53 protein-coding genes and 1 riboswitch (1 of these 54 only partly in view) are annotated in these 55,998 nt (G+C 68.4%); of the genes, 32 read left to right on the top strand and 21 right to left on the bottom strand.

Annotated elements, in window-relative coordinates; translation table 11 throughout:
- The 4 genes from metG to mazG form a co-directional block, all read left to right on the top strand.
- Positions 1-761, top strand: partial view of a methionine--tRNA ligase gene (gene metG / locus DBV35_RS12385; RefSeq protein WP_108660707.1) — the final stretch only. 775 nt of this gene lie to the left of the window's left edge; only the last 761 of its 1,536 coding nucleotides appear in the window; its start codon lies off the left edge, out of view; it ends in the stop codon at positions 759-761.
- Positions 758-1,555 (top strand): TatD family hydrolase, encoded by a 798-nt coding sequence (locus DBV35_RS12390; protein ID WP_108660421.1) that lies wholly within the window; start codon positions 758-760, stop codon positions 1,553-1,555. Before metG ends, DBV35_RS12390 begins: the two co-directional genes overlap by 4 nt.
- Positions 1,552-2,394, top strand: coding sequence for an MBL fold metallo-hydrolase (locus DBV35_RS12395; protein WP_108660422.1), 843 nt, complete (start codon positions 1,552-1,554; stop codon positions 2,392-2,394). The genes DBV35_RS12390 and DBV35_RS12395 overlap by 4 nt, the downstream gene beginning before the upstream one ends.
- A gap of 192 nt (positions 2,395-2,586) precedes the next feature.
- Entirely contained in the window at positions 2,587-3,372 is a 786-nt protein-coding gene (gene mazG, locus DBV35_RS12400) for a nucleoside triphosphate pyrophosphohydrolase (RefSeq protein WP_108660423.1), read from the top strand.
- Positions 3,373-3,378: 6 nt separating this feature from the next.
- Here the strand turns inward: mazG and hflX are convergent, their stop codons facing one another.
- The 6 genes from hflX to DBV35_RS12430 form a co-directional block, all read right to left on the bottom strand.
- On the bottom strand, positions 3,379-4,749 hold the full coding sequence (gene hflX / locus DBV35_RS12405) for a GTPase HflX (RefSeq protein ID WP_108660424.1): 1,371 nt from the start codon (positions 4,747-4,749) through the stop codon (positions 3,379-3,381).
- 111 nt (positions 4,750-4,860) lie between these two features.
- Positions 4,861-5,109: an RNA chaperone Hfq gene (gene hfq / locus DBV35_RS12410; RefSeq protein ID WP_108660425.1), complete on the bottom strand. Its 249-nt coding sequence runs from the start codon at positions 5,107-5,109 to the stop codon at positions 4,861-4,863.
- A gap of 143 nt (positions 5,110-5,252) precedes the next feature.
- Positions 5,253-6,125, bottom strand: coding sequence for a D-amino-acid transaminase (locus tag DBV35_RS12415; RefSeq protein ID WP_108660426.1), 873 nt, complete (start codon positions 6,123-6,125; stop codon positions 5,253-5,255).
- Positions 6,126-6,135: 10 nt separating this feature from the next.
- Positions 6,136-7,512: a Trk system potassium transporter TrkA gene (gene trkA, locus DBV35_RS12420; RefSeq protein WP_108660427.1), complete on the bottom strand. Its 1,377-nt coding sequence runs from the start codon at positions 7,510-7,512 to the stop codon at positions 6,136-6,138.
- 38 nt (positions 7,513-7,550) lie between these two features.
- Positions 7,551-8,921 (bottom strand): nitrogen assimilation response regulator NtrX, encoded by a 1,371-nt coding sequence (gene ntrX, locus DBV35_RS12425; protein ID WP_108660428.1) that lies wholly within the window; start codon positions 8,919-8,921, stop codon positions 7,551-7,553.
- Complete coding sequence (locus DBV35_RS12430) at positions 8,921-11,254, bottom strand: sensor histidine kinase NtrY-like (RefSeq protein WP_108660429.1); 2,334 nt, start codon at positions 11,252-11,254, stop codon at positions 8,921-8,923. Before DBV35_RS12430 ends, ntrX begins: the two co-directional genes overlap by 1 nt.
- An 84-nt stretch (positions 11,255-11,338) precedes the next feature.
- Here DBV35_RS12430 and DBV35_RS12435 point away from each other — a divergent pair, with 84 nt between their 5' ends.
- A complete protein-coding gene (locus DBV35_RS12435) occupies positions 11,339-12,385 on the top strand; it encodes an FAD-dependent oxidoreductase (RefSeq protein WP_108660430.1) in 1,047 nt (348 codons plus the stop codon).
- 61 nt (positions 12,386-12,446) lie between these two features.
- Positions 12,447-13,667 carry an MFS transporter gene (locus DBV35_RS12440; protein ID WP_108660431.1) on the top strand — a complete coding sequence of 407 codons (1,221 nt, stop codon included), beginning with the start codon at positions 12,447-12,449 and terminating at the stop codon, positions 13,665-13,667.
- Positions 13,668-13,673: 6 nt separating this feature from the next.
- Here DBV35_RS12440 and DBV35_RS12445 read toward each other — a convergent pair whose 3' ends face one another.
- Together DBV35_RS12445 and DBV35_RS12450 are read right to left on the bottom strand one after the other, a co-directional pair.
- Positions 13,674-14,840, bottom strand: coding sequence for a M20/M25/M40 family metallo-hydrolase (locus tag DBV35_RS12445; protein WP_157961702.1), 1,167 nt, complete (start codon positions 14,838-14,840; stop codon positions 13,674-13,676).
- A gap of 20 nt (positions 14,841-14,860) precedes the next feature.
- A complete protein-coding gene (locus DBV35_RS12450) occupies positions 14,861-15,844 on the bottom strand; it encodes a quinone oxidoreductase family protein (RefSeq protein ID WP_108660433.1) in 984 nt (327 codons plus the stop codon).
- An 88-nt stretch (positions 15,845-15,932) separates the two neighbouring features.
- Here DBV35_RS12450 and DBV35_RS12455 point away from each other — a divergent pair, with 88 nt between their 5' ends.
- Entirely contained in the window at positions 15,933-17,114 is a 1,182-nt protein-coding gene (locus DBV35_RS12455; RefSeq protein ID WP_108660708.1) for a UbiH/UbiF family hydroxylase, read from the top strand.
- 40 nt (positions 17,115-17,154) lie between these two features.
- On the opposite strand, the gene DBV35_RS12460 is transcribed toward DBV35_RS12455, so the two are convergent.
- Complete coding sequence (locus tag DBV35_RS12460; RefSeq protein WP_108660434.1) at positions 17,155-18,102, bottom strand: AEC family transporter; 948 nt, start codon at positions 18,100-18,102, stop codon at positions 17,155-17,157.
- Positions 18,103-18,507: 405 nt separating this feature from the next.
- Here DBV35_RS12460 and DBV35_RS12465 point away from each other — a divergent pair, with 405 nt between their 5' ends.
- Together DBV35_RS12465 and hspQ are read left to right on the top strand one after the other, a co-directional pair.
- Entirely contained in the window at positions 18,508-19,566 is a 1,059-nt protein-coding gene (locus DBV35_RS12465) for a lysophospholipid acyltransferase family protein (protein ID WP_108660435.1), read from the top strand.
- 318 nt (positions 19,567-19,884) lie between these two features.
- Positions 19,885-20,214 (top strand): heat shock protein HspQ, encoded by a 330-nt coding sequence (gene hspQ, locus DBV35_RS12470; protein ID WP_108660436.1) that lies wholly within the window; start codon positions 19,885-19,887, stop codon positions 20,212-20,214.
- Between the two features lie 100 nt (positions 20,215-20,314).
- Here hspQ and DBV35_RS12475 read toward each other — a convergent pair whose 3' ends face one another.
- Complete coding sequence (locus tag DBV35_RS12475; protein ID WP_108660437.1) at positions 20,315-20,935, bottom strand: invasion associated locus B family protein; 621 nt, start codon at positions 20,933-20,935, stop codon at positions 20,315-20,317.
- Between the two features lie 37 nt (positions 20,936-20,972).
- A complete protein-coding gene (locus DBV35_RS12480) occupies positions 20,973-21,596 on the bottom strand; it encodes an invasion associated locus B family protein (RefSeq protein WP_108660438.1) in 624 nt (207 codons plus the stop codon).
- 283 nt (positions 21,597-21,879) lie between these two features.
- Between DBV35_RS12480 and DBV35_RS12485 the strand changes: the two genes are divergently transcribed.
- From DBV35_RS12485 to DBV35_RS12495, 3 genes are read left to right on the top strand one after another with little or no spacing between them, the layout of a single operon-like run.
- Positions 21,880-23,589: an extracellular solute-binding protein gene (locus tag DBV35_RS12485; protein ID WP_157961703.1), complete on the top strand. Its 1,710-nt coding sequence runs from the start codon at positions 21,880-21,882 to the stop codon at positions 23,587-23,589.
- Positions 23,586-24,266 (top strand): DsbA family oxidoreductase, encoded by a 681-nt coding sequence (locus DBV35_RS12490; protein ID WP_108660440.1) that lies wholly within the window; start codon positions 23,586-23,588, stop codon positions 24,264-24,266. The genes DBV35_RS12485 and DBV35_RS12490 overlap by 4 nt, the downstream gene beginning before the upstream one ends.
- On the top strand, positions 24,263-25,099 hold the full coding sequence (locus DBV35_RS12495; protein ID WP_157961704.1) for a VOC family protein: 837 nt from the start codon (positions 24,263-24,265) through the stop codon (positions 25,097-25,099). The genes DBV35_RS12490 and DBV35_RS12495 overlap by 4 nt, the downstream gene beginning before the upstream one ends.
- 21 nt (positions 25,100-25,120) lie before the next feature.
- Here DBV35_RS12495 and DBV35_RS30625 read toward each other — a convergent pair whose 3' ends face one another.
- Positions 25,121-27,262, bottom strand: a complete 2,142-nt coding sequence (locus DBV35_RS30625) for a mechanosensitive ion channel family protein (protein ID WP_211099949.1) — start codon at positions 27,260-27,262, stop codon at positions 25,121-25,123.
- 79 nt (positions 27,263-27,341) lie between these two features.
- On the opposite strand from DBV35_RS30625, the gene purL reads away from it, so the two are divergent.
- From purL to DBV35_RS12545, 9 genes are all read left to right on the top strand, one after another.
- On the top strand, positions 27,342-29,531 hold the full coding sequence (purL, locus tag DBV35_RS12505) for a phosphoribosylformylglycinamidine synthase subunit PurL (protein ID WP_108660441.1): 2,190 nt from the start codon (positions 27,342-27,344) through the stop codon (positions 29,529-29,531).
- 20 nt (positions 29,532-29,551) lie between these two features.
- Positions 29,552-29,788, top strand: coding sequence for a BolA family protein (locus tag DBV35_RS12510; protein WP_108660442.1), 237 nt, complete (start codon positions 29,552-29,554; stop codon positions 29,786-29,788).
- Between the two features lie 30 nt (positions 29,789-29,818).
- Positions 29,819-30,157 carry a Grx4 family monothiol glutaredoxin gene (grxD, locus tag DBV35_RS12515; RefSeq protein ID WP_108660443.1) on the top strand — a complete coding sequence of 113 codons (339 nt, stop codon included), beginning with the start codon at positions 29,819-29,821 and terminating at the stop codon, positions 30,155-30,157.
- Positions 30,158-30,409: 252 nt separating this feature from the next.
- Positions 30,410-31,465: an AbrB family transcriptional regulator gene (locus DBV35_RS12520; RefSeq protein WP_157961705.1), complete on the top strand. Its 1,056-nt coding sequence runs from the start codon at positions 30,410-30,412 to the stop codon at positions 31,463-31,465.
- Between the two features lie 59 nt (positions 31,466-31,524).
- A complete protein-coding gene (locus DBV35_RS12525; RefSeq protein WP_170134913.1) occupies positions 31,525-32,826 on the top strand; it encodes a threonine/serine exporter family protein in 1,302 nt (433 codons plus the stop codon).
- Positions 32,827-33,014: 188 nt separating this feature from the next.
- Positions 33,015-34,001, top strand: a complete 987-nt coding sequence (locus DBV35_RS12530; protein WP_108660446.1) for a TRAP transporter substrate-binding protein — start codon at positions 33,015-33,017, stop codon at positions 33,999-34,001.
- A 33-nt stretch (positions 34,002-34,034) separates the two neighbouring features.
- Entirely contained in the window at positions 34,035-34,565 is a 531-nt protein-coding gene (locus DBV35_RS12535) for a TRAP transporter small permease (protein WP_108660447.1), read from the top strand.
- Between the two features lie 4 nt (positions 34,566-34,569).
- Positions 34,570-35,847, top strand: a complete 1,278-nt coding sequence (locus tag DBV35_RS12540; RefSeq protein WP_108660448.1) for a TRAP transporter large permease — start codon at positions 34,570-34,572, stop codon at positions 35,845-35,847.
- A complete protein-coding gene (locus tag DBV35_RS12545) occupies positions 35,831-37,291 on the top strand; it encodes an amidohydrolase family protein (protein WP_108660449.1) in 1,461 nt (486 codons plus the stop codon). The genes DBV35_RS12540 and DBV35_RS12545 overlap by 17 nt, the downstream gene beginning before the upstream one ends.
- 7 nt (positions 37,292-37,298) lie before the next feature.
- Here the strand turns inward: DBV35_RS12545 and DBV35_RS12550 are convergent, their stop codons facing one another.
- The 4 genes from DBV35_RS12550 to DBV35_RS12565 all read right to left on the bottom strand — a co-directional run bounded on the left by DBV35_RS12550 (position 37,299) and on the right by DBV35_RS12565 (position 41,413).
- Positions 37,299-38,234: a LysR family transcriptional regulator gene (locus DBV35_RS12550; protein ID WP_108660450.1), complete on the bottom strand. Its 936-nt coding sequence runs from the start codon at positions 38,232-38,234 to the stop codon at positions 37,299-37,301.
- 140 nt (positions 38,235-38,374) lie between these two features.
- Positions 38,375-39,883 (bottom strand): tripartite tricarboxylate transporter permease, encoded by a 1,509-nt coding sequence (locus tag DBV35_RS12555; RefSeq protein ID WP_108660451.1) that lies wholly within the window; start codon positions 39,881-39,883, stop codon positions 38,375-38,377.
- Positions 39,880-40,383 (bottom strand): tripartite tricarboxylate transporter TctB family protein, encoded by a 504-nt coding sequence (locus DBV35_RS12560; protein ID WP_157961706.1) that lies wholly within the window; start codon positions 40,381-40,383, stop codon positions 39,880-39,882. Before DBV35_RS12560 ends, DBV35_RS12555 begins: the two co-directional genes overlap by 4 nt.
- A gap of 64 nt (positions 40,384-40,447) precedes the next feature.
- Positions 40,448-41,413, bottom strand: coding sequence for a Bug family tripartite tricarboxylate transporter substrate binding protein (locus DBV35_RS12565; RefSeq protein ID WP_108660453.1), 966 nt, complete (start codon positions 41,411-41,413; stop codon positions 40,448-40,450).
- A 421-nt stretch (positions 41,414-41,834) separates the two neighbouring features.
- Between DBV35_RS12565 and DBV35_RS12570 the strand changes: the two genes are divergently transcribed.
- Positions 41,835-42,575: an SDR family NAD(P)-dependent oxidoreductase gene (locus DBV35_RS12570; RefSeq protein WP_108660454.1), complete on the top strand. Its 741-nt coding sequence runs from the start codon at positions 41,835-41,837 to the stop codon at positions 42,573-42,575.
- 12 nt (positions 42,576-42,587) lie between these two features.
- Here DBV35_RS12570 and DBV35_RS12575 read toward each other — a convergent pair whose 3' ends face one another.
- Positions 42,588-44,051 carry a calcium-binding protein gene (locus tag DBV35_RS12575; protein WP_157961707.1) on the bottom strand — a complete coding sequence of 488 codons (1,464 nt, stop codon included), beginning with the start codon at positions 44,049-44,051 and terminating at the stop codon, positions 42,588-42,590.
- Between the two features lie 271 nt (positions 44,052-44,322).
- Here DBV35_RS12575 and DBV35_RS12580 point away from each other — a divergent pair, with 271 nt between their 5' ends.
- Positions 44,323-44,964 carry a glutathione S-transferase family protein gene (locus tag DBV35_RS12580; protein ID WP_108660456.1) on the top strand — a complete coding sequence of 214 codons (642 nt, stop codon included), beginning with the start codon at positions 44,323-44,325 and terminating at the stop codon, positions 44,962-44,964.
- An 83-nt stretch (positions 44,965-45,047) separates the two neighbouring features.
- On the top strand, positions 45,048-45,806 hold the full coding sequence (locus DBV35_RS12585; RefSeq protein WP_157961708.1) for a GNAT family N-acetyltransferase: 759 nt from the start codon (positions 45,048-45,050) through the stop codon (positions 45,804-45,806).
- 4 nt (positions 45,807-45,810) lie between these two features.
- Here DBV35_RS12585 and DBV35_RS12590 read toward each other — a convergent pair whose 3' ends face one another.
- Together DBV35_RS12590 and DBV35_RS12595 are read right to left on the bottom strand one after the other, a co-directional pair.
- Positions 45,811-46,614 (bottom strand): alpha/beta fold hydrolase, encoded by an 804-nt coding sequence (locus DBV35_RS12590; RefSeq protein ID WP_108660458.1) that lies wholly within the window; start codon positions 46,612-46,614, stop codon positions 45,811-45,813.
- Positions 46,611-47,321, bottom strand: coding sequence for a gamma-glutamylcyclotransferase (locus DBV35_RS12595; RefSeq protein ID WP_108660459.1), 711 nt, complete (start codon positions 47,319-47,321; stop codon positions 46,611-46,613). Before DBV35_RS12595 ends, DBV35_RS12590 begins: the two co-directional genes overlap by 4 nt.
- A gap of 167 nt (positions 47,322-47,488) precedes the next feature.
- On the opposite strand from DBV35_RS12595, the gene DBV35_RS30630 reads away from it, so the two are divergent.
- From DBV35_RS30630 to DBV35_RS30200, 3 genes are all read left to right on the top strand, one after another.
- Positions 47,489-48,115, top strand: a complete 627-nt coding sequence (locus tag DBV35_RS30630; RefSeq protein WP_205648587.1) for a DUF6928 family protein — start codon at positions 47,489-47,491, stop codon at positions 48,113-48,115.
- Between the two features lie 344 nt (positions 48,116-48,459).
- Positions 48,460-50,526: a M13 family metallopeptidase gene (locus tag DBV35_RS12605; RefSeq protein ID WP_205648588.1), complete on the top strand. Its 2,067-nt coding sequence runs from the start codon at positions 48,460-48,462 to the stop codon at positions 50,524-50,526.
- 148 nt (positions 50,527-50,674) lie between these two features.
- On the top strand, positions 50,675-50,821 hold the full coding sequence (locus DBV35_RS30200) for a hypothetical protein (RefSeq protein ID WP_157961709.1): 147 nt from the start codon (positions 50,675-50,677) through the stop codon (positions 50,819-50,821).
- A 33-nt stretch (positions 50,822-50,854) separates the two neighbouring features.
- On the opposite strand, the gene queF is transcribed toward DBV35_RS30200, so the two are convergent.
- A complete protein-coding gene (gene queF / locus DBV35_RS12610; RefSeq protein WP_108660460.1) occupies positions 50,855-51,322 on the bottom strand; it encodes a preQ(1) synthase in 468 nt (155 codons plus the stop codon).
- A 348-nt stretch (positions 51,323-51,670) separates the two neighbouring features.
- On the opposite strand from queF, the gene DBV35_RS12615 reads away from it, so the two are divergent.
- The 4 genes from DBV35_RS12615 (at position 51,671) to DBV35_RS12630 (ending at position 54,637) form a co-directional block, all read left to right on the top strand.
- Positions 51,671-52,732: an alpha/beta fold hydrolase gene (locus DBV35_RS12615; RefSeq protein WP_108660461.1), complete on the top strand. Its 1,062-nt coding sequence runs from the start codon at positions 51,671-51,673 to the stop codon at positions 52,730-52,732.
- A 192-nt stretch (positions 52,733-52,924) separates the two neighbouring features.
- Positions 52,925-52,986: riboswitch (Fluoride riboswitch) on the top strand.
- An 84-nt stretch (positions 52,987-53,070) separates the two neighbouring features.
- Complete coding sequence (locus tag DBV35_RS12620; protein ID WP_108660462.1) at positions 53,071-53,820, top strand: COG4280 domain-containing protein; 750 nt, start codon at positions 53,071-53,073, stop codon at positions 53,818-53,820.
- Positions 53,817-54,053 carry a hypothetical protein gene (locus tag DBV35_RS12625; protein WP_108660463.1) on the top strand — a complete coding sequence of 79 codons (237 nt, stop codon included), beginning with the start codon at positions 53,817-53,819 and terminating at the stop codon, positions 54,051-54,053. The genes DBV35_RS12620 and DBV35_RS12625 overlap by 4 nt, the downstream gene beginning before the upstream one ends.
- Before the next feature lie 323 nt (positions 54,054-54,376).
- Positions 54,377-54,637, top strand: coding sequence for a hypothetical protein (locus DBV35_RS12630; RefSeq protein WP_108660464.1), 261 nt, complete (start codon positions 54,377-54,379; stop codon positions 54,635-54,637).
- A 139-nt stretch (positions 54,638-54,776) separates the two neighbouring features.
- Here DBV35_RS12630 and DBV35_RS12635 read toward each other — a convergent pair whose 3' ends face one another.
- Positions 54,777-55,058 carry a hypothetical protein gene (locus DBV35_RS12635; RefSeq protein WP_108660465.1) on the bottom strand — a complete coding sequence of 94 codons (282 nt, stop codon included), beginning with the start codon at positions 55,056-55,058 and terminating at the stop codon, positions 54,777-54,779.
- Positions 55,059-55,188: 130 nt separating this feature from the next.
- On the opposite strand from DBV35_RS12635, the gene DBV35_RS12640 reads away from it, so the two are divergent.
- Complete coding sequence (locus tag DBV35_RS12640) at positions 55,189-55,971, top strand: SpoIIAA family protein (RefSeq protein ID WP_170134914.1); 783 nt, start codon at positions 55,189-55,191, stop codon at positions 55,969-55,971.
- Positions 55,972-55,998 lie beyond the last annotated feature (27 nt).

Consider the following 55,998-nt stretch of genomic DNA (forward strand, 5'->3'; position numbering starts at 1 on the left):
TCGGCAAGGACATCGTGCGCTTCCACACGATCTACTGGCCGGCCTTCCTGATGAGCGCGGGGATCGAGCTGCCGCGCCGCGTCTACGGGCACGGCTTCCTGTTCAACGCTGGCGAGAAGATGTCGAAGTCGGTCGGCAACGTGCTCGACCCGTTCACGCTGGTGGATGCGTTCGGCGTCGACCCGATCCGGCACTATTTCCTGCGCGAGGTGCCGTTCGGGCAGGACGGGAACTGGTCCGTCGAGGGCTTCATCAACCGCGTGAACGCCGATCTCGCCAACGATATCGGCAACCTCGCCCAGCGCTCGCTGTCGATGATCAACAAGCATTGCGATGCCGCGGTGCCCGATTATGGAACGCTGACGGAGGCTGACGAGGCGCTGCTCGCGCGCGTGCGCGCCGTGCCCGATGCGTGCCGCAAGGCGGTGGACACGCAGGCGCTCCACTCCGCGCTCGCCGCGATCTTCGACGTGGTGTCGGAGGCCAATCGCTATTTCGCCGGCCAGGCCCCCTGGGCGCTCCGCAAGACCGATCCGGCCCGCATGGGCGTGGTGCTCGGCGTCACCGCCGAGGCGCTGCGCTGGTTCGGCATCCTCCTCCAGCCCTTCGTGCCGAAGACGGCGTCCGACCTTCTCGACCTCCTGGCGGTGCCTCAGGATGCGCGGCAGTTCGCCGACCTTTCGACGCCGCTCGCCGCCGGCACGGCGCTGCCCGCCCCGAAGCCGATCGTCCCCAAGCTTGAGGAACCGGCCGCGTCATGAGGCTCGTCGACAGCCATTGCCATCTCGATTTCCCGGATTTCGAGGGAGATCGGGACGAACTCCTGGTGCGGGCGCGCGAGCGCGGGGTCGAGCGCTTCGTCACCATCTCGACGCGGGTGCGCCAGTTCCCGCGCCTCAAGGCGATCATCGATCGCTATGACGATGTCTACGCCTCGATCGGCACCCATCCGCACAATGCGGGCGAGGAGCTGGACTTGACCCTCGAGGAGATCGTCGCGATCGCGAACGCCGAGCCGAAGGTCGTGGCGATCGGGGAGGCGGGCCTCGACTATCATTACGACAAGTCCCCGCGCGACGCGCAGGCGATCGGCTTCCGCCGCCACATCGCGGCGGCGCGCGAGACGGGCCTGCCGCTTGTGATCCATGCGCGCGAGGCGGACGAGGACATCGCCTCGATCCTGGAGGACGAGATGGGGAAGGGGGCGTTCAGCGCCATTCTCCACTGCTTCTCGTCCGGCGCGGAGCTCGCGCGGCGCGGGCTGGCGCTCGGCCTCATGGTGTCCTTCTCCGGCATCGTGACCTTCCGCAATGCCGAATCGATCCGCGAGATCGCCCGCGAGGTGCCCCTCGACCGGATGCTGGTGGAGACGGACGCGCCCTATCTTGCGCCGCCCCCCAATCGCGGCAAGCGCAACGAGCCGGCCTTCGTCGCCGACACCGCCCGGATCCTCGCCGAGGCGATCGGCGTCGACGCGGAGACGCTCGGCAACGCCACGACGGAGAATTTCTACCGCACATTCTCCAAGGTCAGGGCACCGGCGCCGGTCGCATGACGGGACTTCATCGCTTCACCATCCTCGGATGCGGATCATCCGGCGGCGTGCCGCGGGTCGGCGGCGAATGGGGTGCGTGCGACCCGGCGAACCCCAAGAACCGCCGCCGCCGCTGCTCGCTCCTCGTGGAGCAGGTCGGGCCGGACGGGACGACGCGCGTTCTCGTCGACACCGGGCCGGACATGCGCGAGCAGCTCCTGTCGGCGGGCGTCGCGCACCTCGACGGGGTGGTCTACACCCATCCGCACGCCGACCATCTCCACGGGATCGACGATCTGCGCGGGCTCGCGGTCGCGCAGAGGCGGCGCGTCGACGTCTACATGGACGAGGCGACGCTCGCGCGGGCGAAGGAGGCGTTCGGCTACTGCTTCGAGATGCTGGCGAAGGGCTATCCGCCGATCCTCAATGCTCACGTGATCGCGCCAGGCACGCCGGTGACGATCGACGGGGCCGGGGGTCCGTTGACCCTCCTCCCGTTCGAGCAGATCCACGGCCACATCCATTCGCTCGGCTTCCGCGTCGGCAACATCGCCTATTCGAGCGACCTCCACGACCTGCCGTCGCACACGCCTGCGCTCCTCGAGGGCCTCGATGTCTGGATCATCGACGCGCTGCGCTACACGGCGCATTCGAGCCACCTGACCGTCGAGGAAGCGGTCGAATGGATCGACAGGCTCAAGGCCCGGTCCGGCATCCTCACGAACCTTCACCACGATCTCGATTACGCGGAATTGTCGGACCGTTTGCCGCCGCATGTCGAGCCGGCCTTCGACATGATGCGCCTGGAAGCCCCTCACGAGCCCGTAGAGGGCCGGGAAAGTCTATGGTCAACCCAATGATTTCGGAACGGTGCGGCGCGCCAGGAGCGGCGTGAGGGCGCCAGACCGCATTTCGGCGGCAGGGCGGACCATTCCGTCCCCATCGCATCATCTGTTCCGGTTCCATAATCCGTCTTATGCGACTGGCCTATATGGCGTGACCGACGCGAGAGTGCGGGGCTGGAGAGAGGTCCCTTCCCAAGGATGGCAAAGATGACGACCCCCATCGATCGCCTCAGAGAGATCATGGCCCAGCTCCGCAACCCCGATGGCGGCTGCGCCTGGGACCTCGCCCAGACCTTCGAGACGATCGCGCCCTATACGATCGAGGAAGCCTACGAGGTCGCCGACGCCATCGAGCGCGGCAACCTCGCCGACCTCAAGGACGAGCTCGGCGATCTTCTGCTCCAGGTCGTCTTCCACGCCCAGATGGCGAACGAAGACGGTCTCTTCGATTTCGACGATGTCGCCACCGCCATCAACGAGAAGCTCGTGCGCCGCCATCCGCACGTCTTCAGCGACGGGCGGGCGCGCACGCCCGAGGAGATCAAGGCGGTCTGGGACGAGATCAAGAAGGAGGAGCGGGCCGGCAAGCCGGACGGGCTCCTCGATTCGGTGCCGGTCAACCTCGCCTCGCTGGTGCGGGCCGAGAAGCTCCAGTCGCGCATGGCGAAGGTCGGCTTCGACTGGCCCGACATGGACGGCGTCCTCGACAAGGTGAGCGAGGAGATCGCGGAGTTCGCCGAGGCCTCCGAGGCGGGCGACAAGGCGGCGGCCGAGGCCGAGTTCGGCGACCTCCTCTTCACCCTCGTGAATTTCGCCCGCCACAAGGGCATCGACGCGGACGCCGCCCTTCGCGGCGCCAACGCCAAGTTCGCCGCCCGCGTGCGCCACATGGAGACGGCGCTGAAGGCCGCCGGGGTCCCGCCCGAGACGAACGACCTCGCCGAGTGGGACCGCCGCTGGGACGCCGCGAAGGCGGCCGAAGCCGCCGAGTAGTTCGCCTCAGGGCTGGTAGGGCTCGCTCACCGGCGGGGTCTGCGGCATCTCGATGCCGAGGCGGTGGTAGGCGTCGGCCTGCAGCGTCGCGGGGATGCGCAGCGTCAGGTGAACGCCGTCCTCGGCGTCGGCGCGTTCCAGCACCTCGGTGTTGCGGTAGAGCCAGGCGATCAGCGCGCCGTCGGAGGACGGGACGGTGACGTCGCGCACCAGCGCATGGCGGGCGAGGCGGGTCTCAACCGCTTCCAGGAGGGCGTCGATCCCCTCACCTGTCGCGGCCGAGATGAGCACGGCCCCCTGCCCTGGCGCCGACACCTGCCGCTCCTGACGCTCTTCCGGCGACAGGAGATCGGCCTTGTTCCAGACCTCCAGCACCTCGCGCTGGCCGGGCTCGACGCCGAGCGCCTGGAGCGTCGACAGGACGTCCGCCGCCTGCGCCTCGCTCTCCTCGTGCGCGATGTCGCGCACATGGACGACGAGGTCGGCGAGCGTCACCTCCTCCAGCGTCGCGCGGAAGGCGGCGACGAGGTTGGTCGGCAGGTGCGAAATGAAGCCCACGGTGTCCGACAGGATCGCCGTGCGCCCGTGCGGCAGCTCCAGCCGGCGCAGCGTCGGATCGAGCGTCGCAAAGAGAAGGTCGCGGCTTTCGACGTGGGCGCCGGCGAGGACGTTGAAGAGGGTCGACTTGCCGGCGTTGGTGTAGCCGACGAGGGCGACGACGGGCTGGTTGTTGCGCCGCCGCTGCTCGCGGGCGAGCGAACGGGTCCGCCTCACCTCCTCCAGCGCCTTCTCGACACGCGCGATGCGCTCCGCGATCTGCCGCCGGTCCGCCTCGATCTGCGTCTCACCCGGCCCGCCGAGGAAGCCGAAGCCGCCGCGCTGACGCTCAAGGTGGGTCCAGGAGCGCACGAGGCGGCTCTTCTGGTAGGTGAGATGGGCGAGCTCCACCTGCAGCGAGCCTTCGGCCGTCTGCGCGCGCTCGCCGAAGATCTCCAGGATCAGCGCCGTGCGGTCGAGCACCTTGGCCTTCCAGGCGCGCTCCAGATTGCGCTGCTGGACGGGCGTCAGCGGGTGGTCGACGACCACCAGCTCGATCTCCGCCTCCTTCGCGGCGGCGCCGATCTCGTCCACCATGCCGGTGCCGAACAGCGTCGCCGGGCGCGGATTGCGCACGGAGATCGTGCGCGCGTTCACGACGTCGAGCGCGATCGCGTCGGCAAGACCGACGGCCTCCGCAAGCCGCCCTTCGGGCGCGCGGCGCTCATCGCCCTCGCCTCTCACGATCGGCAGAAGGACCAGGGAACGTGTGCGCGGATCCGCCGTCGGCTTGGTGCCGAGTGCGGCCCGCGGTTCGGCTTCGTCGACGTGGACGGTCATCGTCTCTCCGCGCGCTCAGTCAATGGATCGGCGAGCGCGGCCTGTGTCTCCCACCGGGTCGGGGCGCTCGTGAAACGGTTCAGCGCGCCCGGACCCTGTTCGGATCACAGATCAGCGCCCTGAATCGTCGTCGTTCGGGTCGAACAGCTGGACCGGCTGGTTCGGCATGATGGTCGAGATCGCGTGCTTGTAGACGAGCTGCGAGTGGCCATCGCGGCGCAGGAGCACGCAAAAATTGTCGAACCAGGTCAACACGCCCTGCAGCTTCACGCCATTCACGAGAAAGATCGTGAGGGGCGTCTTCGACTTCCGAACGTGGTTCAGGAACGTGTCCTGGAGGTTTTGAGCTTTTTCAGCCATTTCTTATTCCGCTGTACAACATCGTCTCTTGAGCCCGCACGGTTGCCGACACACACACGTTAAAGTGGCACCAGTCAGCAGGGATCTCAATTGTAGCTAGGGAGAGAAAATCTGCTCTCAAGCCAGAAGGGCTGACCGTGTGGTCAATATGCCCGCACCGGCAGGAGTTCGACTCCCTCATGAAACCGTCGACGCAAGTCGGAAGCGATCGAGCCGGGCCGCCCGTTGCCGAGCACCGCATCGTCGATTTGCACAACCGGCGATACGATACCGGTGGCCGACGTGACAAACGCTTCCCGTGCGCCTTTCGCTTCCTCAACCGTAAACGGTCGCTCGTCTACCTTTATTCCCTCTCGCCCGGCAAAATCCAGGATGGCGGCACGCGTAATGCCCTTCAGGATGCCACTTTCGGCCGGACGTGTGACGAGTGTGCCATCCGCGGTGACGATCCAGGCGTTGGAGGAGCCGCCTTCGGTGACGTAGCCCTCCTTGTCGAACATCCAGGCTTCCTTGGCCCCTGCCCGCTTCGCGCCCTCCTTGGCGAGGACCTGGGCGAGGAGGCCGGTCGTCTTGATGTCGACGCGCTGCCAGCGGATGTCCGGCGTCGTCGTGACGCGGATGCCGTCCTCCGTCACCTTCATCGAAACGTCACGCTGGATGGAGCGTGACGTGACGACGAGGCTCGATTTCGTGCCGGGAGCGGGGAAGGTGAAGTCGCGCTTGGCGACGCCGCGGCTCACCTGGAGATAGACGAGCCCGTTGGTGACACGGTTGCGCGCCACCACCTCGCGCAGGATCCGCTCCAGCGCGGCGCGGGAGACGGGCCAGACGATCGACAATTCCGACAGCGAGCGGCCGAGACGGTCGAGATGGCGCGTCATGTCGACGATCTTGCCGTCGAACACCTCGCACACCTCGTACACCGCATCGGCGAACTGGTAGCCGCGGTCCTCCACATGCACGCACGCCTCGCGGTGCGGCAGGTAGCGTCCATTCACATATGCGATCCGGCTCATCCCGATCCCCTCAGAAGAACTCCAGGCTCACCCGGAACATCTGCTCGACCTGGTGAACCTTGTCGGCGAGGGCGAACATGATGACACGATCCCCGGCGACGATCTGCGTGTCGCCCCGCAACTCTACCGCAGCGCCGCGACGAATGATCGCGCCGAGCCTCACGCCCGCCGGCAGATCGAGATCGCGCAGCGGCCGGCCGACGAGGAGCGATGTCTCCAGCGCCTCCGCCTCGATGACCTCGGCCTGGCCGTTCTGCAGCGAGTGGACGCTCTCGATGCGTCCGCGCCGCACGTGGCGCAGCACGCGGCTGATCGTGACCGCGCGCGGGTTCACGTAGGCGTCGATGCCGAGCGCGTTCGCGAAGGCCGGGTAGGAGACGTTGTTGATGAGCGAGAGGTTGCGCAGGCAGCCGAGCGTCTTCGCCATCACGCAGGCGATGATGTTCGCCTGGTCGTCATTGGTGAGCGCGACCATCGTGTCGGCGTCCTCGATATCGGCTTCGCGCAGGACATTCTGGTCGAGCGCGGAGCCGTTGAGGATCACCGAGCGGTGCAGCGCGTCGGCGATCTCCAGCGCCCGCTGGCGGGACGCCTCGATGATCTTCACCTTCGTCTGCGGCTCGCGCTTCTCGAGCTGCTGGGCGACGTAGAAGCCGATATTGCCGCCGCCGGCGATGACGACGCGGCTCGCCTTCGGCTCCTCGTGGCCGAAGATGACGAGCGTGCGCCGCACCTGCTCGCGCGGGGCGACCACGTAGACGAGGTCGCCGACGCGCAGGACATCCTCCGAGCGCGGCACGATGAGGTGGCCGTGGCGGAAGACGCCGACGACCACGGAGCCGAGATTGGGGAAGAGCTCGGTCAGCTGGCGCAGCGGCGTGTCGACGACCGGGCAGTCCTCGGCGCACAGGATCCCGACGACGGTGATCTTGTCGTCCGCGAAGCGCACCGTCTCGACGGCGCCCGGCAGGGCGAGGCGCCGCATCACCATCTCTCCGACCTCGATCTCCGGCGAGATCACCACGTCGATCGGGAGCTGGTCGCGGGCAAAGAGGCTGGAATAGACGGGGTGCAGGTAGGACTGGGCGCGCACGCGGGCGATCTTGGTCGGGATCTGGAAGATCGTGTGCGCGACCTGGCTCGCCACCATGTTGACCTCGTCGGCCTGGGTGACGGCGATGAGGAGGTCGGCATCCTCAGCGCCCGCGGCGGCGAGGACGTCGGGATGGGAGCCGTGGCCGACCACCGCGCGCACGTCGAGCTGATCGCGCACGTTCGCGATCAGCCGGGCCGAGACGTCGATCACGGAGACGTCGTGCCCTTCGTGGGCCAGGCGCTCGGCGATGCCGAAGCCCACCTGCCCTGCCCCGCAGATAATCACGCGCATTTATTGCCTCGCGCTGATGGCGCCGGGCGCCAGATGCCTCACGCGATGCCGAGGGTTTTCAGTTTGCGATGGAGCGCGGACCGCTCCATGCCGACGAACTCGGCCGTCCGCGAGACGTTGCCCGAAAAGCGGTTGATCTGTGCCTTGAGATAGTCGCGCTCGAAGATCTCGCGCGCGTCGCGCAACGGCAGCGCCATGATGTGCTCGCCGCCCGACTGGGAGGAGAGCGGCGGGACGATCGCGCCGATCTCGTTCGGCAGATAGTCGGCCGAGATCGGGTCGTTCGGGTCGCCGTCGCGCGTGAGGATGAGGAGACGCTCGACGTTGTTCTTGAGCTGGCGCACGTTGCCGGGCCAGTCGTGCGCCTGGAGGACGGCCATCGCGTCCTCGCCGATGAGGCGGCGGGGCAGCCCCTGGTTCTCCGCGGTCTGGCGCAGGAAATAGTCGATCAGCATCGGCACGTCCTCGCGCCGCTGGGCGAGCGCGGGGACGCGGATCGGCACGACGGAGAGGCGGTGGAAGAGATCCTCGCGCACCCGCCCCTCGGCGATCTCCTCCTGGAGGTCGCGCGCGGAGGACGAGATGATGCGCACGTTGACCTTCACCTTCTGCGTGCCGCCGACACGGTTGAAGGACTGGTCGACGAGGACGCGCAGGACGCGCGCCTGCGTCTCGAGCGGCATGTCGCCGATCTCGTCGAGATAGAGCGTGCCGCCGTGCGCCTCTTCCAGCGCGCCGACGGAGGCCTCGTGCCCCGGCCGCGCCTCGGCGCCGAAGAGGGCCTCCTCCATCCGGTCGGGCGTGATCGTCGCCGAATTGATGACGACGAAGGGCCCGTCCGCCCGCGAGGATTTTCTGTGGATCGTTCGCGCGACCAGCTCTTTGCCGGACCCGGAGGGACCCATGATCATCACGCGCGAGTTCGTGGGGGCGACTTTCTCGATCGTCCCGCGCAGCTGATTCATGACGGCGGAGCCGCCGATGAGGTCCTGGAACTCGCCGGTCTTGGTGCGCAGGCTCTGCACCTCGCGGCGCAGGCGCGAGGCCTCGAGCGCCCGCTCGGCGGCCAGCACCAGCCGGTCCGCCTTCAGCGGCTTCTCGATATAGTCGTACGCGCCGCGCTTGATCGCGGACACGGCCGTCTCGATGTTGCCGTGGCCGGAAATCATGACGATCGGCAGCGTCGTGTGCTGGGAGCGGATGGTGTCGAGCAAGGCGAGCCCGTCCATCTTCGAGCCCTGCAGCCAGATATCCAGAAAGATCAGCTGCGGGCGCCGCGCACCGATGGTGGCGAGCGCCTCGTCGCTGTCTGCAGCCGTGCGAACCTCATAGCCCTCGTCCTCGAGGATGCCGGCAATCAGGTTGCGAATGTCGATCTCGTCGTCGACGACAAGAATGTCCGATGCCATCAGCACTCCACCTGACGTGAGGAGGCGGACAAATCCTCAACGGCACCGTCGCCGTCGTGGCCATCTGCCGCCGACTCCGGCTGTTCGTCGCGCGCCGCCGCCTTGCCGTCAAGTGAGGCATTCGACGTCGGGCCCGTATCGGGGATGCCTGGGAGCACGAATCGCACGCAGGCCCCGCGCCAATTGTCGCTGACGGCGGCCGCGTCGAGAAGCTCAATTCTGCCGCCCTGCTCCTCGGCGATCTTCTTCACGATGGCGAGACCGAGGCCGGTGCCCTTCTCGCGCGTGGTCATGTAGGGCTCGAGAATGCGCTCGCGCCCCACCTTCGGCAGTCCGATTCCGTTGTCGATGATGTCCGTCACGACCTCTCCCGCCTCGTTGAAATAGAGGCGGACCTTGATCTTGCCAGGCTCTCCGCCCCGATCTTCGGGCGTCGTCTGCTCGATCGCCTCGGCGGCGTTCTTCACGAGGTTGGAGAGGGCTTGCGTCACGAGCCGCTGGTCGAAGTTCGCGACGACCGGCGAGTTCGGGATCTGCGTCTCGGTCACGACCGAGGCGTGGCCGATGCCCTGGAGGAAGACCGCCTCGCGCACCGCGTCGCGCACGTCGCGCCGTTCCATCGCGGGGGCCGGCATCCGGGCGAAGTTCGAGAACTCGTTCACCATGCGCCCGATATCGTCGACCTGGCGGATGATGGTGTCGACGCACTGGTCGAACACCTCACGGTCATCCTCGATCCGCTTGCCGTAGCGGCGCTTGATTCGCTCCGCCGAGAGCTGGATCGGGGTGAGCGGGTTCTTGATCTCGTGCGCGATGCGCCGGGCGACATCGGCCCAGGCCGACGTGCGCTGCGCGGTCACGAGGTCGGTGATGTCGTCGAGGGTAAGGACGTAGCCGGGGCGCGCCGCGTCGCCGCGGTCGGTGGTCGCGCGCACCGTGATCGTGCGCTCGCGCCCCTTGCGGCGCAGGCTGATCTGCTCGGGCTTGGTGCGCAGGCGCGCGAGGTCCTGGTCCCCGTTCGCGAGCGGGGCGAGCTCGGGCACGGCCTCCGCGAGCGGCTTGCCGAGCATCTCGCCCTCGGGAAGGTCGAGCATGTTGAGGGCCGACACGTTCGCGAGCGAGACGATCCCGTCCGCGTCGATGCCGATGACGCCGGCGCTGACGCCGCCGAGCACCGCCTCGGTGAAGCGGCGTCGGCGGTCGAGCTGGTCGTTCGCCGAGATCAGCTCCTCGCGCTGGGTGCGCAGCGTCTCGGTCATGTCGTTGAAGGTCTCGCCGAGCTGGGCGATGTCACCGTCGAAGAAGCGCACCGGCACCTCGACATTGAGGTCGCCCTTCGCGACGGCGTCGGACGCGCCGATCAGCTCGCGTATGGGCGCGACGAGGCGGTTCGCGAAGCCGAAGCCGAGATAGATCGCGCACACGAGGAGGACGAGCGTCACGCCCGCATAGACGAGGCCGAAGGCGACACTCACGCCGAGGCGCGAGTTCTCCATCTGGATGTATTCCTGCGCGTTCGCGCGGGTGAGGCGCAGGAAGCCGTTCACCTGCGGGTCCATCAGGCGCGCGATGTAGAGGTAGGTGTCGCGATAATTGTCGAGCTTCATGATGCCGCCGACCTGGTCGGCTTCACCGGGCGCGATCAGGACGGGCTCTCCCTTCAGCGCCTCCTGCATCGCATCGGGCGGCGGCATCCGGAGCTCGATATCGGGGTTCACGATGGCGCGCGTCAGCACCTCGCCCGCCCCGTTGAGGAGGAAGGCGGACGGGAGCTGGCGCAGCCCCGTCTGGGTCTGGAAGAAGACGTCGAACCGGGTCGGCTCGTAGGTGTAGATCGGCTCGGCCCGCTCGATGTCGCGCGCCATCGCCACGAGGTCGGAGCGCAGGACGCGGGCGTGCTCGCCGACATAGGCGTCGGCGACGGCGACCGAGTTCGCGACGATCGCCTGCGTCCGCTCCTCGAACCAGCGGTCGAGACCGCGCGAGAGGGTGAGGGTCGCGACGACCGCGACGAGGGCCGCCGGCAGCACCGCCATGATGGAGAAGAGGGCGACGATGCGCACATGGAGCCGGGCACCGGCGCGCCTTGCCGAGCGCGCGCGCCACAGCTTCACCACCTCGTAGCCGACGCCGGCCATCAACAGGAGCACGAGCACCCCGTTGATGAGGAGCGCGATCGTGATGACCTCGGAGGTCGGCGTGAGGGGGGTGAGGCCCGTCAGGATGAGGAAGGTCGCCGCCACCGCGATCAGGGCGAGCGGGATGAGCACCACGCCTATGCTGCGGACCGGCGAGTCGAATGGCGGCTTGTACGAGATGGTGGCGTCGCTCATGGACGCTCCTACACTTCACTTGCGACAAAGAGGACGTATGTGGGCGGCGAAGTGTTCGGTCAAGCAAGGGATCGCGTGCGGGCGATGAATGCACCGCTGCGCCCGCGCATCGTGATCGCCGGGGCCGGCCATGCGGCGCTCGTCGCGCTCGAGGCGCTGGCGCGCGAGCCGGCCGAGGCCGAGCTCGTCCTCGTCTCCCGCGGACCCGAGGCGCACTATAGCGGCATGGTGCCGGGCTGGGTGGAAGGGATCTATCCGCGCGCGGCGATGTCGATCCCGCTCGCCCCGGTCTGCGCGCGGGCGGGTGCGCGGCTCGTCGTCGGCGACATCGTCGGCGCGGACGCCGCGGCGCTCCACCTCGCGGACGGGCGCGCCCTCCCCTTCGACATTCTCGTCATCAATGCCGGGGCGGAGACGGCGCGCGTCGGCGCGCTCGCCGGCCCCTCGGTCATCCCCGCAAAGCCGTTCGAGGCGCTGATCGCGGGGGTGGAGCGCACGCGCGAGGACGGCGGCGACATCGTCGTCGCGGGCGGCGGCGTCGGCGGGGTGGAATTCGCCCTCTCGCTCGCCGCCGGCCGGCCGGGCCGCCGCGTCCGCCTCGTGGAGCGCGGCCCCTGCCTCGTCCCCGGCCATCCGGCCGCCTTCGCGCGGCGGCTCGGGCGGGCCCTGGAAGCGCGCGGGATCGCCGTCGCGCTCGGCGAGGATGTCGCGCCGGACGCCGCGGAGACGGTCTTCGCCTTCACCGGGGCGCACCCGCCTTCCTTCCTCGCCGCGACACCGTTCGCGAAGGCGCCCGGCGGTTTTCTCGCGGTCGACACGCGGATGCGCTCCCTCTCCCACCGGAACGTCCTCGCCGTCGGCGACACGGCGACGTGCCTTGCCGACCCGCGGCCGAAATCGGGGGTGTTCTCCGTCCGCGCCGGTCGGCCTCTCGCGGCGGCGATCCGGGCGCTCGCGCAGGGGGAGGAGCCGCCGGTCCTCCGCCTTCAGCGGCGCGGCCTCATCCTCGCCGCGACCGGCGGGCGGCGGGCGGTCGGCGTGCGCAACGGCATCGTCCTCGAAGGCGCGCTCGTCTGGCGGCTGAAGGATCGGCTCGACCGGGGCTTCGTTGCCCGCTTTAAAGGCAATTGAGCGTTTAAACCGGCAAATTGCGCTGTCGCAGTGCGCACGGGCGGTCTATGAGGAGGTCGTCATGATCCTCGCCCTCCGGGTAATTTTACCCTTCTCCGTCGCCTACCTGATTGCCTATCTCCTCCGCGTCGTGAACGCGGTGGCGGGGGAGCCGATCCGCGCCGATCTCGGTCTCACCACGGGCGAACTCGGCCTCCTCACCAGCGTCTATTTTCTCGGCTTCGCGATCTGCCAGCTGCCCTTCGGCGTGCTCATGGACCGCTACGGCTCGCGCCGCGTCGAGGCGGGGCTCCTCGTCCTCGCCGCGCTCGGCTGCGTGATCTTCGCGGTCGCGACGGATTTCGCCGAACTCGTCGTCGGCCGCGTGCTGATGGGCGTCGGCGCCTCGATGTGCCTGATGGCCCCCTTCACCGCCTATCGCCGCTGGTTCACCCCCTCGCGCGTGCCGCTCGTCGTCGGCCTCCACATGACGTTCGGCGCGATCGGCTCCTCGCTGGGCGGCGGGCCGACCGAGGTGCTCGTCAACCTCATCGGGTGGCGCGCCGTCTTCAGCGTGATCGCGGGCGGCGTCCTCGTGATTTCGGCGCTGATCTTCCTCGTCGTGCCGCGCCAGAACGAGCCGACCGAGACCGCGTCCCTTGCCAAGCTGACGGCCGAAATCGGGCAGATCCTGAAGAGCAAGGCGCTCTGGCGCATCGCCCCCCTCTCCGCGACCTCGCAGGCGGGAATGCTCGCCGTCGTGAGCCTCTGGACCGGTCCCTGGCTGCGCGAGGCGGCCGGGCTCGATTCGGCGACGGCGGCGATGTGGCTCTCGATCAGCTCGATCGGCCTCATGATCGGCTACCTCGCCTATGGCGTGATCGCGAGCCATGCGGAGCGGACGGGGCGCGCGCTCCATGTGTTCGTGATCGGCAGCTTCGTCTTCGCCTTCGTGGAGCTTCTCATCATCGTGCTGCCGCCCGCGACGGCGACGCCGCTCTGGCTCCTCTACACCGTTGTCGGCTCGGCCGGTGTCCTCAGCTACGGCATCGCCACCACGTCGTTCCCGCGGGCGATGGCGGGACGGGTGAACACGACGGTGAACTTCATCGTGTTCTTCTTCGCCTTCCTCGTCCAATGGGGCTTCGGCGAGGTGCTGGAATTCTTCCCGAACGGCGCGGGCGGGGCGACGAACACCGGCTACCAGGTGGCGCTCGGCATCCTCTTCGTGCTGCAGATCCTCGCGGCCGTGCCGCTGATGCTGATGCGGGATGACCGGCGCGTCACGGCGCCGGCCGTCTGAGCCGGGTCAACGCGCCGTCAGGAGCTCGCCGAGCGTCGCTGCGATCGCGTTGGTCGCGCGGCGCAGATCCTCGAGGCTCACGCTCTCGTCCCCGGTAAAGTCGACGCCTTCGCCCACGATCGGGGGGCCGACCCCGTAGAGCGCGGTCGGGATGCCCGCGAGCGCATAGTGGCGCGCCCCGCTCACCACCGGCGCGGTCACGATCGGTACAGTCTGCCCCATCGCGCTCTCGGCGTGACGCGACAGCGTCTCGGCGAGGCGCTCGCTCGGCGCGGTCGGGTTGACGGGCTCGGCGAGCAGCAGCCGCCGGCATTCGAGCTCGACATTCGGGTTCGAATGCGCGCGCTCCAGGAGGGCAATCAGATCCGCCTCAACCGCCTCGGCGTCCTCGTCCGCGTCGATCCGCCGGTCGATCGTGAAGCGCAGCCGGTCCGCGACGAGGTTCACCCCGCGCCCGCCCTCGATGAGGCCGACGGTGAGGGGCTGCGGCGTCGCCTCGCGCGCCTCGTTGAGGGCCGACAGGAGCGGCAGGGCGGCCAGCAGCGCATCGTGCCCGTCCTCGGGCCGCGAGGCGTGGGCCTGCCGGCCGCGCAGGATCACCTCCATGTGGAGGACGCCCTGCTGGCCGACGATGACCTGATAGGAGGTGCCGGCGCCGATGACGGCGTCCGGCCGCGTGAGGCCGTGGCCGAGGAGGAAGGCCGGGCCGAGGAAGCCGCCGCTCTCTTCGTCCGCGGTGATGTGGAGCTCCAGCGAGCCGGAGAGGCCGGCCGGGTCCGCCGCCATCGCCTCGGCGGCGAAGATGTAGGCGACGATGTCGGCCTTCGAATCGCGCGTGCCGCGACCGTGGATGAAGCCGTCCTTGATCTCGCCCGCGAACGGGTCGCGCCGCCATCCGGAGCCGGCTGGGAGCGTGTCGATCGGGGCGTGGAGGGCGACGGTCGGCCCGTCGCCGAAGGTCTGGCGCACGATGAGGTTCACGACCTCGCCGCGCCCATAGTGGCGGGCGAAGGGGGCGGGCACGGGGTGCCATTCCACCGCGTGCCCCCGCCCGGCGAGCCAGCCGCCGAGCCATTCCATCGCGCCGTTGGTGTCGCCCGGCGGGTTCTCCGTCGGGTGAGCCACCAGATCCCTGAGGAGATTCGTCGATTCGGCCGCGGTCTCCTCAACCACGGCCCTCATAGAGGATGGTGTCATTGTTCGGGGACGAGGACGGTCGATCCCGTCGTCGCTCTGCCTTCCAGTGCGCGGTGAGCCTCGGCCGCATCTTTCAGCGCGAAGGTCTGCCCGATGGAGATCTTCACCTTGCCGCTGCCGACCACCTCGAAGAGATCCGCCGCGTTGGCCTCGAGGAGAGGGCGCGTGCGGATGTAGGTGAAGAGGGTCGGCCGCGTCGCATAGAGCGAGCCGTTCTGCGCAAGATGGGCGAGGTTGAAGCCCTCGATCGGGCCGGACGACTGGCCGAACGAGGCGAAGAGGCCGAGCGGCTTCAGGCACTGGAGGGAGCCGGGATAGGTGGTCTTGCCGACCGAGTCGTAGACGACGTCGACCCCCTCCCCGCCGGTGATCTCCTTCACCCGCTCGACGAAATTCTCGGTCTTGTAGTTGATGACGTGGGTGTAGCCGTTGGCGCGCGCGAGCTCGGCCTTCTCCTCGTTGGAGACGGTGCCGATGATCGTCGCCCCGATCGCCTTCGCCCACTGGCCCGCGATGAGGCCGACGCCGCCGGCCGCGGCGTGGAAGAGGAGCGTCGTTTCGGTGGTGACCTTGTAGGTCTCTTTCAGGAGATAGCGCACCGTCATGCCCTGGAGCATCATCGCCGCCGCCGTCTCGTCCGAGACCGAATCGGGGAGCTTCAGCGCGGTCGCGGCAGGCATCACGCGCCGCTCGGTGTAGGCGCCGATGGGGGCGGCGTAGGCCACGCGGTCGCCGACGGCGAAGCCCTTCACGCCCTCGCCGACCTCTTCCACGACGCCCGCCGCCTCGTTGCCGATGATCAGCGGATAGCCGTTCGGCGCGGGATAGAGGCCGCTGCGGAAGTAGGTGTCGAGATAGTTGAGGCCGATCGCCGTGTGCCGCACGACGAGCTCGCCGGCACCGGCGCCAGCCACGTCAACGCTCTTCCACTTGAGGACTTCGGGGCCGCCGGCCTCTTCCACAACGATGGCGTGCGTCATATTCCCTCTCCGCGATATCGGCTTGGACGTTAGTTTTCGTCCTATGCTCTATCAAGCCAGTGCGGCGGGGGGAACGGCGGAGGGGATGATGGACACTTCGGATCAGCGCGATGTGACGATCCACACCGATCCGCTCTCGGTCGATGTCGTCGTCGTGGGGGGCGGGCCGACGGGGATGCTCGCCGCGCTCGTCGCCGCGGAGGCCGGCTGGAAGGTGGCTCTCGTCGCCCCGGTGATCGCCACCGACCCGCGCACCACGGCGCTGATGATGCCGGCGGTGGACCTTCTGGAACGGCTCGACGTGTGGCCGCGCGTCGGGGACGAGGCGGCCGCGCTCATCACGATGCGCCTCATCGACGACACGGGACGCCTGCCCCGCGCGCCGGAAATCGCGTTCGATTCGCACGAGATCGGCCGCGCCCAGTTCGGCTTCAACATCCCGAACGACGTCCTGAACCGCGCGCTCCATGACCGCCTCGTCGAATCGGGCGTCGTGCGGATCGACGCCGCCGCGAACGCCTTCGAGGATGGGGCGCCCGCCGCGATCATCTCGCCGGAGCGGCGGGTGGAGGCGAAGCTCGTCGTCGCGGCCGACGGGGCGCATTCGCTGGTGCGCGAGGCGGCCGGGCTCGGCATCCGCCGCTGGCGCTACGACCAGTCGGCGTTCGTGACGACGCTTTCCCACGAACGCCCGCACGGCAACACATCCACCGAATTCCACACCGACGCCGGGCCCTTCACCCTCGTCCCGCTCCCCGGCGACCGCTCCTCGCTCGTCTGGGTGGGGCGGCCGCACGAGATGGAATCGCTCGTCAATCTGGAGCCCGGCCCCCTCGCCCGCCGCATCGAGGCGCGCGCGCACAGCATTCTCGGCCGCATGGCGATCGACGGGCCGCGTGCCGTGATCCCGCTCGAAGGGCTCGTCGCGCGCGAGTTCGGGTCCGGGCGCGTGGTCCTCGTCGGCGAGGCGGCCCACCGCTTCCCCCCGATCGGGGCGCAGGGGCTCAATCTCGGCCTTCGCGACGTCGCGACGCTCGGCGATCTCCTGACGAAGGCGCGCATGAGCGGCGCGATCGAGGACGTCGCCGGCCAATACGCCCAGCGGCGGCGCTTCGATGTCGGCGCGCGCACGATGGGGGTCGACCTCCTCAACCGATCGCTCCTGTCCGGCGCCCTCCCCGTCACGCTGCTGCGCACGGTGGGGCTCGCCGCCGCGCACGGCATCCCGCCGCTGCGCCGCGCGATGATGCGCCTCGGCCTCGGCGGGTAGCCGCGTCATCCCGTCACTGGCTTGAGGCGGGCCGGGCCGCTCAGATGTAGCCCGCGCGGATCGCGTAGAGGATCGCGGGCACGGTGAAGGCCGAGATCGCGGTTCCGACGAGGATCGCGTTCGAGGCCCCCTCCACGAAGCGCCAATATTGGGTCGCGAGGATGAAGACGTTGGTGGCCGGCGGCAGCGCGGCCATCAGCACCGCGATCGTGAGCCAGAGCGGATCGACGGTGACGGTGCTCAACACGAGATAGGCCATCAGCGGGTGGCCGATCAGCTTGATCGAGAGGAAGATCGTGAGGTCGCCGACCGAGCGGCGCGTCGGCGGCGGCTGGAGGGCGACGGTAACGCCCATCGCGAACAGCGCGCAGGGCGCCGCCGCGCCGCGCAGCATGGTGAGGAGCCCGTCGATCATGTCGGGCGGGCGCCACTCGAAGGCGGCCGCGAGCATCCCCGCGATCACCGCCAGGATGAACGGGTGCGTGAAGATGCGCTTCAGGATCCGGAGCGCCGTCTCCCGCACCGAGCTCTGCTGCGCCCCGCCGAGCGACATGAGGACCGGCGTCAGCGTGAAGAAGCCGATATTCTCGAACGTGAAGATCAGCGCGATGGGGACGGCCGCGGGCGCGCCGAACGCCGAGATCGCGAGGCCGAGCCCCAGATAGCCGTGGTTGGAGTAGGAGCTGACGAGCGCCTGGATCGTCGCCCGCTCGATGTCGAAGCGGCTCCGCACGAGGCCGATCCCGAACGCGATCGCGAAGATCGAGAAGGTCGACACGACGATCGCGACGATGAAGCCGACATTCGACAGCTCCTCGAACGGGGTCTGCGACAGGAGCTGGAAGAAGAGCGCCGGCAAGGAGAAATAGATCAGGAAGATGTTGAGCCATTCGAGGCCGGAGGCCGGCCGGTTGGCGATTTTCCCCGCAACGAAACCGAAGAAGATGAGGCCGAAGAGCGGGAGTGTGAGCGTCAGGACCTCGCGCATTGCGCTCGCTTGCGTCTCCAGAGCGCCGCAGCATCCGTCAAACCACTCGCGCACGTTGAGGCGGCGAGCCGGGATGGAGGATGGTCCGGACGATGATATTCGGGCAATCGAGGCGTAGGCGATCGCGCGACCGTTCGTAAAGGGGCAATGGCGGGCCGCCGACGCGGTGGCGAAAAATGCCGCATCCCGCCGACGGCGAGTGTGACGAAGCCGCACCCAACGGTGAAAAAGCCCGCCCGAGAGGCGTGCGCGCACCCCAAAATCGTATACGTGCCCCGCTCTGTGACACTAGATTGAAGGCGGCCATCTGCTAAAGGGGCCGTCCATTGACTGCGGCAGCCGTCGGGCACCCGCAGCGCGTTCGTGCGCGCGCGGGGACGGGCCGCGACCCGAGAGGACGCACTGTTGGACGCCAACACCGCCACCGCACCGCCCCCCGGCGAGAAGGGCCGCAATCCGGCGAAGGGGGATCGGCCGAGCTTCGGCCAGGTGGTCGAATACGGGGTGATGCGCGTCCTCAGCGTGTTCCTGCGCCACGTTCCGGTCGGGATCGCCTCGGCGGCGGTGGGCTACACGCTCGGCACGATCATGCCGCTGACGCCGCGCAACAAGCAGGTGCTGGAGAACATGGCGTTCGCGATGCCGGAGCTCTCCGACGCCGAGCGCCTCAGGATGTCGCGCGCCATGTGGCACCATCTCGGCCGCGTGATCGGCGAGGCCTTCCAGATCGACCGCCTCGTGAAGGACAGGAGCCGTGTCGAGTTTCCGGCGAATTTCGAGGCCTTCAAGGAGCGCGTGAAGGACGGGGCGATCTGTCCCGCGCTCCATCTCGGCAACTGGGAGATCTCGGGCATCCTGCCGCGCGAGGCGGGGCTGAAGCTCTCCGGCGTCTACCAGAAGCTCCATAATCCGCTGGTGGAGACGTATCTGCGCCGCATGCGCGACAGCGCCTACCCCGCCGGCCTCTTCGCCAAGGGACCGCATGTCGGCCCGGCGCTCATCGCGCTGGCGCGCCAGGGCGTCGCCGTCGGCCTCGTCTCCGATTTTCGCGAGATGCGGGGCATCGGGGTGAACTTCTTCGGCCAGCCCGCCTTCGCGACGCCGCTCCCGGCGATGCTCGCCCGCATGACCGGCAAGCCGATGATCGCCGGCGCCGTGGTGCGCACCAAGGGCGCCCACTTCCGCGCGATGCTGGAGGAGGTGCCGGTCAACGTGACCGAGGATCGCGACCGCGACATCGCCGAGGCGACCCAGGCCCTCCACGACGTGTTCGAACGCTGGATCCGCGAGGCGCCGGAGCAGTGGATGTGGACGCACCGCAAGTGGGCCCGGTCGCGTCGCCGCACGCTCACCGTGGGCGACACGGTCCTCCCGCCGCTCGGCGCGGAGGAGATGGCGATGCCGGAGGAGGCCCCCGCCAGCGAGAAAGCGGCTTTGCCGGCGGAAACAGAACGGGCGGGCTGAGACGCGCCTCCCGTTCACGATGATGACGACTTTCCCTGGCCAGCGGCCGAATCGGCCTTATCTCAGGCTTGCACGGACCGCGTGCGCTCGGTACCCCTAGATCGTTTTTCACAGTCCAGCCCTGCGCGGAGCTGGACTTGGAGCTGAACTGGTCATGGGTGGACGACATTCAGGAGATGCGATCGATCGGCCGCAATCGCGCGATGGCCGTTCGTCGGGCACGGCCATGAGGGCCCGCCCACGCCGATCTTCTCCGATCATTCGAGAGTTGTGGTCCCGTGTACCGGTCGCTCACCGACCTATAGTTGGGCAGTACGTATGAACAAAATTCGGACGGCTAAGTTTCAGCTCGGCCAGGTGGTCCGCCATCGCGTGTTCAGTTTCCGGGGCGTCATCTTCGACGTCGACCCGACCTTTTCGAACACCGAGGAATGGTGGGAGGCGATCCCCGAGGACCTGCGTCCCCGCCGTGATCAGCCGTTTTATCACCTGTTCGCCGAGAACGACGAGACGGAATACATCGCTTACGTGTCCGAACAGAACCTTCTGCCGGACGACACGGGCGAGCCCGTGCGCCACCCTCAGGTGAGCGACATGTTCGAGCGGCGTGACGGCGCCTACTGCGCCCGCAGCTCCAACTTCCACTGATCCGCCGTCGCGGCAGCCCCGTCCGCGGGGCGTCGCACCCGGCACCGCGTCGAACGATGAAGGGGCATCCGTCGGGTGCCCCTCATTTCGTTTCGGCGTCTTACTGGCTGCTGCCTTTGACGGCGTTGCGCTGTGCTTCGATGAGCTTGTCGCGCTGGGCCTGGGCCCGATCTTCGAGTTGCCTCTGCAACGCCCGCTGCTGTTCTTGAAGCTGCTGCGGGTTGATCCCCTGCCCGTCATAGGTGGAGGTGAAGCCGACCAGCGTCAAATCGAAGCGAACGGGCTTCGCCTGCTGGTTCATCGTCATGAGCTCCAGCTTGCCGCCGGCCTTCAGGCGCGAGATGAAGGCCGCGTCGATCGCAAGCTCGGCATAGCAGGCGTTCGGGAAGCAGATCGAGAAGGGCGCGCGCTGCGCCCCGTTCCCATCGATCTGAAGCTGGACGCCGGGCTGGATCAGCATCCCGACCGGCACGGAGGCGAGCAGCGTCTTGCGCGCCTCGCCGGGGATCTCGCGGATCGCGACGGAGGCGAGGAACTGGCCCGAATCCGTCCGCAGCTCCTGCGTGATCAGGCAGAGTTCCTTGTTCGCCTGCGGATCGCGATTGCAGATCTTCACCCAGGCATTGTCCGGCGCCGCCTGGGCGAAGGTCGGCGCGGGAGAAAGGGCCGTCGCCATCGCGAGGGCGAATGCGGCGAAAACTTTGGCCAGATGCTTGGTCATGGAACCGTGCTCCTGCGAGGGCCCTTTGCGACAGGGCCTACTGGTTGGCCTGCTCGACGGCCTTGCGCTGCTCGGCGACGAGGCGGTCGCGGGCGGCCTGGGCGCGCTCCTCGAGCGACTTCTGGAGGTTCGCCTGCTGGCGCTGCAGCTCCTGCGGGTCGATGCCCTGGCCGTCATAGGCGGAGGTGAAGCCGATCAGCGTCATGTCGAAGCGGACGGGCTTGGCCTGCTGGTTGATCGTCGTCACCTGCAGCTTGCCACCGGCCTTCAGGCGGCTGATGAAGGCGGCGTCGATCGCGAGCTCGGCATAGCAGGCGTTCGGGAAGCAGATCGAGTAGACCGCGCGCTGCGCCTGGGCACCGTCGATCTGGAGCTGCACGCCGGCCTGGATCAGCATGCCGACCGGCACGGAGGTCAGCAGCGTCTTGCGCGCCTCGCCGGGGATCTCGCGGATCGCGACGGATGCGAGGAACTGGCCCGAATCGGTCCGCAGCTCCTGCGTGATCAGGCAGAGTTCCTTGTTCGCCTGCGGATCGCGGTTGCAGATCTTGACCCAGGCATTCTCTTGCTGCTGCTGCGCGTCCTGGGCGATGCTCGGCGCCGCAGGAAGGGCCGTCGCAGTCGCAAGTGCCAGTGCGGCAAACATCTTGGCCAAACGCATGGTCTATTCCCCCGTACTCATAGCTTGTGGCAGGTCGCGCCCCACCCGGTCACGGAACGCTTAGACCGGGTCAGCCAAAATGGCTAGAAGAGCGAGTATGACGATTCGGAAAATTCACGACATCGCTTGCGCGTCGAAGAGGCTGACGATGCTGATCACAACGCCCGCCGGACTTGCCACGGACCGGTTACTGCGCCGACGGATGCCCTTCATCGTCGTACTAGCCACGGCCGCGTTGGTTGCACTTTCGCCGCCGCAGGCGCAAGCGGCGAATGCGATCGCGATGCATGGCGATGCCGCGCTCGCCCCCGGCGCGCCGCTCCCCTACGCGAACCCCGATGCGCCGCAGGGCGGGCGCATGACTTTCGGCGCGCTCGGCACCTTCGATTCGCTCAACCCCATGATTCCACGCGGCTCCAAGGCGCCGGGCCTGCGCGACGCGCTCTACGGCAACCTCGTCTATGAGAGCCTGCTGGAGCGCAATTATGAGGAACCCTTCACCCTCTACGGCCTCCTCGCCTCCGACGTCGAGATGCCGCAGGCGCGCGACTGGGTGACCTTCACCATCGACGAGAAGGCCGCCTTCTCCGACGGCACCCCCGTCACCGCCGAGGACGTCGTCTTCTCGCTCGAGCTTCTGCGCGAGAAGGGCTGGCCCTATGCGCGAAATTATTATGCGAAGGTCGAGGCGATCGAGACGCCGGACGCGCGCACGGTCACCTTCCGCTTCCCGAACGCCAACGATCGCGAGCTGCCGATGATTCTCGGCCTGATGCCGATCCTGTCGAAGGCGAGCACCGATCCGGAGGCGTTCGGCCGCACCACGCTGAAGCCGCCCATCGGGACCGGCCCCTACGTGATCGACGCCGTGGACCCGAGCCGCAGCGTCACCTACCGGCGCAATCCGGACTATTGGGGCAACGACAACCCGCTGAACGCCGGCCGCTTCAACGCCGAGACCGTCCGCTTCAACTTCTATCGCGACGAGACGGCGATGTTCGAGGCGTTCAAGACCGGCGAGATCGACCTCTATCTCGACGCCGACGCCGGCCACTGGTCCTCGGCCTACGACTTCCCCGCGATCCGCGACGGGCGGGCGGTGAAGATGGAGGTGCCGACGGCGATCCCGCGGGGGATGTTCGCGTTCGTCTTCAACACGCGCCGCGCTCCGTTCGACGATGTGCGCGTGCGCGAGGCGATGAACCTCATGCTCGACTTCGACTGGATCAACCAGCAGCTCTTCTACGGCCAGCTTCGCCGCACCACGAGCTACTTCTCGAACTCCGAGCTGCAATCGACGGGGACGCCCGCGAGCGCGGCCGAGCGCGAGATGCTCGCCCCCTACCCCGACGCCGTGCGGGCGGACATCATGGACGGCACGTGGACGCCGCCGGTGTCGGACGGATCGGGGCGGGACCGCAAGAATGTGCGCGAGGCGCTGCGCCTCTTCGGCGAGGCGGGGTGGAGCGTGAAGGACGGCCGCCTCGTCAACGCGGCGGGCACGCCCTTCAGCTTCGAGATCCTGGTCGCGACGCGCGATGACGAGCGCCTCGCCCTCGCCTACCAGCGGCTCCTGCGCCCGATCGGGATCGACGCGCGCGTGCGCTACGCCGATTCCAGCCAGTACAACGCCCGCATGCTCGGCTTTGATTTCGACATGGCGCGCGTCTTCTGGCCGGCCTCCCTCTCGCCCGGCAACGAGCAGACGCACCGATGGTCCGAGGCGGCCGCGGACGTGGAGGGTTCGTTCAATTATGCCGGAGCGAAGACCCCCGCGATCGACGCAATGATCGCGGAAATGCTGGCCGCGACGACCCGCGAGCGGTTTGTCGACGCCGTCCATGCGCTTGATCGCGTGCTGTTGTCGGGCATCTATGTGGTGCCACTCTATCATTCGCCGGTGCAGTGGGTGGCCCGGTCGAGCCGCCTCGGCGTGCCCGACAAGCAGAACGTCGCCGGCGTGAAACTCGAAACATGGTGGGTCAATCCATGAGCGATATCGACACGAGCGCGCTGGAGCCCCTGCGCATCGACGTCGTCTCCGACGTGATGTGCCCCTGGTGTTTCATCGGCAAGCGGCGCCTTGAGAAGGCGCTCGACCAGATCGACGGTCTCGACGTCTCGGTGACGTGGCACCCCTTCCAGCTCGACCCGACGCTGCCGCCGGACGGGAAGGACCGGCAGCAATATCTGAGCGAAAAGTTCGGCGGGCCCGAGCGCGCCGAGGAGATCTACGCCCGCGTGCGCGCCGCCGGCGCTTCGGAGGACATTCCGTTCGCCTTCGAGAAGATCACCCGTTCGCCGAACACGCTCGACGCGCACCGCCTCATCCGCTGGGCGGACGTCGAGGGCGTGCAGGACGCGGTCGTGGAGCGCCTCTTCCAGCTCTATTTCCTGGAGGGCGCGGACCTCACCAAGACCGAGACGCTGGTGGGCGCCGCGACCGACGCCGGAATGGACGGCGAGATGGTCCGCCGCCTCCTCGAAAGCGAGGCCGACCTTGCCGAGACCGAGGCCGAGATCGTCCACGCCCAGGCGATGGGCGTCCAGGGCGTCCCCTGCTTCATCCTCGACGGGCGCTACGCGGTGAGCGGCGCGCAGCCGGCCGAGGTGCTGGCGGACGCCATCCGCCAGGTCGCGGTCGAGCGGCGCGAGAAGGTGGCGCCGTGAGCACCGGCCACGCGATCTGCGGCCTCGACCACACGATCATCGCCGTCGACGATCTCGGCGCGGGCGAGGCGATGCTCACCAGCCTCGGCTTCGCCGTGACGCCCCGCGGCATCCACTCGGCCCACAAGGGCACGGCGAACGCGACGTCCGTCTTTTCGAACGGCACCTATCTGGAGCTGCTCGGCGTCACCGCGCCGACCGAGTTCAATGCCGCGATGCGCGAGGCGCTCGCCGCGCGGCGCAACCTCTTCGGCATCGCGATGAAGACCGAGGACGCGGCCGCCGCCTACGAGGCGTTCGCGGCCGAGGGCATCGGCGCGGAGACGATGAACGCCTTCTCCCGGCCCGTCGAGCTTCCGGGCGGCACGCGCGAGGCCTCCTTCCGCACGACCAACATCGCGCACCGCACGACGCCGGGCGCGCATGTGTTCGTGTGCGAGCACCTGACGCCCGACGTCGTCTGGCGGCCGGACTTTCTCGATCAGCCGAACGCGGTCGCCGGGATCAAGCGGATCATCGGCGTCGCCGACGATCTCGACACGATCGCCGCGAAATGGGGCAAGATCGCGCCAGGCGGAGCCAAGGCCAGCCCCAGCCGGGTCGACCTCGATTTCGACAACGCAACGGTGACGTTCATGACGCCCCAGGCCTTCGCGACCGAGTTCGGGACGCCGACGGCCGCGCCCCCGGCCCTCGCCGCGATCGAGTTCGTCTCGCACGACCTCACCGCAACGCGGGCGGTATTGGAGAAAGCGGGCGTGCCGCATCCGGCCTCGCTCGTGGTCCCGCCCGAGTGCGCGGCGGGCGTCACGATGCGCTTCGTCGCCGCCTGACAGGATCGGCGCGCCCCCCGCTCAGACGGGGCCGGCCGACGCTTTCTTGTTCCGCTCGTCCTCGTCCATCGCGCGGACGGCGGCGGTCGCGGCGCGGCGCTTGACCTCCTCGTCGTCCGTCCCGGTCACGCGGACCGTCACCTCGCGGTGGGCGAAGTGGATGTCGTTCGCGGCGAAGGCCTCGCGCACGCGCTGGTAGACGTGGCGGCGGACGAGGAACTGGTCGCCCGGCTTCGTCTTGAACTTGATGCGGATGATCATCGCCGAATCCTCCATCTGGACGACGCCCTGACTCTTGGGCGGCTCCATGAAGAGGTGGCCGAGCTCCGGATCGGCCTTCATTTCCAGGCCGATATTCTTGATCAGCTTGCGCACCTTCTCGACGTCCGTGTCGTAGGTGAGGCGCACCGGCAGCTTCATGATCACCCAGTCGCGCGAGAAGTTGGTGAGCTGCTTGATCTCGCCGAACGGGATCGTGTGGAGCGGCCCCTCGTGGTGGCGAAGCTGGAAAGAGCGCACCGAGATCTTCTCCACCTGCCCCGCCGTGCTCCCGACCGAGATATACTCGCCCCGGCGGAAGGCGTCGTCGAAGAGGAAGAAGGCGCCGGAGAAGATGTCGCGGATGAGGGCCTGCGAGCCGAAGCCGATCGCGAGGCCGACGATGCCGGCACCGGCGAAGAGCGGGGCGACCGAGACGCCGAGGGACGACAGCACCACCGTCACGCAGACCGAGATGATGACGAAGAACATCACGCTTCGGAAGATGGGCAGGAGCGTCGCGAGGCGCGAGACGCCGGGGCCGAACCCCTCCCCCTCGTGGTCGCCGCCGGCCGATTCGGTCTCTTCCTCCAGCCGGATCGTCACCCAGAGCCGCACCGCCTCCCACGCCGCCCAGGCGACGAGCGCGGTCGCGGCGATGCCGAGGACCGCCTCGGCCTCGTCGAACCAGACCGCGCGGCGCACATCCCAGACGATCCCCAGCACCACGAAGCCGACGAGCACCGAGACGCCGATCGAGACGCGCTCATAAAGGTCCGTCCACGCGTCGTGGATGATGCCGAGCTTCAGCCGCTGGTCGTGCAGGATGATGAGGAGCCCGGCCGTGATCAGCGCAACGATGAGGGCGACGGTCGGCGCGATGATCGGCCCGGCCGTGTACTCATTGTCGATCGTGAGGCGCGAGACGGTGTTGAGGAAGGAGGCGACGAGGTAGCCGATCGCGAGCACCGGCCACACCACCGACAGGAGCCGCCGCAGCTTGTTGGGGCGCGGATGCGTGCCGAGGATGACCCGGCTCAGCTTCGGCCGGTGGATGAGGAGGATGATCGACAGGAGGATCACGGCGACGAAGGCCGGGATCAGCAGAAGCGTGTGCTTGCTCGCGAGCGCGATCGGCAGGTGCGAGAAGCTGATCGCGAAGAAGCCGATGATGTCGGTGATGATGAGCGCGCCGAGCACCTCCCTGAACAGCGCGTGGGCGAGATCGTCGTCGAACGGGGCGAGACGGGCGGCCCGGTCGGACGGGGAGAGGACCGCGAGGAGGACGCCGCGCAGCGCGACGAAGAGCGTCGCGGCGAGGATCGCGGTGAAGATCGTCGCCCGCTGGGGCGAGGCTTCCGGCTGGACGATCGCGAGCGTGATCGTCCCGATGACGAGGAGCGCCGCGGCCCCGCCCAGATGCCGCAGCATCACGATGAGGGCGTTGCTGATGAGGGCCGAGCGCGAATCGAGCGGCCGGTCGGTCCGGCGCGTCATCCGCCGCACGAGGCGGCCCGTGTACCAGTAGCCGACCCAGCCGACCGCGAGGCAGAGGCCGACATAGAGGATCGTCTTGACGAGCCACGTCACCGAGTCGCGCCCGACGACGGAGAAGCCGTTGGCGATGTCGGCCGGAAGGTTCGGGATGTTGCGGATCAGGTCTGCAAACGCCATGCGCGCCTGGAACATGCGGTCCATGGGCGCCATCTGAGGGGCCGGCGCGGGGGGCGGCGCGGCCGGGGGCACCACGAAGACATTGTTGCCGCCGGCTTCGAGCGCGTTCACCGCCGCCGTCATCGCGGCGCTGTTGGCGGAGGGCTCAGGCGTCGCGCCGGTGCTCGCCGTCTGGGCGAAGGCGGCGCCGGTGAAGAGCATGAGAAGGGTGGCAAAGAGGATCCGTGTCATATCGATTCCCATCCCCTCTTGCGGCTTGACGCGCTGCGAAAGCCCTCATAAGCGCCGGGATAACTTTAAGCGAGGGACCATGGAAGAGACTATTACGCCGGAGATCGTGCGCGCGCACGGTTTGACCCCGGACGAGTACGAACGTTTCAAGGCCCTCATCGGGCGGACGCCGAGCTTGACCGAACTCGGCATCGTCTCCGCCATGTGGAACGAGCACTGCTCCTACAAGTCCTCCCGCCCGCACCTGAAGACGCTGCCGACCACCGGTCCGCGCGTCATCCACGGCCCGGGCGAGAATGCGGGCGTCGTCGATATCGGCGACGGGCTCGCGGTCATCTTCAAGATGGAGAGCCACAACCACCCCTCCTATATCGAGCCCTATCAGGGCGCGGGGACGGGCGTCGGCGGCATCCTGCGCGACGTCTTCACCATGGGGGCGCGGCCGATCGCGACCCTCAACGCCATCCGCTTCGGCTCGCCCGATCACCCCAAGACGCGCCACCTCCTCGCAGGCGTCGTCGCGGGCATCGGCGGCTACGGCAACGCGTTCGGCGTGCCGACGGTGGGCGGCGAGGTCGAGTTCGACCCCTCCTATGACGGCAACTGCCTCGTCAACGCGATGGCGGTCGGCATCGCGCGCCAGGACGGGATCTTCCTGTCGAAGGCCGAGGGTGTCGGCCGGCCGATCGTCTATCTCGGCTCCAAGACCGGGCGCGACGGCATCCACGGCGCGACCATGGCCTCGGCGACCTTCGAGACCGAGGACCAGGCCGAGCGCTCCGCCGTCCAGGTCGGCGACCCGTTCGCGGGCAAGCGCCTCCTCGAGGCGTGCCTGGAGCTCATGAAGACCGGCGCCGTCATCGCGATCCAGGACATGGGCGCTGCCGGCCTTACCTCCTCGGCCGTCGAGATGGGCGCGAAGGGCAATCTCGGCATCCACCTCAATCTCGACGCCGTGCCCTGCCGCGAAGAGAACATGACCGCCTACGAGATGATGCTGTCTGAGAGCCAGGAGCGGATGCTCATGGTGCTCGACCCGGCGCATTGGGAAGAGGCGCAGGCGATCTTCAAGAAGTGGACGCTCGATTCGGCGATCGTCGGCGAGACGACGGACGATCTGCGCTTCCGCATCACCCACAAGGGCCGCGTCGAGGCGGACCTGCCGATCAAGGAACTCGGCGACGAGGCCCCCGTCTACCACCGCCCCTTCGTCGACCCGCCCGCCCCGCCGGCGCTGGAAGACTCGGACGCGGACGCGCCGAACGATGTCGCCGAGGCACTCCTCACCCTTCTCGGCAGCCCGAACGGGTCCTCGCGCCGCTGGGTGTGGGAGCAATATGACCACGTGATTTCGGGCAATGTCGCGAACGGGCCGGGGGGCGATGCCGCGGTCGTGCGCATCGGCGACGGCCCCCTCGCCCTCGCGATGACGGTCGACGTGTCGCCCCGCTATTGCTGGGCCGACCCCGTGGAGGGCGGCAAGCAGGCGGTCGCGGAGGTGTGGCGCAACCTCACCGCCGTCGGCGCCGAACCGCTCGCGATCACCGACAATCTCAACTTCGGCAGCGCGATGCGGCCGGAGATCATGGGCCAGTTCGTCGGCTGCATCCGCGGCATCGGCGAGGCCTCGCGCGCGCTCGACTTCCCCGTCGTTTCCGGCAACGTGTCCCTCTACAACGAGACCGACGGGCAGGCGATCCTGCCGACCCCCGCGATCGGCGGCGTCGGCCGCCTCGCCGACATCGACAAGCGCGTCGGCCTCGCCTTCGGCGGCGCAGGCGAAACCATCTTCCTCGTCGGCGGGCATGGCGACCATCTCGGCCAGTCCCTCTATCTCGACGTGATCCGCAACCGCCGCGCCGGTCCCCCGCCCCCGGTCGACCTCGCGCGCGAGCGGCGCCACGGCGATTTCGTGCGCGGCGCGATCAATGACGGCCTCGTCTCGGCCTGCCATGACGTCTCCTCCGGCGGCCTCGGCGTCGCGCTCGCGGAGATGGCGATCGCCTCCGGCCTCGGCGCGAAGCTCGACATTCCGGACCCCGTCCACCTCTACCTCTTCGGCGAGGATCAGGGCCGCTATGTGCTGACGACGGCGACCCCCGAATCGCTCCTCAAGGCCGCGATCGATGCCGGTGTGGCCATTGCGCCCATCGGTACGGTCGGCGGGGAGAATTTGACCGTTGCCGGGCGGTTCAGTGTATCGTGCGCGGACCTGAAGAATGCGCACGAGGGGTGGATGCCCGCCTACATGGCGCGGCATACCGCATAAGCCCGTGACGGGAGGCCGGTATGGCGATGGATCAGCACGAGATCGAGCGACTCATTCGCGAGGCGCTCCCCGACGCGAGGATCGAGGTGCGCGATCTCGCTGGTGACGGCGACCACTACGCCGCGACCGTCATTTCGGAGGCGTTTCGCGGCAAGACGCGGGTCGCCCAGCACAAGATCGTCTACGACGCGCTGAAAGGGCGAATGGGCGGTGAATTGCACGCCCTTGCCCTACAAACCGTCGCACCCGACGCATAGATTGAGCCTCAAAACCCACGAGGAATTCGCATGAGTAACGCGCACGAGACCATCGACAACGCCGTCAAGTCGAACGACGTCATGCTCTTCATGAAGGGCACGCCGAACTTCCCGCAGTGCGGCTTTTCCGGCCAGGTCGTGCAGATTCTCGACTATCTCGGCGTCGAGTACGGCTCGATGAACGTCCTCGAGGACGCCGAGATCCGCAACGGCATCAAGGAATATTCCAACTGGCCGACGATCCCCCAGCTCTACGTGAAGGGTGAGTTCGTCGGCGGTTGCGACATCGTGCGGGAAATGTTCCAGGCGGGCGAGCTGCAGGAACACCTGACGAGCGCCGGCATCCCGACGCGCGACACCGCCGCCTGAAGCCAGCACCCCAATCCGACCGGCCGGTTCGCCTTTCACGGGCGGGCCGGCCGTCGATCGTTTGAGGAACGGTCCGGACCGCTGGTCACGGGCCGTTTGCTGCGTCTAGATCATCTCGCGCTCGATCGAGCGCGGACAAGATGATCTAGCACCTTGAAGGCGAGCGGCTTTTTCTCGCTCGATTGTTTCCAATGGAGCGAGAGCCGCTCTAAAATGCAAGTCTGCGCTCCGTCTCGGAGCATCGGACGATTCGTGCCTTCAGCAGCCTCCTTCAACAGCCTCCCCACCAAGGTGCGCGGCGCCATTGCGTTCGTCGTGCTGTGCGGTGTCGGGGCGGCCGCCTCCCACACGCCGATGCCGCTTCCGTGGCTGCTCGCGCCCCTCATCGGTGGCGCGATCCTGTCGACGCTGGGCCTGAAACTCGGCATCAGCGATGTCGTGCGCAAGGGCGGCCAGCTCGGCGTCGGCCTCTCGATCGGCATCCTCTTCTCCGGCGACGTCGCGCTGCGCATCCTCTCCTGGTGGTACGTCATCCTCGGGACCTGCATCGTCTCGCTGATCATCTGCGCGCTGATCTCGCGCATGATGGCGCGCCTCGGCGGGATCGACACGACCACCGCCTTCTTCTGCTCGATGCCCGGCGGCCTTGCCGAGATGGCCGGCTTCGCGACGACCTTCGGCGCGAACCCCAGCCTCGTCTCGCTGGTGCAGAGCCTGCGCATCTTCGTCATCGTCCTCACCCTGCCGCTCGCCGTCACGCTGTCGGTGGAGGGGCACGGCGCGCCGCACGTGCTGCCGCCGATCTCGGTGGGGCTCCTCGCCCTCGCCTGCGCGACGTGCCTCCTGGTCGGAACGACGCTGAACCGGCTGAAGGTGTTCAACGCCTGGCTCCTCGGCGGGCTCATGGTCGGCATCACCATCGCCCTCCTGATGCCGGAGCCGCATTCGGTGCCGCCGCTCTTCAAGATCCTCGTCCAGGTGATGATCGGGAGCGCGCTCGGCGCCCGCTTCGACGCCGCGCACCTGCGCCGCGCGCATCGCCTCGTGCCGGCGGCGCTCTTGGCGATCGTCGTCTCGATCCTTGCCCATCTCGGCCTCGCCGCGCTCGTCTCGGGCGTGATCCCCTATCCGGTCGCCGTGCTCGCGACGGCGCCGGGCGGCATCGCCGAGATGTCGCTGACGGCCGCCGTCCTCAACCTGCAGCCCGAATTCGTGACCGCGTGGCAGCTCGGCCGGATCATCGTCGTCGCGACTCTGACCGCCCCGCTCTTCAACCTCGTGCGCCGGATGGAGACGCGCGCCACTTGATGGCGGCGGGCCGATCGCCTCCAATCGGCGCATCGCCCGCGGATCCGCGAAGGAGCCCCATGCCCGCCACCGATCCGGCCACGCCGCAGGACGAGGAGGCGGCCGCCTGGGCGCGCCTCCCCGTGCTCGCGCACGCCGCGGCGCTGCTGATCGAGAACGGGCAGACGACGGAGCGGACCGTCCTCGCGGTGGAGGGGCTCGCGACGGTGACCGGCACGCCCGTGCGCGTCTATGTGCGCTGGGGCGAGGTGCGCGTCGAAGCGCACGCCGCGGGCCGCACGCAGATGCGTTCGGTCACCGCCGCGCCGCTCGGCGTCCACATGGGAAAGGTCGCCGAGACGATGGAGGCGATCGAGGCGGTGCGGGCCGGATCCCTCTCCGTCGACGCGCTCGGGGCGCGGCTCGACCGGATCGCCGCCATGCCGCCCGTCTCCACGCCCCGCTTCGCGCTCTTCGCGGCGATCGGGGCGGCGGCGCTCGCGATCCTCTTCGGCGCGAGCGAGCCCGCGACCATCCTTCTCGCGATGGCGAGCGCCGGGGGCGGGGCGGTGTTGCGCCGCATCGTCGCCCGGCGCACCGCGAACCCGTTCGCCCAGCCCCTCGTCGCCGCGCTCCTCGCGGGGCTCGCCGGCGGTGTGGCGCTGTCGCGGGGTCTTGCCACCGAGGCGCGGCTCGTCATGCTGTGCCCGTGCATGGTGCTGGTGCCGGGGCCCCATTTCCTCAACGGCTTCATCGACCTCCTGCGCGCCAGGATCAGCCTCGGCATCGCGCGCGTCGCCCTTGCGGGGATGATCGTGGTCGCAATCTCGGCGGGCCTCCTCGCCGGGCTCGCCGCTACCGGCAGCACCCTCCCCTCGGCCGGCAGCCCGCCACCCCTCGCCTTCACCCTCGACATCATCGCGGCGGGCCTCGCGGTCAGCGCCTACGGCACCTTCTTCTCGATGCCCTGGCGCTATCTCCCTATCCCGATCCTCATCGGCATGATGGCGCACGCGTCGCGCTGGGCCGCGCTCGTCCTCGCGGGGGCGAGCCTCGAGGTCGGCGCACTCGTCGCGTGCCTGATCGCCGGCCTTCTCGTGACGCCGATCTCGCGGGTGCTGCGCCTTCCCTTCGCGGCCTTCGCCTTCGCCGCCGTCGTCTCGCTGATCCCCGGCATCTTCCTCTTCGAGATGGCCGCCGCGACCGTCGCCCTCCTCCACGCGGGCGAGGCGGGAGCCGGATCGCTGCTTCTCCCGATCGCAACGAACGGGGCGGCGGCGCTCCTCATCCTCCTCGCCATGACGATCGGCGTGATCGTCCCCAAGATGATCATCGACGCGATCTGGCCCTTTGCCGACGACGCGCCGCTGCGCGACCGATAGCCCCACCCCGCGCCCACACGGGCGCGCCACGGAACCGCCAAGGTCGCGCCGGGGCGGGTGTATACTTTTCGTCCTCACCCCATACGGAAGCCAGCACTACTCCGGCCCAGCCGCTTTGATACGATCCGCCCAACCAATGGGAACGCAATCCTGCGTCCGTTCCAATCGCCAATAAGGGAAGTTTGGGCATGATCCGTGTAGGGGTTCACGTCGCCTCGATCGCCATTGCCGGGCTCATGGTGTCGACCGCAGCCAATGCCGCGGACATCACCTGGAAGTTCGCGCACATCGTCAGTCCCGCGACGCCGGCCGGCCAAGCCGCCGAGAAGCTCGCCGAGCTGATCGCCGAGCGCTCCGACGGGCGCATGGAGATCGAGATCCACCCGTCCGCCTCGCTCGGCGACGACGCGCAGATCATCGAGCAGATCCAGTTCGATTCGGTCCAGATGGGCATCCCGCCGACGGCCAAGCTCGGCAACTTCGAGCCGCGCATGCAGGTCTTCGACCTGCCCGTCATCTTCCCCTCGCCCGAGGCCGCCTATGCCGTCCTCGACGGCCCGATCGGCCAGGAGCTTCTCGACACGCTCGACGAGAAGGGCCTCAAGGGTCTCGGCTACTGGGAGAGCGGCTTCAAGCACCTCACCGCGAACAAGCCGATCACTTCGATCGCGGACCTTTCGGGCGTGAAGGTGCGCACGATGGACAGCCCGCTGATCATCGACCAGTACCGCTCCTGGGGCGCGAACCCGATCCCGCTTCCCTTCGGCGAGGTCTACAACGCCCTCCAGTCGGGCGTCGCCGAGGCGCAGGAGAACTCGCTGACCTCCGTCGACACGATGAAGTTCTACGAGGTGCAGTCCGACCTCACTTTGTCGGGCCACGCCTACCTCCCCTACGCCTTCATCGTCAGCAAGACGGCCTGGGAAGGCCTCCCGGACGACCTCAAGGAGATCGTGGCGCAGGCCGTGCTCGACGCGCGTGACTACAACCGCGAGCTGACCGCCGCGCTCGACGAGTCGCTGGTCACGAAGTTCAAGGAGAACGGCATGAACGTCTCCGAGCTCAGCGACGAGGCCCGCGCCGAGTTCGTCGACGCGAGCCGCCAGGTGCACGAGGGCTTCGCCTCCATCGTGACGCCGGAGCTTCTCGAGCGGATCTACGCGGAAACCAACTAAGTCGGTCCCGCGCCGGGGTCCTGGAGCGTTTCAATGCGCTACGCGTTAAAGGCGCTCGACTTCACCGAAGACGCGGCGATGGTGGTGTGCATCGCGCTCGCCGCCTCGCTCGTCATCATTCAGGTCGTGCTGCGCTATGTGTTCAACACGTCCATCTTCTGGGCCGAGGAGCTCGTCCGCTACACCGTGGTGTGGATGGCCTTCATCGGGGCGGGGATGGGCGTGCGGCGGGGGAAGCACATCTCCGTCGACCTGCTCCAGACCTTCCTGCCCGAGCGGCAGGCCCGGATCGTGGCGATCGCGGCCGCCTTCGTCGGCTGCGTCTTCGCGGCGCTCCTCTTCTGGTACGGCCTCGCCCTCGTCCGCCATGCCTTCGCGATGGGCCAGCGCTCGTCCGCGATGCGGGTCCAGATGGCCTGGGTCTATCTGATCCTGCCGATCGCCGGCACCTTCATGCTGGTGCGCTTCGCCGAACTCGGCCACGCCTTCATCACGGGCGCGCGTTCGGCGCGCATCGATGTCGACCATCTCGCCCGCGAAGCCGGCATCGAGCCCGGCGACTGATCTGATGCCCCTCATCATTCTCGCGCTCGTCTGTGGCGGGCTCCTCGTCGGCGTGCCGATCTTCGTCGCGCTCGCCCTCTCGGCCTTTCTCGGGGTCGGGATCTTCACCTCCTCGCCGACCGTCGTGGTCGCCCAGCGCCTCTTCGCGGGGATCGACAATTTCACGCTGATGTCGATCCCGTTCTTCGTGCTCGCGGCCGAATTGATGCGCGTCGCGGGGATCGCGGAACGGCTCCTCCGCCTCGCACGCGTCCTCGTCGGATGGCTCCCCGGCGGGCTCGCGGCCTCCGGCGTTGTCGCGTGTCTCTTCTTCGGCTCGATCAGTGGGTCGAGCCCGGCGACGCTCGCCGCGATCGGCAGCATCATGATCGTCGCGCTGATCCAGGCCGGCTATCCGGAGCGCTTCTCGATCGGCCTCATGACGACGGCCGGCTCGCTCGGCATCGTCATCCCGCCGAGCATCACGCTCATCATCTACGGCGCGGTCACCGGCACCTCGATCGGCCAGCTCTTCGCGGCCGGGCTCCTCCCCGGCCTTCTCCTCGCCGGGATGCTCATCATCTATTGCGGCTTTTCCGGCTGGCTCTACCGCGTGCCGCTGGAGGCGCGGCCGAGCGGGCGCGAGATTTTGAGCGCCATCAAGGACGCCTCATTCGGCCTCGGCCTGCCGGTCATCCTTCTCGGCGGCATCTATACGGGCGTCTTCACACCGACCGAATCGGCCGCCGTCGCGGTGTTCTACGGGCTGGTGGTGGGCGTCTTCATCTACCGCACGATCAGCCTGCGCACCCTCGTCACCGTGCTGCGCGAGACGGGGCTCGTCTCGGCGACGCTGCTCCTGATCGCGGCCGGCGCATCGGCGCTCTCATGGATGCTCGCGAGCCAGGGGATTGTCTCCTCCGTCGCGAACAGCGTCCTCTCCTCGACCGACAACCCGCTCCTGATCCTCCTCCTCTTCAACATCGTGCTGATCGTCGCGGGCTGCTTCCTCGACGGGACGTCCGCGGTCATCATCCTCGCCCCGCTGATGCTGAAGATCATCAACGCGGTCGGCGTCGATCCTGTCCATTTCGGGATCATCACCCTCGTCAATGTCGAGCTCGGGATGATGACGCCGCCCGTCGGCCTCAACCTCTTCGTGGCGTGCGCAATCACGCGAAAGCCGATCCACATCGTGGCGCTCGCGGTCATTCCGAGCACGTTGATCGTCCTCCTCGGGCTGATGATCATCACCTACGTCCCGTGGATCTCGATGGCGCTGCCCAATGCCCTCTATCGCTGAGCCGCCGCTGCGCATCGCGGGCGGGCACGTCCTCCTCGCCGAGGACGGCGGCCCACTCGCCGCCCTGCCGCGCGACCTCTGGGTGAGCGGCGGGACCATCCTGCGGATCGCGCAGCCGGGCGCGGATGGGATCGAGGGCGAGCAGGTGCTCGACGCCACCGGCACGCTCGTGGCGCCTGGGCTCATCAACGCGCACACCCACTCCCCGCTTGTCTCGCTGCGCGGGACGACGGACGGGCTCGGCCATGTGGGCTTCATGTGGCGCAACCAGGCCGACACCGCCGGTCGCCGCGCCGAGGAGGTCTACGCCCACGCCTACGCCCAGGCGCTGGAGGCGCTCGCCGGCGGCACCACGGCGATGATCGACCACTTCCCCGAGCAGAATCCGGGCCTTGCCGACATCGAGGCCGCCGTCGCCGCCTACCGCGACGCGGGGCTGCGCTGCACCCTGGCGCTCCGCATCTTCGACGGGGCCTATGACGACATCCTGCCCCGGCCGGAGAGCGGCCTCGTCCCGCCGGACCCCTCGCCGCTCGCGCCTGAGAGCGTCGACACGCTGATCGGGGTCTGCACCGAGGCCGTCGCGGCATGGCATGGGGCGGATGGGCGCATCGCGCTGATGCCGGGCCCGTCGAACCCGCTTCGCTGCTCCGACGCCCTCCTCACCGCCAGCGCGGCACTGGCCGAGGCGCGCGATCTCGGCCTTCACGCGCACATGCTGGAGACGCGCCGGCAGCGCGACCTCAGCCGCGCGCGGCATGGCGTCTCGAACGTCGCCCATCTCGACGCGCTCGGCATCCTGTCGCCGCGCTGGTCGCTCGCCCACTGCGTCTGGGTGGACGAGGGCGACATCGACGCCTTCGCCGCGAAGGGCGGGATCCCAATCCACAATCCGGCGAGCAACGCCAAGCTCCAGGTCGGCACCGCGCCGATCGCCACGCTGCTCGCGCGCGGCATCACCGTCGCCCTCGGCACCGACGGGGCGAGCACCAGCGACACGCTCGACATGCACGAGGCGATGGCGCTGGCGGCGCTCGTCTCGCGGGTGCGCGGCGAGCCGACCTCCGCGGCCGCGGCCTACGATCTCGCGACGACGGGCGGCGCGGCGGCGCTCCGCCAGGCCGATGTGCGCGGCCGGATCGAACCGGGCGCGGCGGCCGACCTCACCTTCTACGACCTTGCCGCCCCCTCTCTCGCCCCGCTCCACGACGCCGTGCAGCAGCTCGTCTTCGCCGTGCGCGCGGACGCCGTGTGCCGCACGATGGTCGCGGGCCGCACCGTCTTCGTGCGCGACGCCGCCCATGCGGCGAAGCTCCGCGCCGCAGCCGCCCGCGCCGCAGAGGCCAAGGCGGCCGCCGTCGCGCGCGCGACCCACCTCTCGGCGTTCGCGGCGGCGATGGCGGCGGACGAGCGGCGGGCGCGGGAGAGCGCGGCGGGCAGCTGAGCCCGCCTCAGCCGGTCGCGGCCTCCGCGCCCTCGACAGGCTCCACGCGGAGCGCGTCGAGATGGCGGGCGAGCTGCTCGGCAAATTTCGCGACCGCGACGGGGAGCGTGCGGCCCTTCAGCTGGCAGACGACGAGCGGCCCGTGCGCGACGTCCTTGTCGCTGAGGGGACGGTAGACGAGCCCGTCCGACTGGGGCGGATGGGGGGCGCCGATCTCGGCCTGGAAGGTCACGACGTCGCCGCCGCGCGCGAGGTTGCGCAACAGCTCGAACGAGTTCGATTCGAGCTGCACGTCGAGCCGGGCGGAGCTGCGGGCGAGGAGGTCGTCGATGATCGCGCGCGTGCCGAAATCGCTGCTCGGCAGCGCGATCGGGTAGCCGACGCAGTCGCGCACCCTGAGGCCCGGCTTCTTCGCGAGCGGGTGGTCCTGCGCCATGATCGCGACGAGGCGCTGGCCGAGGACGCACAATGGCTGGATGTCGACGCTGCGGTCGGGGCGGAAGACGATGGCGAGGTCGCTCTCGAACTCGCGCAGCATCCTGACGGCGACGGCGTGGTCGCGCACCTCCACATTGAAGCGCACCTGCGGGAAGACGCTGCGGAAAAGGGTGATCTCCTGCGGCAGGAAGAAGGGCACCAGCGCCTGGCTGCAGCAGATGCGCACGTTGCCGCGCCTGAGGCCCGACATGTCCTCGATCTGCGATTTCAGCCGGTCGAGATCGGCGGCCTGGCCGCGGATCCAGCGCAGCATCCCCTCGCCCGCCGCCGTGAGGTGGATGCCTTGCGCGGTGCGCTCGAAGATCGGGGTGCCGAGATCCTCCTCCACGTCGCGGATGCGGCGCTGGAGGGCGGAGGGGGTGATGTTCAGCTTCTCGGCGGCCTTGCGCAGCGAACCGGACCGCGCCGCCTCGTCGACATAGGTCCAGATCCGCATGTGCCGCATCGGCCAGAGTCTCCCAGTCGGACGCGCGACGACGACGGGTCGGGCACGCGGCGTCGTCGCGCCACGAGCCGACCACTCTCAGGCGGAGCGGGTCCCTGGCAAGTGTTCTCCGGTCGCAGCCCGGCGCGAGATGGCCCGCGTCAGGCCGCAGCGCGCCGGGGCCGAGTCAACATGAAGACGAAGATTGCCGTCAACACGAGGAAGGCGAGGCTGTCCGGGCTCGTGAGGAAGATCATGGGATCCCCCTTCGAGAGGGTCAGCGAGCGGCGCAGATATTCTTCGAGGCTCGGCCCCAGGATGAAGCCGAGCAGCAGCGTCACGATCGGGTAGCCCGACCGGCGCAGACCGAAGGCGAGCACGCCGAAGACGAGGGTGAGCGCCATCTGGAACATCGAGTAGGTGGCGACATAGGCCCCGACGAGCGCGACGAGGCCGATCGCGGTGTAGAGCGGCGGCCGGCTGATCGACACGATACGGATGAAGAACGGGCCGAACAGGAAGAGCGAGAGCGGGATGAGGAGGAGCGCGCTGAAGAAGAGCGAGCCCATCATCGGCCCCAGGAGCTCGGTCTGCGTGGTGAGGAGCTGCGGACCCGGCTGAAGCCCGTTGATGACGAGGACGCCGAGCACCACCGCCGTCGTCGGATCGCCCGGAATGCCGAACATCAGCATCGGCACGAACGCGCCGCCGCACATCGAGTTGTTCGCCGTCTCCGCCGCCGCGATCCCCTCGCGGCTCCCCTTGCCGAACTCGTGGCTCTTGCGCGAGACGCGCATCGCCTCCGCGTAGGAGACGAACGCGGCCATCGAGCCGCCGGCCCCCGGCAGCACGCCGACGCCGTACCCGATCAGGGAGCTCTTCAGGTAGGTGAAGAAGCCGATCTCGCGGATCTCGCTCCAGCGCGGGATGAAGTCGCGCCGGCGCAACTGGCGCGCCGCCTTGCTGGCGGCGGCGATGAGGGCCGGATCGTCCCGCGTCGTCGCCTGGAGCATGATTTCGCTGATCGCGAAGGTGCCGATGATGAGGGGCATCAGATCGATGCCTTCCACGAGCGTCTCGGTGCCGAAGGCGAAGCGCGGGATCGGCTGCATCACGTCGACGCCGATGGTCGCGATCATCATGCCGAGGACCGCGGCGACCACCGCCTTCGCGACCTCGCCGCGCTGGGCGACGACGATGACGACGAGGGCGAAGAGGATCAGCGAGAACTTGCCCGGCGTCTTGATGAGGAGGGCGAGCTGGGCGGTGATCGGCATCGAGACGAGGAGGAGGATCGCGCCGACCGCGCCGCCGATCATCGAGCCGAGCGCGGCGTGGCCGAGCGCGTTCGCGCCCTCCCCCTTCTGCATCAGCTTGTAACCCTCGATCGCCGTCATGATCGAGGATGGGGCGCCGGGGATGTTCACCGTCGTCGCGGTGATCGACCCCGCATACATCCCCGCCATGAAGATCGAGGCGCACATGACGAGCGCGCTCACCGCGTCGAGGCTGTAGGTGAACGGCAGCAGGAGCGCGATCGCGAGGACCGCCGTCAGCCCCGGAACGGCGCCGAAGAAGGTGCCGATCAGGAAGCCGAGGACCATGAAGCCCAGGACCGAGGGCTGGAACAGCGCGACGCTGCCGGCCAGAACATCGGCGAGATAGTTCATTTGGGCGCCTCCACGGCCGGCGGCTCGGCCGCGCCGAAGGATGGGAAGGCCGGCAGGCGGACGTTGAAGAGGCCCGCGAAGAGCCCGTAGACGACCGCCGTCAGGATGGCCGCCTCGATCACCGCGCGCGGGATGTTCATCTTCAGGCGCGAGAAGATGGCGAGCAGCGTCAGCGAGAAGAGGAAGGTCGAGATGAAATAGCCGGTGAGCTGGAAGAGCACGAGATAGACGGCGCAGGTCGCGATCACGAGCGCGGCCGAGACGAGCCCGCTCCAGTCGAGCGGCGCCGCGTCCTCGTCCTTCACCCTGGCGCGGCGCAGGTCGAGCCCGACGGCCACGAGCACCGACACGGCGAGCGCGACGGCGAGGAATTTCGGATAGTCACCGGACTTGATGGGCCCGGTGTCGTAGATCGAGCGGATCGCCCCGGCCTCGATATAATAGACGACGCTGAAGCCGATCAGGACGAGCGGGACGATGAGCCGTGCGATGAGATGCATGGGACCGCCGGATCCAATTGTGCGAAAGGCGGGCCCGGCCGGGGCCGGACCCGCCATGTCGGGCTTACTTGCCTTCGATCTCGTCCATCAGCTTGAAGAGCTCTTCCTGGGTGCTGCCGATCCAGGCTGAGGCCTCGTCGCCGGCGAGCCAGCTCGGCGTCACGCCGATGGTGGAGACCCAGCCCTGGAACTCCTCGCTGTCATAGGCCTTCTGGTAGGCGTCGGTGAGCTTCTCGAGCGTCGCGGCGGGGGTGGCGGCCGGCGCCTCGAGGATGATGAAGCTGCCGATCTGCAGGTCGATCCCCTTCTCCTGCGTGGTCGGCACGTCCGGATAGGTGGGGTTGCGGTCCGTCGAGAACTCGATGACGCCCTTCACGTCGCCCGACTGGATGAGCGGGGCGAAGTCGCCGAGGCTGGTCACGATCACCTCGACCTCACCCGACAGGACCGCTTCCTTCTGCGGGGCCGCGCCGCCCGGATAGGCGATGAGATCGAACTGGGTGTCCGTCAGCGCCTGGAGGCGGAGCATCGCAAGGTGCGTGCGCGAGCCGATATTCTGGATGCCGACGCGGATCTCGCCCGGCTTCTCCTTCGCCGCCGCGATCATCTCGTCGAACGTCTGGAACGGCGCGTTCTTGGAGACCATGAGCGCGTCGGGCTCGCTCGTGATGCGGGCGATCGGCTTCAGCTTGTCGAGCGAGTAGCTCTTCAGGAGCCCCTGGCGCGGCACGGTGATGACGCTGTCATAGGTGAGCGCGCCGACCGTGTAGCCGTCGGCCGGGGCGTTCATGACTTCCATGATGCCCGTGGCGCTCGCGCCGCCTTCGACATTCTCCACGAACATCGTGCCGCCGAGATTGGCCTCGGCGAGCGTGGTGATCTTGCGCACGATCGCGTCGGTGCCGCCGCCGGCGCCCCAGGGCACCACGACGCGCACGTCCTTGGTGGGGAAGTCCTGCGCGAGGGCGGGTGCGCCGGCCATCAGCGGCAGGGCGCTGGCGAGCGCCAGCGCGGCGAGTGAATATCGCATCAAGTTCCTCCTCTGGCCGGTCTTTGCGACCGGCTCATTTCGATGCCGCGCGGTGGGGCCGCGCCGGCGCTTCCTCGTGTCCTTTCGGCGGGGACGCTCCGGCTTCCGGCTTGGCAGGGCCGGCGGACGGACCCGCGCGATTGTGCCACACCGTACACGGGGCGGTTGCGGATGAGAACGCCGTTCTTGCCGTTTTGCGCGGCGGACGCGATGCGCCGCCTCCGCCCGCGCCGCGCCGGGCCACAACGCCAGGCGGTCCGCGGGCTTTCGCAGGCCCTTCCGGCTCGCCGCGCCGCGGTGGACAGTCCGAACGCGGGGCGGAAAACCTTTGATTGGTCCGGACTTAGCGCGGGGCCGGTGCTACGGTGCGCGCGTTGGATGGATGATGGCGCGCCGGTGGGCCGCAGAAGGAAGCGATTCCATGACTGATCTCCCCCTCGACGGGCGCGTTGCGATCGTCACCGGCGCCAGCGGCGGCATCGGCTCAGCCATCGTGGCGCGCTATGCCGCCGCCGGCGCCCGCGTCGCCGCGCTCGACCTTGCGGGGGCGGTCCCGCCCGCGCCCGCCGGCGGGATCGCGCTCGCCTGCGATGTCAGCGACGACGCCGCCGTCGCGGCCGCCGTCGCCGCGGTGATGGCCGAGTTCGGCCGGATCGACATCCTCGTGAACAACGCGGCCCTCCCGTACATGACGGGCAAGGTCACCGAGATCGACGCGGCGACGTGGCGGCGCACGCTGGAGGTGAACCTCACCGGCGCCTTCCTGATGTGCCACGCGGCGCTCCCCGCCATGATCGCGGGCGGCGGCGGCGTCGTCATCAACATCGCCTCCCAGCTCGGGACGGTGACGGCGAAGGGGCGCGCGCCCTATTCGGCGAGCAAGGCGGGCCTCATCGCCTTCACCCGCAGCCTCGCCGTCGACCATGCGGAGGACGGCATCCGCGCGGTGAGCCTCTCGCCGGGCGCGGTGATGACGAGCCGCCTCCTCAAGGTGATGGGTGACGAGGCCGGCGTGGAGGCCGCGCTCGGCGCGCGCCACGCCCTAGGCCGCGTCGGCCGCCCGCAGGAGATCGCGGAGGCCGCCCTCTTCCTCGCCAGCGACGGGGCGAGCTTCATGACCGGGACCGACATGCTGGTCGACGGCGGCTACACCGCGACCTGAGGCGCGGCGCGGTCAGACCACCGCGGAATCGACGAAGAAGAAGAACCAGTCCGAGGACGGGTTGAGGTGCGCCCCGTCATCGAGGACGATCCTGAGGCCGGGGCCCCTGATCAGGAGGTCGCCGTCGTCGAGCGTGATGAAGTCCAGATCGCTCATGCTGAACTGATGCTTCGGCAGACGGATGACGTCCCGCTCCGGGTCGAAATCGGTGATGTGGTCGTAGCCTTCGCGCGCCCAGAAGATGAAGGTGTCGGCATCCGGACCGCCGGTCAGACGGTCGTTGCCGGGTCCGCCGATGAGCTCGTCGCCCGAAGCGTCGCCGCGCAGCACGTCGTCACCCGCGCCTCCCTCGAGCGTGTCGGCCTTCTCGCCGCCGAAGAGGGTGTCATCGCCGCCTTCACCGCGCAGGACGTCGAACGATCCATCGCCGCGGAGGAGATCGTTGCCGTTGCCGCCATAGAGATAGTCGTCGCCATAGAGGCCCTTCACCGTGTCGTCGCCGTCGCCGCCCACCAGGCGGTCCTTCTTCTCGCCGCCGCGGATGAAGTCGTCGCCGTCGCCGCCATCGATGCCGCTATAGAGGTCGGTCCCGAGGAGGGTGTCGTCGCCCGGACTGCCGACGACCGAATGGACGTCGTAGAGCGTCGACTTGCCCGCCGTGCCCTTTTCGAGATCCACCCGGATCCGCCCGGGGTAGTAGGTGAAGTCGACGACCGTGCCGCCGTGGCCGTTGACATAAATGTTCTCGCCGCGTCCGGCATAGACGACGGTCGAGTCGCGCCCGAAGATGTACACATCGTCGCCGACCCCGTCATAGACGGTCGCGTCGCCGGTGCCGCCGGTCAGGACATCGGGGCCATCCGGGCTGACCGCATCGTCCATCGACCCGATCGCCCGGACCTCGTCCCCTTCGGGTGAAATGAAGTAGCGCAGGCCCTCGATATAGTCGCGGAGCTTCGGCGGGACGATCTCCGTCACCCCCCACGTGTCGAAGATCCGGGAAAAATGGTCACCGGCGTCGATCAGCTTCTGACTGAAGTGCTTAAGCTCGATCTTGCCCGCATAATAGCGGCGCGCGAGGGTCAGCTGTGTCTCGATATATTCGCCGAGCTCCAGATAGATCCCGGCGCGATAGTCCATGATGTGCTGCGCGCGCTTCTCGGAGATGCCCTGCTCGACGGCGTAGTCGACGACCATGTCCGTCACCCGGTCGAGCGCGTCATCGACGCCGGGCCGGCCTTCGGGAATGGTGATCCTGTCGAGCGGAATGCGCTCGAGGTCGTTGATGTATTCGAGATCCCACTCCGTGATCGACCCGCCGGCGCCCCACTGGTCACTATGGAAGAGGCGTTCGTCCGTGTAGCCGGGCGGCGTTGAATCGTGGTGCTGGAGGTAAACCTCCGCCACCGAGACCTCGACCCACCCTTCACGCGGGATATAGTCCGGCGCAGTCTCGGAAAGGTCCTTAATCAGCAAGTATTTGCGAGAGAGATCCTCCCCGAAAACCACGAGCCTTTCGCGAGGATGCTCCGGCTTCTCCTCCAAAGGGGTAAAGTCATACTTAACGAAAAACATGCCGCCGATCATGATACGCGCACACATCCATAAATTTATGAGGGTGACGCGCTATCGGATGGAATATTTCAATTGTCAACTAAAACCGCCGCAAGGGTTGCATCCGTCAACCTGATGCAACCACAATCCGGCACCGCGGACGGTGCTCCGCCCCGCAAGGAGTCCCCTGCGCATGGAGCTGCTCTTCAGCGACCTCTCTCCCTATGGCCGCAAGATCCGGATCCTGCTCGCCGAGCTCGACCTCGCCTTCACGCCGAACCAGTACGACCGGATGCGGCCGGTCGAGGCGATCGGGCCGATCAACCCGAACCTCACCATCCCGGTGCTCGTCGACGGTGACGAGACCCTCTTCGACTCGCACGTGATCGCCGCCTACCTCCTCGAGACCTACGGCGAGCGGGCCGATGGGCGGGCGCGTCCGCCGCTCCTCGCGACGCCGGTCCGGCCCGAGGCGCGCTGGGCCGACGAGACTCTGCGCGCAACACTCCAGGCCTTCAGCGAGACGATCATCGCCCTCTTCCTCTATGGCGGCGACCTCGAGGATTGCGGGACCGAGCCGGCCACCCTCCCCTATCATCGGCGCCAGCTCGAACGGATCCGCCATCAGCTCGACTGGCTCGACGCGCGCGCCACCAGGGAGGGGTTCGCCCCCGGCGCCTTCTGCCTCGCCGACATCGAGTTCATCTGCGCGGTCGGGATGGTCGACGCCGGGGCGATGTTCCCCTGGCGCGACCGCGCGGCGCTCGCCACCCTCGTCGACCATTTCGCCGACCGTCCGTCCGTCGCCGCGACACGGCCGAGGCCGCGCGGCTGAACCCTCCGCCGTCGCCCGTCCCGCTGGTTGCCCCGGCGCCGCGTGATAGGATGGATGCTTCGCATTTCGCCGGAGGCGTCCGAATGCTGCCGACCAACGGAGACCCGCTTCTCGACAAGGTCGACCGCCTTCACGAGTGGACGCGCCTGACGCCGGGCGCCTGCCATGCCGGGCGCGCGATCGGGACCGACGATCCGGACCGGCTCGGGTGGGACATCATCGAGCAGCACGCGCAAGAAGACGGGATCTTCGTCTTCCGTCACGTTCCGGCAGAGACGCAGCCGGAGATCGCGGCGCGGGTCGGCGCGTGGGGGTTCGGCCTCCATTCCTGGCGCATCTTCCACGGCACGGCCGACGAGATCCGCGCGCGGCGACGCCCGAGCCCCACGCCCGCCGGCTACCGGATCGCCGTGGAGGCGGGACCGGAGCCGCTCGCCGAGGTGATGGACTTCCTGCGCCGCCAAGGGATCGCCCCGCTGACGGTGCGCACGCTCTCAGGCGAGGCGGGCCCCGTGGCGCTCGTCGTCGCACGCGACGAGGCCGGCGCCATCGGCGCGACCGCCTTCGGCTATTTCGGCTTCAACGCGCACAGCCCCTGGCACCGCACGGCGTGGTGCGGGCTCGTCGCGGTGGACGAGGCGGCGCGGGGGGCGGGGCTCGGGCGCGCGGTGAACGACGCCGCCATCGAGGCGATGCTCGCCCACGGGGCCGAGGCGATTGTCGAATATGCGGCGGAGGACAACATCCCCTCCCGGCGCATGATCGAGGGGAGCGGCCTCGTGATGCGCGAGGACATCCTCACGTGCGGCGCGACGCGCGGCGGCGCACGCCACACGCGCTAGGCTCCTAGGGCCGGTCGGGGCCAGGCGGGGCGGCGAGCGCGAGGAAGCGGTCGAGCATCGCGTTCACCTGGTCGGGGACCTCGAGCTGGCAGAAATGGCCGGCCCCCACGGTGCGGCCGCGCATGAGCTCGGGCGCGAGGGCCAGGAGGCGGCCCATGTCGGCGCGCGGCGTCGGCTCGTTCGCGGCGATATAGAGGCCGGGCACGGTGAGGCGCCGCCCCCCTTCGTCGGGATCGAAATCGCGCAGGCCGGTGAAGGCGGCGTGCATCACGTGCTGGGGGGTCGCGCTCATCGTCTCGAGGATGGCGGCGCAGCGGGCCGGGTCGTCGGTCGCCATGAAGAGCGCATGGCGGACGAAGTCGCGCATCGCCTCGCGGTAGGAGGGTCCGGCGAGCGCGCCGATCATACGCTCGATCGCCTCGCGCACGCCCGGCGGGAGCGTCACCGCCGCATCCACCATCGCGATCGCCGCGACGCATTCGGGCCGCCGGACGGCAAGGTCGAAGGCGACGATCCCGCCCATGCTGTGGCCGACGATGACGGCCTTGCCGCCGACCGTCGTCTCGATCAGCGCGGCGAGGTCATCGGCGAAGGTCGCCATCGTGTAGGGCCCGGCGGGCGCCTCGCTTGCCCCGTGGCCGCGCAGATCAACCGCGATCACCCGCCGCCCGCGTGTGCGAAAATGGTCGAATTGCGGGGCGAAGTGGGTGTGATCGCAGCACCAGCCGTGGACGAAGACGAGCGGCGGCCCCGCTCCGTACGCCTCCTCGTAAGCAAGGGTAACGCCGTTGACGCGGCCGCGCTTCATGCGGGGCGCAGCGGGGCGGGCATCGCGAGGATCTCCCGCGCGACCATCTCCTGGAGGCGCCACAGATTGCGGTCGCGGATGCCGTGCGCCTCGAGCTGCTCGACGGTGCGCTGCAGGTAGATCGCGGTCGAGCCCCAATGGCCGGCGGCGCGGGCGACGATCCCCGCCACCTCCTCCAGCGGCATTCGCCCCGCATAGGCGGGACCCTTTGGGTCCGCGACGAAGGTGAGCGCCTTCGCGGGGCCCGCTTCGGTGGCGACGCCGACCCAGCGGGCGACGTTGGTCGGCGGCTTGGCGTCGATCTCGCGCTCCAGGAGGCGGATGATCTGGTCCCGGTGATCCGCCCCGCGCAGGGCATAGAGCATTCCGGTGCACGACCCGCCCCGATCGAGCGCCATCATGAGGCCGGGGACCTCGCGCGTCCCGCGCCAGCGCGTGAGGCGCATGCAGAAGGCGCGATGCCACCCGCCGAGCCGTACCCGCGCGCTCGACCGGACCTCGAATTCCGGGTTCCAGATGAGCGAGCCGTAGGCGAAGACGAGCAGCGTCTCGGGGCAATGCTCGTCGAGGAGGGCGCGCGCCAGCTGGTCGAGATCGGCGTCGGAGTGTTCCTCGGTGCCGGGTTCCGGACCGGGGTCGGGCTCCAGTCGTTCGACGCGCGCCACGATCTCCGGCGTGAGCGACAGGGTTTTCGCGATCCGCACCATCGGCCGAGCCTCGCGGCAATTGGAGGGTCTGCACTATTTGCCGCGCATGCGGGAAATGGAAATGAAATCGGTTTCGGCGAAGCGGGCGATCTCGGCAGGCGAGCAAACTTGACCCCGCGCACCGTTTCGTTCGAGGTCGGCCGCGAGCAAGCGGCGGGAGCGTGACGATGGGAACGAAGGCCTGGTTCATCGCCTACTTCGACCACGACCCGAGGAAGGCCCTTGCCGGCAATCCGGCGTTGGACCGAACGGCCGCCCGCAATCTCGCGGAGCGCCTGCTGCCGGGACAGGTCCTCGCCGACACCGGGGATGGCGTGCTCGCCGCGCTCTATCCGACGAAGCGGCAGGTCTTCGCAGGCGTCTATGGCGGCGTGCGGATCGTCGCGCACAACGATCTTGCCAAGGACAAACCCTCGGAGATCGACCGGCGCTGGTTCGATCCCTCCCTTGGCGAATACGCCTATGTCCACGCGACGCACAGCGGCGTGGACTGGCTCGCCTTCGGCCTCTGGCACGAGGGTCGGCTTGTGCGATCGCTGAGCCTCAACCCGGATGACGGCATCTTCGAGAACATCGGCGAGCCCCTCCCTTTCGAGGCACCCTACTGGGATGGGAAGCGTCCGGTGGAGGACTATCCCCTGCCCTTCCACCCGCTCGACCTGTCCGAGGCCGCGATGCTGCACCAGCTCGGCTTCCAGTTCGTGGGCAAGGACAGCGAATGGGTCTGGGACCCCTATGACGTCCCCATCGCGACATTCGGGCTGAAGCGGACGTCCCGGTTCTGGCCGTTCTGAGCGGCTCAACGGGAAGACTTGACGCCGCCGGCGCGCCCCACAATGCGAGGCGACGCATCGCAATGGCGTCGCACAAGATGGACGAAGATCCGGGCCAACTCTCCCGCTCGATCCGCCGCAAACAACGAGTCAATTCCCTGAGATGAGCGAGCCTGCGTTCTCAAATATCCGAAGAAGTACGCCGTTGTTCCACGCAGCCATCTCGCCCACGCAGTCGATTTCACATCGAAAATGACGCCAATTGCCGCTAAGGTTCACGCTGTACTGCGTTGAAGCTTGCGGCTTTGCTGCATCGATCCAATTCCGAAGAAGAATTGGCCGCAGAGCCATCCGAGGAGGTCGACATGCGCGTCTTGCTGAACCGTGGACTTGCCGCCTTCGCCGCCGCCCTCCCGGCGATGCTGGGCGATGCCGCGGCCGCCGAGATCACCCCCATCGGCCCCGACCAGCTCGCCTTCTCCGTCGCCAACATGGACCGGAGCGTCGACCCCGGCACGGACTTCTACCGCTACGCCGCAGGCGGCTGGCTCGACCGGATAGAGCGTCCGGCCCGCTTCGATTCCTACAATTTCCTGCGCATCACCGACGACCACGTCACCCACCAGATGAAGGCCGTGCTTCAGGAGGCGGCCGAGGGCGCGGCGACCGCCCCGCGCGGGAGCGCGGTCCAACTCGTCGGCGACTTCTACAACGCCTACATGGACCTCGACGCCCGCGACCGGGCCGGAATGGCGCCCCTCAGGCAGGAGCTCGACCGGATCGCGGCGATCGCCTCCACCGACGATCTCGCCCGCTACATGGCGCACTACGCGGACATCACCGCGTCCCCCTTCCTCTTCGCGATCGTGCCGAGCGCGGACCTCGCGGACACCACGCGCTACGTGCTCTGGGGGATCGCCGGGGAGCCCGCGCTGCGGCTCGAGAACGTCTACAACGACCCGATCGACTCGCCCCGGCTCACCGCCTACCGGGCCTTCATCGTCGAGACGCTGACGCTTGCCGGGTACGCGGCGGACGAAGCCGCGCGCATGGCCGAGACCATCGTCGCGATCGAGGTGGAGCTCCACGGCGCCGAGCTCACGCCGGAGGAGATGGTCAACCCGCGCAACTGGTATAATCCGATCGCATTCGCCGACCTCCAGGCGCAGATACCGAACCTCGACCTCGCCGAGTTCGTGGACGAATTCGGGTTCGATCCGCCCGAGCAGCTGATCCTGCGCCAGCCGCGCTATCTGCCTGTCCTGTCGCGCATGCTCGCGACGCGGCCGCTGCAGGACTTCAAGGACTACGCCGCCTTCCTCGTCGTCGGGAAATTCGTGTCGGGCCTCTCAAGCGCGTTCGACACCCCGCTTCTGGCGCTGAACAAGGCGCTCACCGGCGTCGCGATCATGCCGCCGCGGGAGGAGCGGGTCCTCACGCTGCTGAAGACCAATCTCGGCCAGCCCGTCAGCCAGATCTATGTCGACCGCTTCTTCCCCGAGGAGAGCCGCGCGACGGCGCTCGACATCATCGCGCGCTTCCAGGCCGCCTTCCGCACGCGCATCGAGACGCGCGACTGGCTGTCCGAGGAGACCCGCAAGGCGGCGCTCGAAAAGCTCGACGCTTTCACCGCGCGCGTCGGCTATCCGGACGCGTGGGTGGACTATAGCGGCGTCGCGATCGGGCCGGATCCGGTCGCGAACCTCATAAACCTCAATATCTTCACCAATGCGCGCGAGCGGTCCCGCTTCGGCGGCCCGGTGGAGGATGACCCGTTCAATGCGAGCAGCACGCTGCCCATCGTCATCAACGCCGCCTACAACCCCTCCCTCAACGGGTTCGAGGTGCCGGCCGCGATGATCCAGCCCCCGGTCTTCGACCCGGACATGGACGCAGCGGTGAATTTCTGCCGGCTCGGCGGGGTGATCGCGCACGAGATCACCCATGGGTTCGACAGCGGCGGCCGGCAGTTCGACGCGGACGGCAATCTGAGGGACTGGTGGACCGAAGCCGACGCCGCCGCCTTCGAGGTGGAGGCGCAGAAGCTCGTCGACCAGGCGGACGCGACGGAGATCCTGCCGGGCGTCACCGTGAATGGCGCACTCAGCGTGAAAGAGAATCTCGCCGATGTCGGCGGCATCACCATCGCCTACGACGCGCTGATGGCCTACCTCGCCGAGCATCCGGACGAGGATGTCGCGATCGACGGCCTCACCCCGGCCCAACGCTGCTTCATCGCGTGGACGCAGCTCTGGTCCGCGAAGGACAGCGAGACGTTCCTGCGCAATCTCGTGCAGACGGACAATCACGCGCCCAACGCCTACCGTGCGGTCGCGCCGCTCCAGCATGTCGATGCGTTCTACGCGGCTTTCGGCATCGAGGAAGGCGACCCGATGTGGCTCGCACCCGAGAAACGCGTGCACGCCTGGTAGTGCATTGAGGTTCGGCGCGTTGCAAATCGACAGTATTTCTTCCAGGCAACGACGCGAATTCTATCGATCACACGGCCGCGATGGGTCTTGTGGATGAAACCCAGCATTACCATCCTGTTATGTAGATCAGCTTCTCAGGAGAATGGGCATGGGTGGATGGTCGAGGGTGCGATGGGTGGTGCTGAGGGTGACGCGGATCTTCCCGCAGGACGCCCCGAACTGGTTGATCGACCGCCAGTTCGCACGCACGGACAATTATCTCGACGAATTTGTCGGGTCGAAGAAAGAAGAATAGCGGCGGCCGGCCAGTCTTGAGGGCCGGCCTCCGTCAACCCCGACCGCGATAGGGCGACACGCCCTGGTCCGGGAGCCAGATGTCGGCCGGAGCGGGGCCGGTCTGGTAGAAGACGTCGATGGGCATCCCGCCACGCGGGTACCAGTAGCCGCCGATCCGCAGCCAATGCGGCGCGAGAAGATCGACGAGGCGAAGGCCGATCGCGACGGTGCAATCCTCATGAAACGCGCCGTGATTGCGGAAGGACGTGAGATAGAGCTTCAGCGACTTGCTCTCCACGAGCCAACCGTCCGGCACATAATCGATCACGAGATGGGCAAAATCCGGCTGTCCGGTCATCGGGCAGAGCGAGGTGAACTCGGGCGCCGTGAAGCGCACGCCATAGCGCACGCCCGCCTGCGGGTTCGGCACGCGCTCCAGAACCGCCTCCTCCGGGGAGGCCGGGATCGCGCTCGGCTGCCCGAGCTGCGTGAGGTTGGCGTAGATCTCGCTCTTGGACACTGCGTTCGAGCCTCATGATGTCATGGATTGGGCACCCGCGCCGCCGTGATCACCGCACGTGGCGCCCCCGTCCTCGTAGTGCGTCAGACCCCGCCGCCGTCAAGCGCTTCCTTGCCGCCGGGACGTTCGCCGGCGCCGTACCGGGCGCCGATCGGGTTGCCTTCGCGAAATCGTGCAGCCCCCCGGCAATTGATGGGTTCAGCATCGCGGCGAATGTGCGCTAGACTTTTCAACGGTCGGTTGTCCGCCTGCTGGGACCGCTGCCGGGATATCACCGGCATCGCGCCCCACGTGCCGACGGCCGGCCAGTGCACGAGCCATAAAAATCGTTCCGGGAGGGAACACGCAATGCACAGAATGACAGCGGCCTTCGGGGCCGCGGCCTTCACGCTCGCCGCCACTCTGGGGGCTGCCGCCGCGGACTATCCGGCCCCGCAAGAGGGCGACTATGTCATCAAGGACTTCACCTTCCACACCGGCGAGACGATGCCGGAGATGAAGGTGCACTACCGCACCATCGGCGATCCGGGCGGGGAACCCGTTCTGCTCATCCACGGGACGAACGGCAGCGGGGCGAGCTTCCTCGGCGACGGGTTCGCGGGCGCGATGTTCGGCCCCGGCCAGCCGCTCGACGCCTCGCACTATTTCATCATCCTGCCGGACGCGATCGGCGCGGGCGACAGCTCCAAGCCGTCAGACGGGATGCGCGCCGCCTTCCCGCGCTACAATTATAACGACATGGTCGAGGCCCAATATCGCCTCGTGAAGGACCATCTCGGCCTCGATCATCTGCGCCTCGTGATGGGCAACTCCATGGGCGGGATGATCACCTGGGAATGGGGCATCGCCCATCCCGACTTCATGGACGCGCTGGTGCCGATGGCCTCGCTCCCGTCCGCGATGTCCGGGCGCAACTGGATGATGCGGCGGATGCTGGTGGATTCGGTCCGGTCCGACCCCGCCTGGAATGACGGCAACTATACGGAGCAGCCGCCGAACCTCGCGATCGCGCAGGTCTGGTTCGGCATCGCCACCAACGGCGGCAACATGCGCCTCCAGGAGATCGGCGCGACGCGCGAGAAGGCCGACGCCTATGTCGACGACCTGCTCGGCAAGGCCAAGGCGAAGGACGCCAACGACACGATGTACCAGTGGGACGCCTCGCGCGATTTCGACCCGTCGGGCCAACTCGACGCGATCAAGGCGCCCGTGCTCGCGATCAACTCGGCTGACGACGAGCGCAACCCGACCGAGCTCGGCATCCTCGACGCCGTGGTGGAGCGCATGCCGAATGTCAGCGCGTACATCATCCCGGAGAGCAAGGAGACGCGCGGGCACGGCACGACGGGCTCGCAGGGCGCGCTCTATGCCGAGCCGCTGAAGTCCTTCCTCGACGGCCTTCCCGAATGATCCGGCGGGGGCGGACCGCGAGGCCCGCCCCCTGCTGCGCCCGGCCCCGTGGACATTTCGCCCATGGGGCGGCCCCCCGACCTGCGATCGCTCTTGCCGGCGCGGCGCGACTGGCCAAATAGTGTCGGAGGCGGCCCGTTGGCGGATGCCGCCGACGGGGCCCACGCCAGGAGGTCCAAGCACCAGAACCACGACCAGGATGGGGATGGGGTCCCCCGAAACCGCCGTCCACGGCTGATGACTCCTGTCCGGCGCTTCAGGCGCAGACAGGATCGCTCGTCCCGCTGCTTCCCGGATCGCCGCAATCGCGTTGTCGTTTTTCGGGAAGGGACGGAAGCATGTCCAACTGGTCCACCGCTGCGCCCGCCATCGGCTCAGCCTTTCTCGCCTCGTTCGTCGAGGTCGTCGAAGCCTTCACCATCATCCTCGCCGTCGCGACGCTGCGCGGCTGGAAGCCCGCAATCGCCGGCACCGGAGCGGCGCTCGCCGTGCTCGCGGCGATCGTCGTCGCGCTCGGTCCCGTGCTCGACCGCGTGCCGCTCCACGTCCTCCAGCTCACCATCGGCGTGCTCCTCCTCCTCTTCGGCATGGGGTGGCTGCGCAAGGCGGCGCTCCGTTCGGCCGGGGTCATCCCGCTCCACGACGAGGACACGATCTTCGCGACGGAAACGGCGGCGCTGAGCGCCGAGGCTGCCCGCCGCAAGACCTCGCTCGACTGGATCGCCGGCATCACCGCGTTCAAGGCGGTGCTTCTGGAGGGGCTCGAGGTGGTCTTCATCGTCATCGCGGTCGGCGCGGGCCGCGGGCTCCTGTGGCCGGCGAGCATCGGCGCGATCGCGGCCTGCGGCGCGGTGCTTCTCGTCGGCGCCTTCATCCATCGGCCGCTCTCGACCGTGCCGGAGAACAGCATCAAGTTCGGCGTCGGCGTGATGCTCTCCGCCTTCGGCGTCTACTGGACGGGCGAGGGGCTCGGGATCGTCTGGCCCGCCGGCGACCTCTCGCTCCTGGTGTTCGCCGCCCTCTTCCTCGTTACCGGCCTCACCGCTGCGCGCTTTGCCCGCCAGCTTGCCGGGGAGGCCGCGCGATGAACATCCTGCGTGACGTCTTCGCCGAGCTCGTCGGCATGTTCCTCGGGGACCTGCGGCTCTCCCTCGCGGTTCTCGGCACCGTGATCCTGGCGGCGGTGCTGATCGACATCGCCGGCGCGCCCGCCCTCCTCGGCGGCGCGGTCCTCCTCGTCGGTTGCCTCCTGATCGCGTTCGGGGCGGTCCAGATCACGGCCCGACGCGCGCGGGCGGCCGCCGCGCCGAAGCGCGACTGACCGCGCCCGCTCCGACCGGCCACGCCGACGAAGGCAATGCCTCTGATCAGGCGCCGTGTGGCGCCTCGATTAACAATATTTCATGCTAATATTTGTAGTAAATCCGGTTGGAAAGCTTCACACTTTTTGATAAATCTCACGCCGGCTTTGGAAGCGCCAAGGTAGGAAAGCAAATTTCCTTCGGTTGCTGGGCCAGGCTACTTTCCGCCGACGACGCATCGGCGACGGAATTCGAGAACAGCGCCAGGATCCCAGCTTGGAACTCCAAGGCTCGCGTGACTTGTTACTCGCAGAAAATGCCAATCGAATGCAGAGGAAACGTCATGACCATCTCGAAGATGACCGTTCTCGCCATCGCACTCACGATGACATTCGGGACAACCGCCTACGCCGCCACGATGGAAGAGTGTGACGCGGGCATCACCGAAATCAACACGAAGATCACGAGCCAGCAGGGTGTTGGCGAGGCCGCGCGCATCGAGGCGCGGAACCTCTCCACGCAGGCGTCCAACGCCCGCAACAGCGGCGACTATGACCGCTGCATGGCGCTCGTCGACAACGCCAACTCGGTGCTGGCGAAATAGCGGATCCGGATCACGACCGTGATCCCGCGCGCGGCCGACCGAGACGCCGGCCGATCAGGAAAGGGTCAGGGGGCAGGCCCATGCCCTCTGATCGCCGGGACTTCGGGATGACCTCGCCGGCCGGCAACCTGCCTCCGTCTCAAGCCCCGCATGCGCGTCGCTTGGAGAAGTAGCGACATAGCAAGATGAGGATCGCGAGGTTCACGAGCGGCGCGGCGAGACCGGACACGAAAAGCGCCCAGTCCGGCAGCCCCTCGAGGAAGAGGACATTCCAGGGCAGGCCGAGCGGAAGCAGGAAGACGCCGGCCAGCGGGTCGCGCTCCTGTCCGAAAAGGCCGAGCGCGCCGATCGCGAAAAGCGCGAGCGCGCCGAAATAGAGGATGGCGAAAAGCCCGATCAGTGTCCGACAGGTGCGTGTCACGGTCTCAACAAGCCTTGCCGCGCCGATGCGCAAGGACGAGCTTACGCTTTCACGAAGACGCGCGCGAGACGCGTTCGCCGGTGAGGACCGGGCGCCGGAAAAGGCGCGAACACCGAGGCTGGAGGAAGCGATGCTCACTATCACCGAGGACGATGCCCACCACGCGCTGATCGTCGAGCCATCGGGCGAGCTGACGGCGGACGATTTTTCCCGCTTGTCGGAGCGGTTCGAGACGATGGCTCACGCGGACGACCGGCCGCCGAGCCTCGTGATCCACGCCAAGGCCTTCCCCGGCTGGGCGAACTTCGCGGCCTTTCTCGATCATGTCCGCTTCATTCGCGAGCATCACCGGCGGATCGGCAAGATCGCGCTCGTCTCCGACGCGACGATCCTGCACCTCGCCCCTCACCTCGCCCGCCATTTCGTCTGGGCCGACATCCGCCGCTTTCCCGAGCACGCGCTCGCCGAGGCGCTCGACTGGGTGGCGACGACCGCCGATCCGGGCGGACAGGCGGTCCTGATGACCGGCCTCCCCGATGACGTGCTGGGGCTCGACCTGCGCGGCGCCATCACCGCGCGCGACTATGCCGACACGATCGTCCCCGCGGTCGAGCGGATGCTCGCCCGGCACCGGAAGATCAAGCTGATCTACCGCATCGGGCCGGAATTCACCTCGGTGACGCCGGGGGCGATGTGGAGCGACGCGCGCGTCGGCCTCTCCCATCTCAGCGCCTTCTCGCGCATCGCCGTCGTCTCCGACAAGGAGTGGGTGCGCCTCGCGACACAGGCCTTCGCCCCCTTGATCCCCGGCGAGGTCCACATCTTCCCGGCCGACAAGCTGGACGAGGCGAAGGACTGGATCGCGACGCCGGAGCCGGCCGACGCGCCCGCGGACACGACCGGCACGTCCTGACGGCGCGCCGATCTCGCCCGCACCGGA

The sequence above is a fragment of the Acuticoccus kandeliae genome, assembly GCF_003073115.1.

Excerpts from the sequence above, each read along its gene's own strand:
- DBV35_RS12430 (WP_108660429.1), bottom strand. The coding sequence starts at position 11,254 with ATGAGCGACGCCACCATCTCGTACAAGCCGCCATTCGACTCGCCGGTC.
- hflX (WP_108660424.1), bottom strand. The coding sequence starts at position 4,749 with ATGACCGTCCACGTCGACGAAGCCGAACCGCGGGCCGCACTCGGCACC.
- DBV35_RS12590 (WP_108660458.1), bottom strand. The coding sequence starts at position 46,614 with ATGAAGCGCGGCCGCGTCAACGGCGTTACCCTTGCTTACGAGGAGGCG.
- DBV35_RS12550 (WP_108660450.1), bottom strand. The coding sequence starts at position 38,234 with ATGCGGCACATGCGGATCTGGACCTATGTCGACGAGGCGGCGCGGTCC.
- hfq (WP_108660425.1), bottom strand. The coding sequence starts at position 5,109 with ATGGCTGAAAAAGCTCAAAACCTCCAGGACACGTTCCTGAACCACGTT.
- DBV35_RS12570 (WP_108660454.1), top strand. The coding sequence starts at position 41,835 with ATGACTGATCTCCCCCTCGACGGGCGCGTTGCGATCGTCACCGGCGCC.
- DBV35_RS12615 (WP_108660461.1), top strand. The coding sequence starts at position 51,671 with ATGCACAGAATGACAGCGGCCTTCGGGGCCGCGGCCTTCACGCTCGCC.
- purL (WP_108660441.1), top strand. The coding sequence starts at position 27,342 with ATGGAAGAGACTATTACGCCGGAGATCGTGCGCGCGCACGGTTTGACC.
- DBV35_RS12435 (WP_108660430.1), top strand. The coding sequence starts at position 11,339 with ATGAATGCACCGCTGCGCCCGCGCATCGTGATCGCCGGGGCCGGCCAT.
- DBV35_RS12585 (WP_157961708.1), top strand. The coding sequence starts at position 45,048 with ATGCTGCCGACCAACGGAGACCCGCTTCTCGACAAGGTCGACCGCCTT.
- DBV35_RS12630 (WP_108660464.1), top strand. The coding sequence starts at position 54,377 with ATGACCATCTCGAAGATGACCGTTCTCGCCATCGCACTCACGATGACA.
- DBV35_RS12580 (WP_108660456.1), top strand. The coding sequence starts at position 44,323 with ATGGAGCTGCTCTTCAGCGACCTCTCTCCCTATGGCCGCAAGATCCGG.
- DBV35_RS12475 (WP_108660437.1), bottom strand. The coding sequence starts at position 20,935 with ATGACCAAGCATCTGGCCAAAGTTTTCGCCGCATTCGCCCTCGCGATG.
- DBV35_RS12545 (WP_108660449.1), top strand. The coding sequence starts at position 35,831 with ATGCCCTCTATCGCTGAGCCGCCGCTGCGCATCGCGGGCGGGCACGTC.
- ntrX (WP_108660428.1), bottom strand. The coding sequence starts at position 8,921 with ATGGCATCGGACATTCTTGTCGTCGACGACGAGATCGACATTCGCAAC.
- DBV35_RS12460 (WP_108660434.1), bottom strand. The coding sequence starts at position 18,102 with ATGCGCGAGGTCCTGACGCTCACACTCCCGCTCTTCGGCCTCATCTTC.
- DBV35_RS30200 (WP_157961709.1), top strand. The coding sequence starts at position 50,675 with ATGGGTGGATGGTCGAGGGTGCGATGGGTGGTGCTGAGGGTGACGCGG.
- DBV35_RS12440 (WP_108660431.1), top strand. The coding sequence starts at position 12,447 with ATGATCCTCGCCCTCCGGGTAATTTTACCCTTCTCCGTCGCCTACCTG.
- DBV35_RS12535 (WP_108660447.1), top strand. The coding sequence starts at position 34,035 with ATGCGCTACGCGTTAAAGGCGCTCGACTTCACCGAAGACGCGGCGATG.
- DBV35_RS12480 (WP_108660438.1), bottom strand. The coding sequence starts at position 21,596 with ATGCGTTTGGCCAAGATGTTTGCCGCACTGGCACTTGCGACTGCGACG.
- DBV35_RS12510 (WP_108660442.1), top strand. The coding sequence starts at position 29,552 with ATGGCGATGGATCAGCACGAGATCGAGCGACTCATTCGCGAGGCGCTC.
- mazG (WP_108660423.1), top strand. The coding sequence starts at position 2,587 with ATGACGACCCCCATCGATCGCCTCAGAGAGATCATGGCCCAGCTCCGC.
- DBV35_RS12565 (WP_108660453.1), bottom strand. The coding sequence starts at position 41,413 with ATGCGATATTCACTCGCCGCGCTGGCGCTCGCCAGCGCCCTGCCGCTG.
- DBV35_RS12455 (WP_108660708.1), top strand. The coding sequence starts at position 15,933 with ATGGACACTTCGGATCAGCGCGATGTGACGATCCACACCGATCCGCTC.
- trkA (WP_108660427.1), bottom strand. The coding sequence starts at position 7,512 with ATGCGCGTGATTATCTGCGGGGCAGGGCAGGTGGGCTTCGGCATCGCC.
- hspQ (WP_108660436.1), top strand. The coding sequence starts at position 19,885 with ATGAACAAAATTCGGACGGCTAAGTTTCAGCTCGGCCAGGTGGTCCGC.
- DBV35_RS12540 (WP_108660448.1), top strand. The coding sequence starts at position 34,570 with ATGCCCCTCATCATTCTCGCGCTCGTCTGTGGCGGGCTCCTCGTCGGC.
- DBV35_RS30630 (WP_205648587.1), top strand. The coding sequence starts at position 47,489 with ATGGGAACGAAGGCCTGGTTCATCGCCTACTTCGACCACGACCCGAGG.
- DBV35_RS12525 (WP_170134913.1), top strand. The coding sequence starts at position 31,525 with ATGCCCGCCACCGATCCGGCCACGCCGCAGGACGAGGAGGCGGCCGCC.
- DBV35_RS12555 (WP_108660451.1), bottom strand. The coding sequence starts at position 39,883 with ATGAACTATCTCGCCGATGTTCTGGCCGGCAGCGTCGCGCTGTTCCAG.
- DBV35_RS12620 (WP_108660462.1), top strand. The coding sequence starts at position 53,071 with ATGTCCAACTGGTCCACCGCTGCGCCCGCCATCGGCTCAGCCTTTCTC.
- DBV35_RS12485 (WP_157961703.1), top strand. The coding sequence starts at position 21,880 with ATGCATGGCGATGCCGCGCTCGCCCCCGGCGCGCCGCTCCCCTACGCG.
- DBV35_RS12640 (WP_170134914.1), top strand. The coding sequence starts at position 55,189 with ATGCTCACTATCACCGAGGACGATGCCCACCACGCGCTGATCGTCGAG.
- DBV35_RS12395 (WP_108660422.1), top strand. The coding sequence starts at position 1,552 with ATGACGGGACTTCATCGCTTCACCATCCTCGGATGCGGATCATCCGGC.
- DBV35_RS12390 (WP_108660421.1), top strand. The coding sequence starts at position 758 with ATGAGGCTCGTCGACAGCCATTGCCATCTCGATTTCCCGGATTTCGAG.
- DBV35_RS12605 (WP_205648588.1), top strand. The coding sequence starts at position 48,460 with ATGCGCGTCTTGCTGAACCGTGGACTTGCCGCCTTCGCCGCCGCCCTC.
- grxD (WP_108660443.1), top strand. The coding sequence starts at position 29,819 with ATGAGTAACGCGCACGAGACCATCGACAACGCCGTCAAGTCGAACGAC.
- DBV35_RS12560 (WP_157961706.1), bottom strand. The coding sequence starts at position 40,383 with ATGCATCTCATCGCACGGCTCATCGTCCCGCTCGTCCTGATCGGCTTC.
- DBV35_RS12530 (WP_108660446.1), top strand. The coding sequence starts at position 33,015 with ATGATCCGTGTAGGGGTTCACGTCGCCTCGATCGCCATTGCCGGGCTC.
- DBV35_RS12415 (WP_108660426.1), bottom strand. The coding sequence starts at position 6,125 with ATGAGCCGGATCGCATATGTGAATGGACGCTACCTGCCGCACCGCGAG.
- DBV35_RS12450 (WP_108660433.1), bottom strand. The coding sequence starts at position 15,844 with ATGACGCACGCCATCGTTGTGGAAGAGGCCGGCGGCCCCGAAGTCCTC.
- DBV35_RS12625 (WP_108660463.1), top strand. The coding sequence starts at position 53,817 with ATGAACATCCTGCGTGACGTCTTCGCCGAGCTCGTCGGCATGTTCCTC.
- DBV35_RS12595 (WP_108660459.1), bottom strand. The coding sequence starts at position 47,321 with ATGGTGCGGATCGCGAAAACCCTGTCGCTCACGCCGGAGATCGTGGCG.
- DBV35_RS12490 (WP_108660440.1), top strand. The coding sequence starts at position 23,586 with ATGAGCGATATCGACACGAGCGCGCTGGAGCCCCTGCGCATCGACGTC.
- DBV35_RS30625 (WP_211099949.1), bottom strand. The coding sequence starts at position 27,262 with ATGACACGGATCCTCTTTGCCACCCTTCTCATGCTCTTCACCGGCGCC.